The organism is Solihabitans fulvus, assembly GCF_008386585.1.
GTDB lineage: Bacteria > Actinomycetota > Actinomycetes > Mycobacteriales > Pseudonocardiaceae > Solihabitans > Solihabitans fulvus.
On the sequence record NZ_VUOB01000067.1, the window covers coordinates 1 to 54,001 of the forward strand.

General features: G+C 69.3%; 64 protein-coding genes and 1 pseudogene (1 of these 65 cut by a window edge). 22 read left to right on the top strand and 43 right to left on the bottom strand.

Going from position 1 to position 54,001, the window contains the following annotated elements:
- Positions 1-176: 176 nt before the first annotated feature.
- The 6 genes from F0L68_RS33215 to F0L68_RS33240 are packed head-to-tail and all read left to right on the top strand — an operon-like array spanning position 177 to position 8,810.
- Positions 177-488: a pilin gene (locus tag F0L68_RS33215; protein ID WP_188316962.1), complete on the top strand. Its 312-nt coding sequence runs from the start codon at positions 177-179 to the stop codon at positions 486-488.
- Between the two features lie 3 nt (positions 489-491).
- Positions 492-2,681, top strand: coding sequence for a TrbL/VirB6 family protein (locus tag F0L68_RS33220; protein WP_223199350.1), 2,190 nt, complete (start codon positions 492-494; stop codon positions 2,679-2,681).
- The gene (locus tag F0L68_RS33225) at positions 2,678-2,902 is read left to right on the top strand and encodes a hypothetical protein (protein ID WP_149853844.1); all 225 of its coding nucleotides are present in this window, start codon (positions 2,678-2,680) and stop codon (positions 2,900-2,902) included. Before F0L68_RS33220 ends, F0L68_RS33225 begins: the two co-directional genes overlap by 4 nt.
- Before the next feature lie 59 nt (positions 2,903-2,961).
- Complete coding sequence (locus F0L68_RS33230) at positions 2,962-4,173, top strand: PrgI family protein (protein ID WP_240543024.1); 1,212 nt, start codon at positions 2,962-2,964, stop codon at positions 4,171-4,173.
- Positions 4,173-6,122 carry a VirB4 family type IV secretion system protein gene (locus tag F0L68_RS33235; protein WP_149853846.1) on the top strand — a complete coding sequence of 650 codons (1,950 nt, stop codon included), beginning with the start codon at positions 4,173-4,175 and terminating at the stop codon, positions 6,120-6,122. Before F0L68_RS33230 ends, F0L68_RS33235 begins: the two co-directional genes overlap by 1 nt.
- Positions 6,123-6,179: 57 nt before the next feature.
- A complete protein-coding gene (locus F0L68_RS33240) occupies positions 6,180-8,810 on the top strand; it encodes a type IV secretory system conjugative DNA transfer family protein (RefSeq protein WP_149853847.1) in 2,631 nt (876 codons plus the stop codon).
- A gap of 190 nt (positions 8,811-9,000) precedes the next feature.
- On the opposite strand, the gene F0L68_RS33245 is transcribed toward F0L68_RS33240, so the two are convergent.
- Positions 9,001-9,405, bottom strand: coding sequence for a DUF4265 domain-containing protein (locus F0L68_RS33245; RefSeq protein WP_223199351.1), 405 nt, complete (start codon positions 9,403-9,405; stop codon positions 9,001-9,003).
- Between the two features lie 38 nt (positions 9,406-9,443).
- Complete coding sequence (locus tag F0L68_RS33250; RefSeq protein WP_149853849.1) at positions 9,444-9,947, bottom strand: hypothetical protein; 504 nt, start codon at positions 9,945-9,947, stop codon at positions 9,444-9,446.
- Between the two features lie 76 nt (positions 9,948-10,023).
- Between F0L68_RS33250 and F0L68_RS33255 the strand changes: the two genes are divergently transcribed.
- The 8 genes from F0L68_RS33255 to F0L68_RS33290 all read left to right on the top strand — a co-directional run bounded on the left by F0L68_RS33255 (position 10,024) and on the right by F0L68_RS33290 (position 18,313).
- Positions 10,024-11,079, top strand: coding sequence for a replication-relaxation family protein (locus F0L68_RS33255; RefSeq protein WP_149853850.1), 1,056 nt, complete (start codon positions 10,024-10,026; stop codon positions 11,077-11,079).
- A 7-nt stretch (positions 11,080-11,086) separates the two neighbouring features.
- Positions 11,087-11,407, top strand: coding sequence for a hypothetical protein (locus F0L68_RS33260; RefSeq protein WP_149853851.1), 321 nt, complete (start codon positions 11,087-11,089; stop codon positions 11,405-11,407).
- A complete protein-coding gene (locus F0L68_RS33265) occupies positions 11,404-12,381 on the top strand; it encodes a C40 family peptidase (RefSeq protein ID WP_149853852.1) in 978 nt (325 codons plus the stop codon). The genes F0L68_RS33260 and F0L68_RS33265 overlap by 4 nt, the downstream gene beginning before the upstream one ends.
- Before the next feature lie 183 nt (positions 12,382-12,564).
- Entirely contained in the window at positions 12,565-12,960 is a 396-nt protein-coding gene (locus F0L68_RS33270) for a TniQ family protein (protein ID WP_149853853.1), read from the top strand.
- A gap of 268 nt (positions 12,961-13,228) precedes the next feature.
- Positions 13,229-14,341 carry a hypothetical protein gene (locus F0L68_RS33275; protein ID WP_223199361.1) on the top strand — a complete coding sequence of 371 codons (1,113 nt, stop codon included), beginning with the start codon at positions 13,229-13,231 and terminating at the stop codon, positions 14,339-14,341.
- Between the two features lie 59 nt (positions 14,342-14,400).
- Positions 14,401-15,072: a TnsA-like heteromeric transposase endonuclease subunit gene (locus tag F0L68_RS33280; protein ID WP_223199352.1), complete on the top strand. Its 672-nt coding sequence runs from the start codon at positions 14,401-14,403 to the stop codon at positions 15,070-15,072.
- Complete coding sequence (locus tag F0L68_RS33285; RefSeq protein WP_149853855.1) at positions 15,069-17,201, top strand: TnsB C-terminal domain-containing protein; 2,133 nt, start codon at positions 15,069-15,071, stop codon at positions 17,199-17,201. Before F0L68_RS33280 ends, F0L68_RS33285 begins: the two co-directional genes overlap by 4 nt.
- Positions 17,198-18,313: a TniB family NTP-binding protein gene (locus tag F0L68_RS33290; RefSeq protein ID WP_149853856.1), complete on the top strand. Its 1,116-nt coding sequence runs from the start codon at positions 17,198-17,200 to the stop codon at positions 18,311-18,313. The genes F0L68_RS33285 and F0L68_RS33290 overlap by 4 nt, the downstream gene beginning before the upstream one ends.
- 110 nt (positions 18,314-18,423) lie before the next feature.
- Here F0L68_RS33290 and F0L68_RS33295 read toward each other — a convergent pair whose 3' ends face one another.
- Complete coding sequence (locus F0L68_RS33295; protein WP_188316958.1) at positions 18,424-19,272, bottom strand: DUF3626 domain-containing protein; 849 nt, start codon at positions 19,270-19,272, stop codon at positions 18,424-18,426.
- 212 nt (positions 19,273-19,484) lie between these two features.
- On the opposite strand from F0L68_RS33295, the pseudogene F0L68_RS33300 reads away from it, so the two are divergent.
- Positions 19,485-19,922 (top strand): annotated as a pseudogene (locus F0L68_RS33300) (C40 family peptidase); the annotation flags it as partial.
- On the opposite strand, the gene F0L68_RS33305 reads toward F0L68_RS33300, so the two are convergent.
- Positions 19,891-20,328 carry a hypothetical protein gene (locus F0L68_RS33305; RefSeq protein WP_149853857.1) on the bottom strand — a complete coding sequence of 146 codons (438 nt, stop codon included), beginning with the start codon at positions 20,326-20,328 and terminating at the stop codon, positions 19,891-19,893. The pseudogene F0L68_RS33300 and the gene F0L68_RS33305 overlap by 32 nt on opposite strands.
- Positions 20,329-20,427: 99 nt before the next feature.
- On the bottom strand, positions 20,428-21,219 hold the full coding sequence (locus F0L68_RS33310) for a restriction system modified-DNA reader domain-containing protein (RefSeq protein WP_149853858.1): 792 nt from the start codon (positions 21,217-21,219) through the stop codon (positions 20,428-20,430).
- A 317-nt stretch (positions 21,220-21,536) separates the two neighbouring features.
- On the opposite strand from F0L68_RS33310, the gene F0L68_RS33315 reads away from it, so the two are divergent.
- A complete protein-coding gene (locus F0L68_RS33315; protein WP_149853859.1) occupies positions 21,537-22,553 on the top strand; it encodes a ribonuclease E domain-containing protein in 1,017 nt (338 codons plus the stop codon).
- Positions 22,554-22,780: 227 nt separating this feature from the next.
- On the opposite strand, the gene F0L68_RS33320 is transcribed toward F0L68_RS33315, so the two are convergent.
- From F0L68_RS33320 to F0L68_RS42785, 13 genes are all read right to left on the bottom strand, one after another.
- On the bottom strand, positions 22,781-23,074 hold the full coding sequence (locus F0L68_RS33320) for a hypothetical protein (protein ID WP_149853860.1): 294 nt from the start codon (positions 23,072-23,074) through the stop codon (positions 22,781-22,783).
- A gap of 690 nt (positions 23,075-23,764) precedes the next feature.
- Positions 23,765-24,118 (bottom strand): hypothetical protein, encoded by a 354-nt coding sequence (locus tag F0L68_RS33325; protein ID WP_223199353.1) that lies wholly within the window; start codon positions 24,116-24,118, stop codon positions 23,765-23,767.
- A 175-nt stretch (positions 24,119-24,293) separates the two neighbouring features.
- Complete coding sequence (locus F0L68_RS33330) at positions 24,294-24,623, bottom strand: hypothetical protein (protein WP_149853861.1); 330 nt, start codon at positions 24,621-24,623, stop codon at positions 24,294-24,296.
- A 112-nt stretch (positions 24,624-24,735) separates the two neighbouring features.
- Positions 24,736-24,987, bottom strand: coding sequence for a hypothetical protein (locus tag F0L68_RS33335; protein ID WP_223199354.1), 252 nt, complete (start codon positions 24,985-24,987; stop codon positions 24,736-24,738).
- A 6-nt stretch (positions 24,988-24,993) separates the two neighbouring features.
- On the bottom strand, positions 24,994-25,332 hold the full coding sequence (locus F0L68_RS33340) for a hypothetical protein (protein WP_149853862.1): 339 nt from the start codon (positions 25,330-25,332) through the stop codon (positions 24,994-24,996).
- Between the two features lie 28 nt (positions 25,333-25,360).
- Positions 25,361-26,011 carry a hypothetical protein gene (locus F0L68_RS33345; protein ID WP_149853863.1) on the bottom strand — a complete coding sequence of 217 codons (651 nt, stop codon included), beginning with the start codon at positions 26,009-26,011 and terminating at the stop codon, positions 25,361-25,363.
- A 116-nt stretch (positions 26,012-26,127) separates the two neighbouring features.
- On the bottom strand, positions 26,128-26,574 hold the full coding sequence (locus tag F0L68_RS33350) for a hypothetical protein (protein ID WP_149853864.1): 447 nt from the start codon (positions 26,572-26,574) through the stop codon (positions 26,128-26,130).
- 34 nt (positions 26,575-26,608) lie between these two features.
- Complete coding sequence (locus F0L68_RS33355) at positions 26,609-27,130, bottom strand: hypothetical protein (RefSeq protein WP_149853865.1); 522 nt, start codon at positions 27,128-27,130, stop codon at positions 26,609-26,611.
- A complete protein-coding gene (locus F0L68_RS33360; RefSeq protein WP_149853866.1) occupies positions 27,130-27,384 on the bottom strand; it encodes a hypothetical protein in 255 nt (84 codons plus the stop codon). Before F0L68_RS33360 ends, F0L68_RS33355 begins: the two co-directional genes overlap by 1 nt.
- An 84-nt stretch (positions 27,385-27,468) precedes the next feature.
- On the bottom strand, positions 27,469-29,232 hold the full coding sequence (locus tag F0L68_RS33365; protein WP_149853867.1) for a vWA domain-containing protein: 1,764 nt from the start codon (positions 29,230-29,232) through the stop codon (positions 27,469-27,471).
- A 63-nt stretch (positions 29,233-29,295) separates the two neighbouring features.
- Positions 29,296-30,033, bottom strand: coding sequence for an AAA family ATPase (locus F0L68_RS44800; protein WP_306463207.1), 738 nt, complete (start codon positions 30,031-30,033; stop codon positions 29,296-29,298).
- A complete protein-coding gene (locus F0L68_RS44805) occupies positions 30,021-30,479 on the bottom strand; it encodes a hypothetical protein (protein ID WP_306463208.1) in 459 nt (152 codons plus the stop codon). The genes F0L68_RS44800 and F0L68_RS44805 overlap by 13 nt, the downstream gene beginning before the upstream one ends.
- A gap of 35 nt (positions 30,480-30,514) precedes the next feature.
- On the bottom strand, positions 30,515-30,679 hold the full coding sequence (locus F0L68_RS42785; protein WP_188316959.1) for a hypothetical protein: 165 nt from the start codon (positions 30,677-30,679) through the stop codon (positions 30,515-30,517).
- Positions 30,680-31,521: 842 nt separating this feature from the next.
- Between F0L68_RS42785 and F0L68_RS33375 the strand changes: the two genes are divergently transcribed.
- Positions 31,522-32,004, top strand: a complete 483-nt coding sequence (locus tag F0L68_RS33375) for a winged helix-turn-helix transcriptional regulator (protein WP_149853868.1) — start codon at positions 31,522-31,524, stop codon at positions 32,002-32,004.
- An 89-nt stretch (positions 32,005-32,093) separates the two neighbouring features.
- On the opposite strand, the gene F0L68_RS33380 is transcribed toward F0L68_RS33375, so the two are convergent.
- The 14 genes from F0L68_RS33380 to F0L68_RS33445 form a co-directional block, all read right to left on the bottom strand.
- Positions 32,094-35,153, bottom strand: a complete 3,060-nt coding sequence (locus tag F0L68_RS33380; RefSeq protein ID WP_223199355.1) for a BTAD domain-containing putative transcriptional regulator — start codon at positions 35,151-35,153, stop codon at positions 32,094-32,096.
- 203 nt (positions 35,154-35,356) lie between these two features.
- Positions 35,357-35,779 (bottom strand): hypothetical protein, encoded by a 423-nt coding sequence (locus tag F0L68_RS33385; protein ID WP_149853870.1) that lies wholly within the window; start codon positions 35,777-35,779, stop codon positions 35,357-35,359.
- Between the two features lie 51 nt (positions 35,780-35,830).
- Positions 35,831-36,220, bottom strand: coding sequence for a hypothetical protein (locus tag F0L68_RS33390; protein WP_149853871.1), 390 nt, complete (start codon positions 36,218-36,220; stop codon positions 35,831-35,833).
- Positions 36,221-36,315: 95 nt separating this feature from the next.
- Positions 36,316-36,888 carry a TadE/TadG family type IV pilus assembly protein gene (locus F0L68_RS33395; RefSeq protein ID WP_149853872.1) on the bottom strand — a complete coding sequence of 191 codons (573 nt, stop codon included), beginning with the start codon at positions 36,886-36,888 and terminating at the stop codon, positions 36,316-36,318.
- The gene (locus F0L68_RS33400; RefSeq protein WP_149853873.1) at positions 36,885-37,751 is read right to left on the bottom strand and encodes a hypothetical protein; all 867 of its coding nucleotides are present in this window, start codon (positions 37,749-37,751) and stop codon (positions 36,885-36,887) included. The genes F0L68_RS33395 and F0L68_RS33400 overlap by 4 nt, the downstream gene beginning before the upstream one ends.
- On the bottom strand, positions 37,751-38,134 hold the full coding sequence (locus F0L68_RS33405) for a TadE/TadG family type IV pilus assembly protein (RefSeq protein ID WP_223199356.1): 384 nt from the start codon (positions 38,132-38,134) through the stop codon (positions 37,751-37,753). The genes F0L68_RS33400 and F0L68_RS33405 overlap by 1 nt, the downstream gene beginning before the upstream one ends.
- 122 nt (positions 38,135-38,256) lie before the next feature.
- Positions 38,257-38,445 carry a hypothetical protein gene (locus tag F0L68_RS33410; protein ID WP_149853874.1) on the bottom strand — a complete coding sequence of 63 codons (189 nt, stop codon included), beginning with the start codon at positions 38,443-38,445 and terminating at the stop codon, positions 38,257-38,259.
- Between the two features lie 42 nt (positions 38,446-38,487).
- Positions 38,488-39,381, bottom strand: a complete 894-nt coding sequence (locus F0L68_RS33415) for a type II secretion system F family protein (RefSeq protein ID WP_149853875.1) — start codon at positions 39,379-39,381, stop codon at positions 38,488-38,490.
- Positions 39,378-40,295, bottom strand: a complete 918-nt coding sequence (locus F0L68_RS33420) for a type II secretion system F family protein (protein ID WP_149853876.1) — start codon at positions 40,293-40,295, stop codon at positions 39,378-39,380. The genes F0L68_RS33415 and F0L68_RS33420 overlap by 4 nt, the downstream gene beginning before the upstream one ends.
- Entirely contained in the window at positions 40,292-41,620 is a 1,329-nt protein-coding gene (locus tag F0L68_RS33425) for a TadA family conjugal transfer-associated ATPase (RefSeq protein WP_438672340.1), read from the bottom strand. Before F0L68_RS33425 ends, F0L68_RS33420 begins: the two co-directional genes overlap by 4 nt.
- A 164-nt stretch (positions 41,621-41,784) precedes the next feature.
- Positions 41,785-42,696 (bottom strand): CpaE/TadZ family protein, encoded by a 912-nt coding sequence (locus tag F0L68_RS33430; RefSeq protein WP_149853878.1) that lies wholly within the window; start codon positions 42,694-42,696, stop codon positions 41,785-41,787.
- Positions 42,696-43,412 carry an SAF domain-containing protein gene (locus F0L68_RS33435; RefSeq protein ID WP_149853879.1) on the bottom strand — a complete coding sequence of 239 codons (717 nt, stop codon included), beginning with the start codon at positions 43,410-43,412 and terminating at the stop codon, positions 42,696-42,698. The genes F0L68_RS33430 and F0L68_RS33435 overlap by 1 nt, the downstream gene beginning before the upstream one ends.
- Before the next feature lie 115 nt (positions 43,413-43,527).
- Positions 43,528-44,529, bottom strand: coding sequence for a hypothetical protein (locus F0L68_RS33440; RefSeq protein ID WP_223199357.1), 1,002 nt, complete (start codon positions 44,527-44,529; stop codon positions 43,528-43,530).
- Between the two features lie 32 nt (positions 44,530-44,561).
- The gene (locus F0L68_RS33445; RefSeq protein WP_223199358.1) at positions 44,562-44,987 is read right to left on the bottom strand and encodes a hypothetical protein; all 426 of its coding nucleotides are present in this window, start codon (positions 44,985-44,987) and stop codon (positions 44,562-44,564) included.
- Between F0L68_RS33445 and F0L68_RS33450 the strand changes: the two genes are divergently transcribed.
- Both F0L68_RS33450 and F0L68_RS33455 read left to right on the top strand, forming a co-directional pair.
- Positions 44,986-45,234, top strand: a complete 249-nt coding sequence (locus F0L68_RS33450) for a hypothetical protein (protein WP_149853881.1) — start codon at positions 44,986-44,988, stop codon at positions 45,232-45,234. The two genes, F0L68_RS33445 and F0L68_RS33450, sit on opposite strands and share 2 nt — an antisense overlap.
- A gap of 221 nt (positions 45,235-45,455) precedes the next feature.
- Positions 45,456-46,097 carry a prepilin peptidase gene (locus F0L68_RS33455; protein WP_149853882.1) on the top strand — a complete coding sequence of 214 codons (642 nt, stop codon included), beginning with the start codon at positions 45,456-45,458 and terminating at the stop codon, positions 46,095-46,097.
- A gap of 121 nt (positions 46,098-46,218) precedes the next feature.
- Here F0L68_RS33455 and F0L68_RS33460 read toward each other — a convergent pair whose 3' ends face one another.
- The 11 genes from F0L68_RS33460 to F0L68_RS33505 all read right to left on the bottom strand — a co-directional run bounded on the left by F0L68_RS33460 (position 46,219) and on the right by F0L68_RS33505 (position 51,164).
- Positions 46,219-46,710, bottom strand: a complete 492-nt coding sequence (locus tag F0L68_RS33460; RefSeq protein WP_149853883.1) for a helix-turn-helix domain-containing protein — start codon at positions 46,708-46,710, stop codon at positions 46,219-46,221.
- A gap of 128 nt (positions 46,711-46,838) precedes the next feature.
- Complete coding sequence (locus F0L68_RS33465; protein WP_149853884.1) at positions 46,839-47,732, bottom strand: Scr1 family TA system antitoxin-like transcriptional regulator; 894 nt, start codon at positions 47,730-47,732, stop codon at positions 46,839-46,841.
- An 80-nt stretch (positions 47,733-47,812) separates the two neighbouring features.
- Entirely contained in the window at positions 47,813-47,992 is a 180-nt protein-coding gene (locus F0L68_RS33470; protein ID WP_149853885.1) for a hypothetical protein, read from the bottom strand.
- A complete protein-coding gene (locus F0L68_RS33475) occupies positions 47,989-48,213 on the bottom strand; it encodes a hypothetical protein (RefSeq protein WP_149853886.1) in 225 nt (74 codons plus the stop codon). The genes F0L68_RS33470 and F0L68_RS33475 overlap by 4 nt, the downstream gene beginning before the upstream one ends.
- Positions 48,210-49,082 (bottom strand): Scr1 family TA system antitoxin-like transcriptional regulator, encoded by an 873-nt coding sequence (locus F0L68_RS33480; protein ID WP_149853887.1) that lies wholly within the window; start codon positions 49,080-49,082, stop codon positions 48,210-48,212. The genes F0L68_RS33475 and F0L68_RS33480 overlap by 4 nt, the downstream gene beginning before the upstream one ends.
- Positions 49,083-49,084: 2 nt before the next feature.
- Complete coding sequence (locus F0L68_RS33485; protein WP_149853888.1) at positions 49,085-49,606, bottom strand: hypothetical protein; 522 nt, start codon at positions 49,604-49,606, stop codon at positions 49,085-49,087.
- Complete coding sequence (locus F0L68_RS33490; protein ID WP_149853889.1) at positions 49,603-49,905, bottom strand: hypothetical protein; 303 nt, start codon at positions 49,903-49,905, stop codon at positions 49,603-49,605. Before F0L68_RS33490 ends, F0L68_RS33485 begins: the two co-directional genes overlap by 4 nt.
- Positions 49,902-50,171 carry a hypothetical protein gene (locus F0L68_RS33495; protein ID WP_149853890.1) on the bottom strand — a complete coding sequence of 90 codons (270 nt, stop codon included), beginning with the start codon at positions 50,169-50,171 and terminating at the stop codon, positions 49,902-49,904. Before F0L68_RS33495 ends, F0L68_RS33490 begins: the two co-directional genes overlap by 4 nt.
- Positions 50,150-50,419 (bottom strand): HC3 family zinc finger protein, encoded by a 270-nt coding sequence (locus tag F0L68_RS33500; RefSeq protein WP_223199359.1) that lies wholly within the window; start codon positions 50,417-50,419, stop codon positions 50,150-50,152. Before F0L68_RS33500 ends, F0L68_RS33495 begins: the two co-directional genes overlap by 22 nt.
- Positions 50,416-50,976 carry a hypothetical protein gene (locus tag F0L68_RS43830; protein ID WP_223199360.1) on the bottom strand — a complete coding sequence of 187 codons (561 nt, stop codon included), beginning with the start codon at positions 50,974-50,976 and terminating at the stop codon, positions 50,416-50,418. The genes F0L68_RS33500 and F0L68_RS43830 overlap by 4 nt, the downstream gene beginning before the upstream one ends.
- Positions 50,973-51,164 (bottom strand): hypothetical protein, encoded by a 192-nt coding sequence (locus tag F0L68_RS33505; RefSeq protein WP_149853892.1) that lies wholly within the window; start codon positions 51,162-51,164, stop codon positions 50,973-50,975. The genes F0L68_RS43830 and F0L68_RS33505 overlap by 4 nt, the downstream gene beginning before the upstream one ends.
- A 329-nt stretch (positions 51,165-51,493) precedes the next feature.
- Here F0L68_RS33505 and F0L68_RS33515 point away from each other — a divergent pair, with 329 nt between their 5' ends.
- The 3 genes from F0L68_RS33515 to F0L68_RS33525 all read left to right on the top strand — a co-directional run.
- Entirely contained in the window at positions 51,494-52,336 is an 843-nt protein-coding gene (locus F0L68_RS33515; protein WP_149853894.1) for a helix-turn-helix domain-containing protein, read from the top strand.
- A 26-nt stretch (positions 52,337-52,362) separates the two neighbouring features.
- Positions 52,363-52,566, top strand: a complete 204-nt coding sequence (locus F0L68_RS33520; protein ID WP_149853895.1) for a DUF397 domain-containing protein — start codon at positions 52,363-52,365, stop codon at positions 52,564-52,566.
- 265 nt (positions 52,567-52,831) lie between these two features.
- Positions 52,832-54,001, top strand: the 5' portion of a protein-coding gene (locus F0L68_RS33525) for a methionine adenosyltransferase (RefSeq protein ID WP_149853896.1). It continues 87 nt past the right edge of the window; 1,170 of the gene's 1,257 nt are visible here — the first part of the coding sequence; it begins with the start codon at positions 52,832-52,834; its stop codon lies beyond the right edge, outside the window.

Genomic DNA, 54,001 nt, shown 5'->3' on the forward strand with positions numbered 1-54,001 from the left:
TTCGCTAAGTAAGTGGCATTGGCCATGGACCCGGCGCCCAGCACACCACGGCGCCCTGGCGAGGCCGCCTCGCCTGCTCGTGCGCCGCCCGCTCGACCGACGGGCAGGCCATCACACCTCCGATCTCTCGCGGGTCGAAGGGCGGTCGTCACACGCTTCGGCGACGGCTGGTCGTGATCACCGAGCTGGCCGTTCTCGTGCTGTTGCTGTCCGCCTCGGCCGCGCACGCGGAGACCACGCAGGTCCTCGCGCTGGCCGGGTCTGTCGATCAGGTGCTGACCAACATCCGCAACTGGGTGATGGGCATCCTCGCCGGTTTGGCCACCGTCTTTTTGAGCATCGGCGGGGTCCGCTACGTGATGGGCGGCGGTGACCCCGGCGAGGTCGAGAAGGCCAAGACGAGCTTCAAGGCCGCTGGGATGGGTTACGCGTTGGCCGCGCTCGCACCGCTGGTCGTCACCGTGCTCCAGGGCATCGTGGGGGCCTGAGCGATGTCCGCGATCAAGCACCCCCGCCACCAGACACCCGTCCCATGGACTGTCCGCCGCCCGCGCGCCGACGAGCCCGCCTCGGCCCGTCCGGCGGCGGGCACCAACGCCGACCGCGAACAGCTCGCGCCCCCGTCCGCGAGCACCACCGGCCGCGGCGGTGGCCGCCCGCGCCGCCGGCTGGCACGGGTCGCGAAGTGGCTGCCGCGCATGACGCGAGGCCGGGCGCTGGCGCTGCTGGCGTTGAGCCTGGTGGTCCTGCTGGGCGGCGTGCTCGTGGTCAACGCCGCCGCCGCGCCCCCAGCTCCGGCCGCGCAACCCGCGCCCGCGCCGCCGCCCCTGCCGTTGCCGACGGTCGACTCGTGCACGCCGTCCTCGCCGCTGCCGATCTGTCACCTTCCCACCAGCGCCCTCTCGCCCACCACGCCGGCGTGCACCGGCGTGGGCTGCATCCCGCAGCCCAGCACCTCCGCGCCCCCGGCCAGCGGATCGAGCACCGGGCAACCCGGCGGCGACAGCGGCGACGGTGACGCGGACTGCGGGTTCACCAACATCGGCGGCTGCGTCACCAACGCCATCAACGGCTTCTTCCGGGGCATCGTCACCGCCGCGCTCAACCCGCTGCTGGACCTGTTGTCCAGGACGCTGCTGACGACGCCGACGCTGGACTCGCTGCCGCGTGTGGGGGAGCTGTGGGACAACTCCTGGCAGATCCTGCTGGCTTCCTACGCCCTGCTGATCCTGATCGCCGGGATCCTGGTGATGGGCTACGAGACGGTGCAGACCCGGCACTCGGTCAAGGAGATCGCGCCGCGGATCGTGGTCGGGTTCCTCGCCGGAGCGTTGAGCCTGTGGGTGGCGACCCAGGGCATCCAGATCGCCAACGGCCTCGCCCAGGCCGTCATGGGTGGCGGACTGGACGCCAGCTCGGCCGGCGACACATTGAAGAGCCTCGTCCTCGGGTCGCTCAACGGCGGGATCTTCATCATTTTCGTCGGCCTGCTCCTGGCCGGGATGTTGGTCGTCCTGCTGGTCACCTACATCGTCCGGGTCGCGCTCACGGTCATCCTGATCGCGGGGGCGCCGTTGGCGTTGATGTTCCACGCGTTGCCGCAGACCGAGGGCATCGCGAAGTGGTGGTGGAAGGCGTTCGGTGGCTGCCTGGCCATCCAGGTCGGCCAGTCGCTGACGCTGATCACCGCGATGAGGGTGTTCCTCGCGCCCGGCGGGTTCACGATGTTCGGCCCGACGTGGAGCGGGTTGGTCAACCTGCTGGTCGCGCTCGCGTTGATGTACATCCTGTTCAAGATCCCGTTCTGGATCCTGGGGTCGCTGCGCGGCGGTGGCGGCCGGTCGTTGGCCGGGTCGCTGGTGCGTGGGTTCCTGGCGTACAAGACCTTCGGCCTACTCGGCGGCGGTCGCGGCGGTGGTCGCGGTCCGCGTCCTTCCGGTGGCGGCCGGAGCGGCACCGACAGCGGCGGCGGGAGCACGAATCCCTATGCCAACCCGACCACCACATCCAGTGGTCAGTACGTGTTGCCGCTGACCGGCCTCACGCGCGGCAAACTGCCCAGGCCGCCGCACCAGCGCTATCCCGCTCGGGCAACGAAGAACCCTTTCGGTCCTCGGCACTCGCCTGGTGGGGTGCAGTTGTCGCTGCCGTTGGGGGATGACTGGCCGGAGAACAAACCGGTCCTCGGGCGCGACGGGCAGTACCGGCTCCCGCTGGACGTCCAGCGGGTCACGCCGACCCCGCCCCCGGCCTCACCCCAGCCGCGACCCAGCGGCGGCCGTCGCCGCGGGCAGCAACTGCAGTTCGAGTTCGACCCGTACTGGGGCAACCGGCCGACCAGCTCGGGCCAGTACCCGCTGCCGCTGGGCGTGACCCGCACACCGCGCCCGGCCGGCCCACCACCACCGGCGACACCACCGTCCCGACCTCGGCCGAGCGGCACGCAGTTGAAGTTGCCGTTCGACCCCTACAAGGGCAACCGGCCCACCCGATCCGGGCAATACCCGCTGCCGCTAGACGGCGTCCACCGAGTCCCACCGGCCGCACCCGCGTCGCCACCACCGGCCCCGCCACCACGGCCCGCAGCACGTGGTGGACGGCAGCTCCGGCTCCCGCTGGACCTCCCGAAACCCCCGCGACCCACCCCGTCGCCGAAACCCACGACCGGAGGAACGCCATGAGCACGCCCGACTACAGCCCGGACGGTCTGACCGTTGAGGACATCACCGCCCTGCAACAAGAGTTCACCGAGGAACTGCGCCGCGAGGGCCACCTCCCGCCGCCGCGCCGCCACCGGCCCCGCCGCAGTGGCACGTGGCCGCGCGGCGCGCGCGGCCCGTCCGCGCCCACCTCCCGACGCCCCGCGACCGGCCCCGACCACAAACGAGGCGAGGACCAATGAGTGCCTACGACACCCGCACAGCCGGGTCCTATGCCGTGCGCATCCCGGCCGACGTCGACATGCGTGACCGGGTCCTGGGGCCGTTGACCGCGCGGCAGTTGGCGATCCTCGGCGTGACCGGACTGGTGCTCTACGCCGCCTGGGCCGCCACCCGCGCGTTCCTGCCGATCCCGGTGTTCTTCGCGCTGGCCATCCCTGTCGGCGCGGCTGCTGCGATCCTCGCGCTGGGCCAACGCGACGGGATCTCGATGGACCGGATGCTGGTGGCCGCGATCCGCCAGCGCGTCGCGCCACGCCACCGGGTCTCCGCCCCGGAGGGAGTGCGGCCCGCCCCTGCCTGGCTGACCAACCAGACCGCCGCGACCAGCACTGGGCGCGGCGGCAAGGGCAACGGCACCGCGCCGCCGGTGCGGGAGCAGATCTCGCCCTCGGCACTACGGCTGCCCGCCGAGGCGATCACCGACACCGGCGTCGTCGACCTCGGCGACGACGGCTTGGCCGTCGTCGCTGTCGCCTCCACGGTGAACTTCGCGCTACGCACACCCGCCGAGCAGGAAGCGCTCGTCGCCAGCTTCGGCCGGTACCTGCACAGCCTGACCGCCCCAGTACAGATCCTCGTTCGGACCGAACGCCTCGACCTGTCCGGGCAGATCAACGAATTGCTCGCGAGGGCCGGTGGCCTGCCGCACCCGGCGCTGGAGGCCGCCGCCCTCGAACACGCCGACTACCTCGCCCAACTCGGGGAGCAGACCGACCTGCTGCGCCGGCAGGTGCTGCTGGTCCTGCGCGAGCCGATGGGCGCCACCACCGCCCCGACCGACGGCCTCGGCGGCCCGTCCCCCCTCGCCGTGCTGACCGCGCTGGCCCGCGGTAAACGGCGCACGAACACCGACACCGGCCGGGTCAGCGCCGGGGTGCGGCGGGCGGCGGAGTCGCGGTTGGTGCGCCGCCTCGGTGAGGCCGTCGAACTGCTGGCACCGGCCGGGATCGTGGTGACCCCCCTTGATGCCGGACAGGCCACCAGCGTCCTGGCCAGTGCCTGCAACCCCGACACGTTCCTGCCGCCCTCAGCCGGGCTGGCTGGGGCCGACGAGGTCATCACCACCACCGGCGGCGGTGACCTGAGCGACGACGACCTCGCCGTCACCAGGTTCTGGCACGCCGATCACGGCGCCGACGGCCGCGCCGAGCCCGACCCGGACGCCGACATCGACGACTGGGACTACGAGGACAACGACGAAGACGACGAGGACGACAGGAGGCGGTCGTGATGACCACCCGAGCACGAACCCGGCGCGGCCAGCGCCGCCGCAGCACCCGGCCCGCCTCCCGCGCCGCCGCGTTCACCCCCGACGCCCTCTCTGTCGGTGCACGCCACCTGGAAGTCGGCAACGAGTGGGTGTCCTCGTTCGCCGTGACCGGATTCCCCAGGGAGGTGCACCCCGGTTGGCTCGCCCCGCTGCTGACCTACCCGGGCCGCCTCGATGTCGCGCTGCACGTCGGGCCGATCGACCCGGCCACCGCGGCCGCCAGGCTCAAGAAGCAGCTCGCCAAACTCGAGTCCGGGCGCCGGCACACCGCCGAGCACGGCCGCCTGTACGACCCGCAGGTCGAGGCCGCCACCGAAGACGCCTACGACCTGTCCTCTCGCGTCGCGCGGGGCGAAGGAAAGCTGTTCCGAGTCGGTCTCTACCTCACGATCCACGCCCCGACCGAGCGGGCGTTGCACGACGAAGTGGGCGCGCTGCGGTCCCTATCCGCGAGCCTGTTGCTGGACGCGAAGCACACCACCTATCGGTCGCTGCAGGGCTGGGTGTCGTGCCTGCCAATGGGCCTGGACCTCATCGGGATGCGCCGCACATTCGACACCAGCGCGTTGTCGGCGGCGTTCCCGTTCACCTCGCCCGACTTGCCCGCGGCCGACCCGACCTCGGTCGCCGCACCCTCCGGAGTGCTCTACGGCTACAACGTCGGCTCCCAGGGACTGGTGCACTGGGACCGATTCGGCGAGGGAATGCACAACCACAACTCCGTCATCCTCGGCCGCTCCGGCGCGGGCAAGAGCTACCTGGTCAAGCTCGAACTCCTGCGCAGCTTGTACCGGGGCATCGAGATCGCGGTCGTGGACCCGGAGGACGAGTACGCCCGGCTGGCCGCCGCGGTCGGCGGCACCTACGTCCACCTCGGCGCGGCGGGGGTGCGGCTCAACCCGTTCGACTTGCCCATCCACCGCACCGACGACGGCCGCCGCACCGCCCCGAAAGACGCCCTCGTGCGCCGGTCGCTGTTCCTGCACACCGTCGTCGCCGTCCTCGTCGGCGGCGAGCTGGACTCCGCCGAGCGGGCCGCGCTGGACCGCGCCATCGCCGCCACCTACCAGGCTGTCGGGATCACCGCCGACGCCCGCACCTGGACCCGCCCCTCACCCACGTTGCGGACCTTGCGCGACCAACTCGCCACCGCCGGCCACGCCGGCGACCGAGCCGCAACCGAGCTCGCCGCGAAGTTGCACCCCTACGTCGAGGGCGCGTTCAAGCAACTGTTCGACGGACAGACCACGACCAATCCCGACGGGCACTTGATCGTGTTCAGCCTGCGGGACCTGCCCGACGAACTGAAGCCAATCGGCACCCTGCTCACCTTGGACGCGGTGTGGCGGCGCGTGTCCAACCCGGCGATCCGCCGCCCGCGTCTGGTCGTCGTGGACGAGGCGTGGCTGCTGATGAAACAGCCCTCCGGCGCGGAGTTCCTGTTCCGCATGGCCAAAGCCTCCCGCAAACACTGGGCAGGGCTGACCGTCGCTACCCAGGACACCGCCGACGTTCTCGGCAGCGACCTCGGGAAAGCCGTCGTCGCGAACGCGGCGACCCAGATCCTGCTCCGCCAGGCCTCCCAAGCCATCGACGAGATCACCCAGACCTTCGACCTGTCGGCCGGGGAACGTCAGTTCCTGCTGTCAGCCGACCAGGGACAGGGACTGCTCTCGGCAGGAACCCAGCACGTGGCGTTCCAATCGATCGCGTCGCCAACCGAGCATCTTCTCGTCACGAGCAGCCCCGCCGAACTCGCCGAATACGCCGAGACGGCTGACACCAGCGATGCCGAGCACGAGCAATCCTACGTCGATCTGGGCTTCGCCGACGACACGCCCCAGGCCAGTGACGGCGACGAGTTCGGGTCCTCCGACCCCGACGACCACATCGAACTCGACGCCGCCTGACACCACCACCCCGCGCTGCCGGGTCTCAATTCCTGTTCTGGTGAAAGGACTTTCGCAATGATCGCTGTGATACCTGCTGCTCTCATCCACCCGCTCGCCACCGCCCCCGCGCCGGGCACCGGGCCACAGCCGACCGGCCTGTCCGGTAGCTGGCTCGGCCAGTACCTCCGCGATCCGCTGGGCACCCTGCACGCGCTGCTGACCCCGATCGGGCAGTGGCTTGCCCTCTGGTGGCCCACCGTGTCGGTGTCCGCCGCCTTCGCCGTACTCGTGGTGATCTCGCAGCGGCGGTGGCTGGCCGGGCGCCGCCATGCCGCCCTGCTCGCCGACGCCCGCCAGATCACCGTGCTCGCCCCGCCCACCGTCGACCCCGCGGGCGGGGCCGCACTGTGGTCCAACCTCGTCGGGTTGCTGCGCCCCGCGTGGCGCCGCGCTCTGGTCGGTCAGCCGCACGTCGCGTGCGAGTACGTGTTCTCCGAGGCAGGGGTCGCCATCCAGCTATGGGTGCCCGGCGTCATCCCACCCGGCCTGGTCGAGCGTGCCGTGGAGGCCGCCTGGCCGGGCACGCACACCCGCGTCGGCGCGGCCGAGCCGCCGCTGCCGCCGCACGGTGACGGGCAGCGGCGGCTGGTCGTCGGCGGTGAACTCCGCCTCGCCCGCAGCGAGGCACTACCGATCCGCACCGACTTCGACGCCGACCCGATCCGCGCCCTCATCGGCGCGCCCGTCGGCTTGGGGCGCGAGGAGTACGCCTGTGTGCAGATCCTGGCCCGCCCGGTCACCGGCCACCGCGTCGCGAAGGCACGCCGGTCGGCGCGGCGGGTGCACACCGGCGGCTCCACCCACCTGGTCGGCCGGCTGCTCGACCTCATCACGCCCGGCGTCAAGTCCGGCCGCACCCGACACGCCACCACGTCCGGGCAGTTGCACAGCGACCCGCAGACCTCGCTGGAATACGGAGCGCAGAACCGCGCCATCGTCACCAAACAACGCGGCAGCCAGTTCGAGACGATCATCCGCTACGCCGTGGCCACCCTCCTACCCGCCGACGCAGGCGACCGCGAGGTCCGCACCGCCCGCGACGTCGCCCGCGGCCGAGCACACGCCCTCGCGGCCAGCTTCGCCTCCTACACCGAACACAACCGCTACGGCCGCACACGCCTCCGCCACCCCGGCACCGTGATCGACGAACGCCGCCTCGGTCGAGGAGATCTACTGTCGGTGCCGGAACTGGCGGCACTGGCGCACTTGCCCGTCGATGAGTCGATCCCTGGTGTTCAGCGTGCTGGTGCCCGCGCGATCTCGCCGCCTCCGGGCATCGCGACTCCTGGCCCGCAGGCCAAGCCGCTCGGGATCACCGACACCGGACACGAGCGGCCGGTCGCGCTGCGGGTGCCCGACGCCCGACACCATCTGCACGTCATCGGCGCCACCGGCTCCGGCAAGTCCACTCTGCTGGGCAACATGATCCTGGCCGACGCCGAGGCCGGGCGCGGCATCGTGCTGATCGACCCCAAGGGCGACCTGGTCACTGACGTCCTGTCCCGCCTGCCGCGCTCGGCGGCGGACCGGGTCGTGCTGTTCGACGCCGACAGCCGCAGCCGTCCGCCGTGCCTGAATCCACTGGACGGCGGGGAGACCGACCTGACCGTCGACAACCTCGTGTCCGTGTTTCGGCGGGTGTACTCGGCGTTCTGGGGGCCGCGCACCGACGACGTCATGCGCGCCGCGTGCCTGACGCTGCGCACCCAGGAAGGCGTCGCGACCCTGGCCGACCTGCCCAAGCTGCTCATCGATGAGGCGTTCCGCTCACGGGTCACCGCCGGAGTCACCGACCCGGTCCTGCGCGGCTTTTGGACCTGGTACGAGGAACTGACCGACTCCAGCCGCAGCCAGGTCATCAGCCCGTTGATGAACAAGCTGCGCGCGTTTCTGCTGCGGCCCTTCGTCCGGGACGCCATCGCGGGCGGTCATTCCACAGTGGACATGAGTGAAGTGCTCGATGGTGGTATCTGCCTTGTCCGTATCCCCAAGGGAAGTCTCGGGGAGGAAACCACCCGACTGGTCGGGTCGCTGGTAGTCGCGCGCACGTGGCAGGCCACCACCGGGCGCGCGCGAACCCCGCAACGCAGGCGCAAAGACGCCTCACTGGTCATCGACGAGTGTCACAATTTCTTGAACTTGCCCTATCCGATCGAGGACATGCTGGCTGAGGCACGGGGTTTCCGGGTCGCGATGACACTGGCCCACCAACACCTCGGGCAGCTTCCCCGCGAACTGCGGGAGGGCATGTCGACCAACGCCCGCAGCAAGGTCTTCTTCAACGCCAGCCCAGAAGACTCCCGCGAGCTCTCCCGACACACCGCACCCAGGTTGTCCGATCACGACCTCGCGCACCTCGGCGTCTACCACGCCGCCGTCCGCCTGGTTCTCAACGGGGAAGAGGCGCAGCCGTTCACTATGCGCACCCAACCGCTCCCGCGCGCGATCCCCGGCAGGGCACGAGAGATCCGCGCTGTGGTCCGGTGCGCGCTGCGCACCCGCACGGCCGCCCCAACCACGACCAACGGCGGCTCGTCCTCGCGGCCGTTACAGAAGCCCACCACAGGGTCACGGCCCGCGAACCACGACCGCGCGACCGGGCCGGTGGTTCGGCCGCACCGCACCGACCCGCGCCGCCACGGCTGACCGCCGCGACCACGACAACCCAACTCCCGCACTATCGGTGCCTGAATTGACTGGTGAAGCGACGGTATTCGAGACCGGCGGTATTCACGGCTTCAAGTCTGGCGAGTTCGGTCGGTACGTGCGGAGTCCATGCTGCCCGTCCGCACGCCAACTGGTCCGTCAGTCCTGTGGCGGTGGGATAGGCGCGGGTCTACGGCGATGCGGCCGCATTCCAGGCGTCGGTGACACACAGTTCGCGGTAATCCCACCAGCCTTCGCGCGTGCCCTCGTCCAGCAACCGTCGGACGGCAGCCAGATCAGCGTCCGGCGGAACATCCAGCACTGCGATCCAGAACATCCCAGCACCAGTAACTCCCAAGGGAGCGAACTTGTCCAAGACGATGTTGTCACGCTCGTTGAGTGGTTGAAGCGGACCGTCCGACGTGGCGCCAACGTAGATGGCGCACCATCCGGATGCCTCCAGCTTCTCCTCTACCCACAGGTCACCGTTCACGTCTGGCCGAACTCGAAAGATGTCGCCTTTGGCGGCGTTGAAAGCGCCCCATGGCGCACGAAGCAACCGAATCCTGTCGACCGACAGCGCCTCTGCGGCCATGTCCATACTCGTGACTGGGCCACCTGACGTGCGGAACCCTACCTGCACCCAGCCGGGCGGCAGGACCATCGGTACGCGACTCCTTGAGGCCACGTCGCAAGCATTCCCGCCTCATCCGCGCTGGGCACCGATGTTCGCTCACAGCCAAGAAGCCAGCACACCGCCACGGTGTCCGGTAACCACTCGCGAGTCGAGAACCGCCCGTCACCACCACCCTCGGACGGCATCTGCTGGCGGTGCTCGGCTTCGGTCTGGAAGGTGACGGGCAGTCTCGACTTTTCCGTCGGGATGTCGAGCTTGGCCATGATGCGGCGGGCGATCACCCAGCGCAGGAAGCGGATGACGTCGCGGCGCTGGGTCGGGTTGTCGTGCAACCCACTGTCGAGCTGTTGTTGAGTGAGCTGACCCAATGGGGTCGCAATGGACTCCGGCCAGCCGAGAAACCCTACGGCGGTGCGGATGTCGCTGCGATCGGCCGCAGCGGCGCCTTCGGCGTAGCGGCCGTGCGCGGCTACAACCTGCTCTGCCCGCTTGGCCAGCAAAGACGGCAGTCACAGCGATCTGCCCAATGTTGTAACCAATGCAATTCCACCTATTTAACCGGAGGTCGTCGCGATCATGATCACCAACCCCACCAGGCAGCGATCCCTTCGCGGCCACAAACCCACCCGCCCGACCCCGCGCTCGGCCAACACCGCCGACCACCAAGGCTTGCTCGCCTGGCGACTGACCCCGCGGGATCGGTGGATCATCCGCATGATCCACGAGCACCGCGTGCTCACCGCCCACCAGGTCACCGCACTGGCCTTCCCCTCGTTCCGCTCGGGCCGGATGCGGCTGCGGGAGCTGTTCCAGTGGGGCGTGCTCGACCGCTTCCAACCGTTCGTCACTGTCGGCACGGCGCCGATGCACTACGTGCTCGCCCCCGCCGGGGCTGCGGTGCTGGCCGCCGAGGACGGCCTGGACGTCAAGGACCTCGGCTACCGGCACGACCGGGCCTTCGGCATCGCCCACAGCCTGCGCCTGGCCCACACCGTCGGGGTCAACGAGTGGTTCACCGCCCTGATCGACCACGCCCGCCACCCCGACCCTGACGAGCACACCACGCTGGACGCCTGGTGGGCCGAGGCCCGATGCGCCCGACACTTCGGCGACTTGATCAAACCCGACGCCTACGGACGCTGGAGCAGCCAGGGCCACACCGTCGAATTCTTCCTCGAATACGACTTCGGCACCGAGGTCCTGGGCAAACTCACCGGCAAGCTCACCGGCTACGCGGCGCTGGCCGCGGCAACCGGTATCACCACGCCGCTGCTGGTGTGGCTGCCCACCTCGCGGCGCGAGGCCACCGCCCGCCAGCTGCTACACAAGGCGTGGCGTGACCTCGACGACCCGGACTCGGTGCCGGTGGCCACCGCCACGGCCGAACTGCTCAACCCCACCGCGCCGCACCCGAGTCCCGCCGACGAGGTCTGGCTCCCGCTGGACAACCACGGCGCGACCCCCGTTCGGCGAGGTCTGCACCAGTTGCTGGCCGCGTGGCCGCACGTCCCGCCGCCGGTCACCGACCCCGACGACGAACAGGACGGCGCGGACTCGCCGGCGCTGATGGCCCCGGCGCCCGCGCCGATGCCGCCGGCCACCTCGCGCGGGCCGAGCACGGGCAGGCGGTGAGACGGGGATGGACGCGCGAGACTTCGCGATCTTCTACCCACGACTGGCCGCCGAACTGCGGCGGATCGAGGTCGACGCGATGCCGGGCTGGGTCGACACCCCGCGAGGGCTGCGCCCGGCAGGGCATGTGTTGCCGGAGGTCGCCTTCGCCACCGTGCTGTTCACGGTGGTCACCGTGTGGCTGGTGATCGGCCTGACCCGCTGGGACTGGGCCGCGTGGGCGTGGATCCCCGCGACGGTGTGCGGGCTGCTCGTCCTTCGCGGGACCGGTAGGACCGTGCGGTGCGCTCGCACCCAGTTCACCTATTGGCGGGAGGGCAGGCGATGATCGCGAAGGTCGGCGTGGCCGCGATCGGCGTGATCATCCTCATTCCGTTGTTGATCGCCGCCGGGGTGTCCGGGGCGATCTCGGCGGTGTTCGGCGGCGGCGGCAGCCAGCCCAGCCAGAGCGCACTGGCCGACATCCCACCGGACTACCTCGCCTTGTACCGGCCGGCGGCCGGGGTGTGTCCAGGGTTGGACTGGTCGATCCTCGCCGCCATCGGCAAGATCGAGACCGACCACGGCCGGTCCACACTGCCGGGCGTGTCCAGCGGTGCCAACGCTTTTGGGGCCGGTGGGCCAATGCAGTTCCTGCAAGGCAGCTTCGACAGTGTCGTGGCACGACACCCGCTCCCGGCGGGTGGGGCCAGCCCGCCGTCGCGGTACACCCCACACGACGCGATCTACGCCGCCGCCTACTACCTGTGCGACAACGGAGCCGGACGCGGGGACCTGCACTCGGCGATCTTCGCCTACAACCACGCGGAGTGGTACGTGCGGGACGTGTTGGACCAGGCCAAGAAGTACTGTGAAACGGCGTCGAACGCTTCAGTAGCGTGCCCTACTTTTCAGTCAACGCTTCAGTCGAGCGGTGAACATTTCAGTAGCAGAGCACTGGTGGCCGTCCGGTTCGCGTGCGCACAGTTGGGCAAGCCGTATGTCTGGGGCGGAAACGGCGACCCGGGCTTCGACTGCTCAGGGCTGCCCAAGGCCGCCTACGCCGCCGCCGGGATCGATCTACCGAGAACCGCGCAGACGCAGTACGACGCCGGGCCTCGGCTGCCTGCGAGCGCTTCCCCGTTGCCGGGGGACTTGCTCTTCTTCGGCACGCCCAACGACATCCACCATGTCGGTATCTCGTTGGGAGGCAAGCTGATCGTCAACGCGCCAATCTTTGGACAACCGGTACAAGTGGAGGACTATCGCAGCTTCGGCGACTATGCGGGTGCGTCTCGCCCCGCTGGAGTCGTTGCAGGGTAAAGAGATTAGTTGCGCCGGCAACGTCACGCGGACGAATTGAGGCATCTTGCCAGTGGAGCGCAGGGGCGGCAAGGAGCCACACCGGCCAGGTCACGCGAAGGGATGGCTTTGCCCATCCCGCGTGCGTTCAGCAGGGTTGACGGCGATGTCTGAGCCATCGGAGGCGCGTGAAAGGAGCCCCGGATGCACAGTGGCGCGCGACGGCTACCTTCGGTGGTGCTGCCCGCTGATGGCGAGTCGCTCAGCTCCTGGGTGGATCGGGCGGCTGCTGATTACGGCACCTCCACAGGGAACGCGGCGCGGTGGCTGGGGCTCGACTGCCGGGTTGGCGCGGGTGGCAGCACGCTACGCCCACGTTTTTACGGAATCGCGTTAACACCGAGCAGCACCGCGGGGTTGACCGCCGCAACCGGCATGCCATCAGCGGCCTTCGAGTCGATGTGTTTGTCCCGATTTACCGACACCGCATTGGATTTCACCGCCTTGGATATCCAGGACGAGCGCTCGCTGCGGCCGGTTGCGGCCCGGGAGTGGGCGTTTGTTCACCTCCACCCGCGCCTGTCCGCGCTGCCTGGCTGAGTCTGGCGGGATATGGCAATTGTGGTGGCGGCTGGGGATCGCGGCGGCGTGTATCCGGCACCAGATGCTGCTTGTGGACGACTGCCCGACATGTGCCTTGCCACTGCGACGTGGCCACACCAACCGAGGCGGTGACGTGCCGCGGCGACGAACGGCGAATCCCCTGCTGTGTGGGAATTCCGGCCCTGGCGTCGCTGAGCCGGACGAGTCGGGTCAATGCGCGTGCCGGATGGACACTGTGGACACCCCGGCGGCGTCGGCTGAGCTGGTGGCCGTGCAGCGCACGGTGCTGGCGGTCGCCCTCGGCGCTTCGTCCTCGGTGGTTGGGGCGACTGTGACGCCTTGGGAATGGTTTCACGGGTTGCGGTTCGTGGCGGCGCTGCACCGAATGTTCGCGCCGGTGGATTTTGTGCGGGAGTGTGAGGGTATGCCGCCGTGCGCGGTGGAAGCGTTCACCGAGACCGCGCGGCGTCGGTCGACCCGGCAGGCGTTGTGCTCGGGGATGCCGCCGAGTGCCGCGCACGCGGCGGCAGATTTGCTGTTGGCAACTCCAGTCTTGGCCGCGGCGGACCCATCGGAGTGCGCGGAGCTGCTACTGCCGGTCGCACAGGCCGAAGCCGAACTGTTGGCCACACACGTCGATCGACGAGATCGGATGTGGACAGTGGATCGGCCCGAAAGTCTGGATCGGGTATGGCGCGCGATCCGTCGCTCGCGGCACCGCGGGTTCGATCCCGCGGTGCGGCGCGTGCCGCGATCGCGGGCAGCGGCCGAGTTGCAGGTGCGGCACATTCCTCAACTGGTCGACGCCGCCGACTGCGTCGAGTTGGTCGGACCGGTGGTCGGAGTCACCGAGCAGACCGTCCGGCGGATGCTGTCAGCGGCGTGTGCCCGATTGCTGGGTGCGCGCTCCTGGCAGCAGGCGACACAGTGGCTGGAGATGCCCGGCCACGACGGCACGGTGCACCAGCGCGCCTCGCTGATCTTGAGCCAGGTGACCGAGACGGCGTTGTGGGACGCGGCCACGACCGTGATGGGCCGGCTGGTCGAGCGCGGGCAGATCGACTACCAGGCTCGCCGGACGGCACTGGCTGATCTCGTCGAAGTGCCATACGAGCTGCTCGCGCAGATCGGCGTCCGTCACGGCATGTGGACCAGCCCGCGGCAGTGCCGGCATGCCGCCGCGTGGATCTGGGCGGAGATCACCAGCGGCGACCTACGAGACGCCCCAACCTATCGCTGCCCCGCCGAATCGCACGGCGACGAACGCACGCGCGCCAGCGCGGCTCGCCGGCGGTTCCTGACCCGCTTGACCCCGGGCGCGGCCCGCGAGCTGCGCGACTACGGCATCGAGGTGTTGGTCGGCAAGGGAGTCCGATGACGGGCCAGCGCACGTCGCGGTTGAGGGTCCATTACAGGGACCCGCACGGGGCACCGCAGGTGGCCACGGTCGAGGACATGGCTGGTATCGCGTTCGAGAACTGTCCTGCGGTGCGCACGATCGAGAGTTATCCGGGCCAGTGGCACACCCCGGGCCAGTACTGGTCGGCGACCACCGGAACATTGCTGGCTTACGAGAGTTTCCTGGAATGCCAGTGGCTGACGCTGCTGGACTTCGATCCGACCATCGCCGCCATCAACACTCAGGCCCTGGAAATCCGCGCCCGCGACCACGACGGGGCGTGGCGGCACGTGCCTGACGTGTTCGCGCGCCGGGTGAACGGATCCGTGTTGATCGTGGATGTGAAGCATCCTCGCCGCCGGGACAGCCCGGCCGTCGAACGCCAGGAGAAACGGACCGCCGACGCCTGCCGACAGCTCGGCTGGGACTACCGGATGGTCGACGCGCCACCCGCACAACGCCACGCCAACATCGCCTGGCTGGCCGGCTATCGCCGACCGCTGCACGCCGTGGCACATCTGGAGCCTGAGATCGTGGCCGCGGCAGCGCAGCCGGTCAGAATCGGTGACCTCGCCGCGACCATGCCGGCCCCGTTGCTCGTGCGGCCGGTGATCTTCCATCTGCTGTGGCGACATCGGCTCGTCTGCGACCTGGACACGCCACTGCGTGAGCGCACCCTCGTCCGGGCCGCGGAAGGGACGTCGCGGTGAGCGGGCGAATCAGACTGGCGTTGGGCGAGTGGGTCGAGTTCGAGGACGAGCGGCATCAGGTCGCCGGGTTCACCGACAGCGGCATTCGGCTGCGGTCGGAGGCCGGCCACATGCAGATCATCCTGGTGGGCGCGTTGCTGTCGGACCCCAGTTTCCGTGCCGGCGCCGCCGAACCCGCCACTGAACAGTCCATGAAGGACTCACCTGGTGACGAGTCGGCGAACCCGGTCGGCGGCGTGGGATTGGTGGCTGATCGTGATGCGGTGTTGCTCGGTCTGCCCGAGGCGGAGCGGTCACGGGTGACCGAGTTGGAGGCGCACCTGCTGGAGGCCGAGACGGGCCACCGTTCGGGCAACCGCCTGTCAGCCGTGGCCGGGGAGCCCCGTGCCGGTTTCGACCCGGACCACACCACGCTCAGCGAACGCATTGACGCCAAGGCCACTGAATTGGGACGTACTTCCCGGCGGCTGTGGCAACTGCGGACGGCCTGGCAGCGCAACGGGCTGACCGGCTTGGTCGACAAACGCAAGACCCGGCTGCACAACCCGTTGGCCCGAGTCGATGCTCGCATCATCGAGGCGATCAGGGAGCAGGCCGCCGCCGAACGATTGGACTCCTCGGCCACCATCGGCAACCGGTTCCATCGCCGCACCCAGAACCGGCTGGACCACCAGCACGGCGTTGGCGCCGTGGTCTTGCCCGGCAAGGACGCCTTCCGGCGGATCGTCAACCAGGTTGTGGATCTGCGGCCCAGCGATCCGGCCGCGCGGCGTATCCGCGCCGCTGCCCAGCCAGACCGCACTTTCGGCGTCGTGACCGCGACCCGCCCCGGGCAGGTCGTGATGGTGGACAGCACGGGGCTGGACGTGCTCGCCTACGACCATGACGTCGACGCGGTCGTGCCCGTCGAGTTGACCGTCGCGCTGGACCTGGCGACCCGATCGATAGTGGCGTGGCGGTTCACGCCGCGCGGCACCAAGAGCGTCGACATCGGGCTGTTGCTGGCCGACATCATGGTCCCGGAGCCGATGCGCCCGCACTGGCCAGACCAACTGCGCCACGCGATGCTGCACGTCCCGACCGAGCGGATGCTCACCGTCGATCAGCGCTTGGCCGAGGCGGCCGCCCGCCCAGTGATCTATCCCGAAACGCTGCTGTTCGACCACGGCAAGCCCTACCAGTCCGACGTGGTCATCCGGGTCTGCCGTCGGCTCGGGATCAGCGTCCAAGACGCACGCAAGTACACACCGACAGACAAACCGCAGGTGGAGCGGGTGTTCGACACGATCAACCGACAGTTCTGCGAACACCTCGCCGGCTACACGGGTTCCGGTGTCGAGCACCGCGGGCTGCGCGCCGACGACACCGCCCGCTGGAGCATCGAAGACATCACCGAGCTGTTCGCCGAATACGTGGTCGCCGTCTACCAGCGCCGCCGCCACAAGGGCCTGATCCTGCACGGTTTCCCCGACCTGAACGTCTCCCCGAACCAGGCCTACACCATGGCGATCGCCGCCGCCGGCTACGCCACCTGCCCAACCGACCCGAACCTCTACTACGAGCTACTGCCCATCGCCGGCCGACGCGGCCGCACCATCCAGCCATCCGGCGTCCGCATCGGACACCTCACCTACACCGCGCCAGTGCTGCGCCGATACCGCAAGACCCGATCACCTTACCCAGACGGACTCTGGCCTATCCGCCACGACCCGCGCAACCTGCTCCACGCGTTCTTCCACGACCCCGCCGACGGCTGCTGGCACACACTGCGCTGGACCCACGCTCTGGACGACCACCAGCCGTTCACCGACATCACCCTGCGCGAAGCCCGCCGCCTCATCCACACCAGGGGACGTGACGACACCGACCAGGACGCCGTCGCCTCGGCACTGCTGGAACTGCAGAACCGCGCCGACACACCGGACACCTGGACGCGCACCGCCCGCACCCGGTGGGCCCGCGACACCCACCGCGCCGGCGCCCACCACCGCGACCGTCGACGCGCAACACCCACCAGCAACGACATCGACGACGCCGACACACCGCCGCACGTAGTGGAAGAGCTTGATCTCGATAGCCTGCAGGCCGCCGACGTCTGGGACCCACACCACCATGGAGACCCTCGGTGACGTCATCGTTCGCGCATCCTGGACTGGCCGAGCCACGCAGCAAGGAAGAATGGCGCGCCTACCTCACCACCCCGCCGCCAGCACGTCCGGTCATGCCGCCGCGCGCGACCTACCAGCGTCTGCCCGAACCTGAGCGGCTCCTGCTCGACGATGCCCGGCAGGACTACCACAGCGCGTTGGTGCTGGTGCGCACCGAACAGATGAAACGCTTGCACCACAACATGCACAGACGGATGCGCACCAACGCACGCCAGGCCCCCGGCGCCCGCCGCGGCATCGTGCTCGACGGCCCCGCCACCATCGGCAAATCCACGCTGGTCAAGATTTTCGCCGCCGACGTCGAACGGCAACTCCAGCGCCGTCACCCACACCGCTTCGACCCCACCACGCCCTACGTCATCGACGGCTACGCAGTGGACTACACACCGGTCGTCTACCTCAACATCCCGGCCCAAGCCACCCCGAAAGACCTGTCCACCCAACTGGCCGACTACCTTGGACACCCGCACACGAACAAGGCCACCCGCACCGCAATCACCACCGCCGTGCTCGACGCGATGCGACTCTGCGGCACCGAGCTGGTGATCATCGACGACGTGCACTTCCTCGACCTGTCCGCCCGCGAAGGCAAAGTCGTCAACGACCACCTCAAATACCTCGCCAACCACACCGCCGCCACGTTCATCTACACCGGCGCCGACCTAGCCACCTCCGGCCTGTTCCTCGAAGGCAACGGCAGCAGCCGGGCGACCCAGACCTCCGGCCGCAACACCCTGCACAAGATGTCTCCCTTCAGCATCACCAACACCGCCGGCCAACAAGAATGGGCCGCCGTGGTCAAGGCCATGGAAGACGCTCTGCTGCTCTACCAACACAAACGCGGCAGCCTCACCAGACTCTGGCGCTACCTACATGACCGCACCGGCGGTAGCATCTGCGGCCTGTCCGACCTCGTCCGCGAGTCCGCCATCGAAGCCATCCTCACCGGCGACGAAGCGATCACCCGCAACCTGATGGACAGCATCGAGATCAGCGAACTCGCCCAACAGACCTACCGACGCACCCAGTGCCGGACCACGACCACCAGCAAGACCACAGCCAAAGCCGGCTGATTTCCAGCAGACTGTCGGCGCAGCTCCGCGCCTATCCCTCGTTGCTCAACACCAGAATCTTGGTGAGGTCACCTCACTGAGAGGTGCCAGTAGGCGTATCGCAGACATCATCAGGGTATTCGTCGCGCCCGCATCTCCGGGGCGCCGAACCTGGCCACGTAGTGCCAGACCCGTTTGAGGGCCTGCTCGTCGTGGTGACCGGTGCGGGACGCGTCGCCGATGACGCGCGGATCGAGACGGCCGTCGCGGGCGAGAGATACGCCGAGGCGCACGAACTCGGGCCCGCGGTACTCGGGGTGTCGGCGCAGCTCGGCCGTGGTCAGGGTGAACCCGCCGTGCCATTCGATCGGGCAGGCCAACCGCCGGGCCGCGGTCTCGGTCGGGGTGCCTCGGTAGCAGGGGTCGAGGACCAGCGCTTCGACGTCACGGCGGAGGTCGACCACACCGTGCACATGGGCTTCGATGTAATCGTCGAGCGCGTCTTTATCGTCGGCCTCGGCCAACGCGATCAGCGTCGACAGTCTCGACGCCACACCGAAGTGCTGGGGCCCGAGTGCGCTATCCGGATAACAGAACGTGGCACCGGCCAGGGTGTGATCGGCCAGGCGCAGGTAGGCCGAGCCGAAGCGCGGTGAGCCGCCCACCAGGCGGCGGCGGAAGTTGAGCGATCCGTACTTCGGCCGTTCTGTCGCCGGCGCGTCATCGTAGGTCCCGGCGAAGATCCGGCTCTCCCATCGCCAGCGGTCACCGCCCGGGTGTGCGGTCAGGCCCCCGTTGCTGGTCCCGGTCTCGAACTGCGAGCGGTACACACCGTCACCGGCCATGAGCTCCAGGATCGGCGTCCCGGCCACGAGTCGATCAGGGTGGAAGTGCAGCGTCACCCGCACCGACGGATCCACCGGCTCGCCCGTCGCCAGCGACGTCACGTGGGCGATGGCCCGTTCCGCCAGATGCCGCATGGCCGCAGTATCCACGATCGCGATGACGGCAGCGACGGAATTCTGACGCTCACCCACTGCCCTGCGCTCCCGTAGACCTCTTGCTGAGATCACCGCACTGAAATGTTCACCGCGCCTGCTGCAGCTCCTTCAAGCCGCATGCCAACATTTCAGTCCCCGCTCAGCGCACCACGCCACTGAAAAATTCGGCTTCGGTTGACAAGTACTCGGATGCCGCCGCGTCGGTAGGCGCGGGCGAATGCAACGCCATCCAAGCTACCAACTCGGTTGCGTTGACCGCCATCAACTATGCCTGTGGGCAAAGAGGCTTGCCGTATGTGTGGGGAGGAAATGGCGGGACCGACGGCGGCTTTGACTGCTCCGGGCTCGCCTCGGCAGCCTACAAGGCGGCCGGTCTCACGCTATCCCGCACGGCGGATGCGCAGTTCCGGGCGGGGCCGCGCGTGCCCGACGGGCAGCCCCTTCTGCCCGGTGATCTCGTATTCTACGGCAACGCCAGTGTTAACATCCACCACGTGGGGCTCTACATCGGTGACGGGATGATGATCGACGCGCCGGATTTCGGGCAGGTCGTGAAAATCCAGCCCTACCGGTACAAGGGAGACGACTACGCTGGAGCTACGCGCCCGGCTGGTTCGGTTGCCCCGTAACGGGTTCCACATCGCCGACGGCCGTACCCACCATAGCACTGAAAGGGCTGCCGTCGGAGTCGAGGAGCAGGATGCGCTGGGTGAACAGCGGCGGCGTCACGCCGTCGAGGACCACGATGTTGTGGTAGCTGGCCAACTCGAACAGCGCGGTGGTCACCTCGCGGATGGTGATGCGGTCGGGGTCGGCCTCGACCGACAGGCCCTGGACCCGGATCTCCAACACCCGCTGCTGCGGCAAGATCCCGATGGCGGTGCGCACGTGTTGCGGGATGCCGCCCTCCTCACGCAACTCGGCGATGTCCTCGATGAGCCTGACGGCGGCGGCCTCCAAGGTGTAGCCGGGGCCGACCCCGGCTCGTGCGCCCCACAGGACAGAACAATCCACTGTGGACTTCATGTAAGTCATGGCCGATCCCTTCCGGGTGGCCGGGTTGTGCCGCACGGCGACGCGATCGCCGCGCGGCACAACCCGGTGTGAACGAAGGAGGAAACGGTCTGCGCGGAGTCAGTTCCCGCGCCGTGCGCGCAGCTCGGCACGCAACTCGTCCAAGGTCCGTCCGTCGGACGTCCTGAGCACCGCCCACCCGTTTTGCGGGTAGCCGCTCAGGGCGGTGGCAGCACCGGACGGGGTCGCATACACTCGCCCGTCAGTGAGGACGACCGTTCCGTCTTCTCGAATCCGCGCCCCCAACTCGCCACCCGCCCCGACGTCGGGCGGCAGCGTCGCCTCGAACCCCGCGATCGCCTCGTTGAGATCGCAGTGCAGCCCCATCACGGTGGCGGCAGTCGGCGCGACGATGAGCGGCCAGCGGTCGTCGACACCGAACCACTGGCCGACTCGCCGCCACCGGCCCTGGTGGGCCAGCAGCATCTCGACATCGACTGCGTGGTCACGGGGCGACGGGTAGGTCAGATCGGTCGGGTGAGTCAGGCGTACGACGAGATCCCCGTCGTACTGGTCGTCGGCCGAGGGCTGGTCAGCGACCCATTGTCCGGCGAACAGGGCCACCTCGCCCGCGCGATCGGGGTCGGTGTCGCCGATGATGTCCACGGCCAGCACGAGCATCCCCCACACGCCGTCCGGGGACCGCATCGGTGTGGCGGTGGCCGACACCGGGGCGAGAATCAGGGCATCGGGCGGCAGTCCCTGCCATTCCCGTGCCGACGCCTCGTGTTGCGGCTGTGACGGCCCGGTGGGTGCGGTGGTGTGTTCGGGTGTGGATTCGGTTCGCGATCGGTCTATGGCCCAGTCAGGAGCCGTTTCGGGTGTCTGTGGTGTGACGTCATCGGTCGGCATGTTGATGCGTCCCTTCGGGCTCGCGGTTGTCGTGGCCAATTGGCCGACCTGTATGCACGCTTCGTGCGTCGGGGTTTGTCAACGGTGTTGTGCCCGTCGGCGTTGAGGTGGACCCGTGTGGCGTAATAATTCCCAGCTCTACGGCACGTTCCACATGAGACGGTCGTCGTGTTTGCCGACGGCGCTTGACTTCTTGGGCTGCAGGAAGCGTCCATAGTGATGTAGCCCGCACACGCCGGTAGCGCACCGGGGGCCACATCCGCTCCGGCCGGGGCATGACCACACCACCGATCACGAACCGCGAATCGAGGGACGTCATGTCCAGCAAGACCCGCACCCGCAAAACCACCACCACCACCACCACCACCACCACCGGCACGACCGGTTCCGGCAGCACGCTGCGGTCGGTTCCCGACCAGGACACCGCCGCGAAGGTCCGCACCGACACCGAGGACAAGCTGTGGGAGGCGTTGCACGCCAACCCGAACAGCACCGCCGCCGACCTGTCGGCAGCGGCGAAGATCGGGAAGTCGACTGCGCAGAAGATCCTCGTCAAGTGGGCGGCCGAGGGCAGCGTCACCCGCACCGTCACGCGCGTCGGATTCGGTGAGGGCGGTCGGCGCGCCGCCGACCTGTGGGCCATCACCGAAATCGGCGCCGAACCGGTCGACCAGGGTAGCGCCGTCCCGGCAGAGGATATCGACTCGGCAGGCACGACCCAGGACAGCCCGGTCGCCCCGGACGAGGCCGAGGCCGCCACTCCGCCCGCTAAGAAGGACGCCACCCACACCACCGTCGCAGAACCGGTCGACGCCGAATCGGTCGACCAGGGTGACCTCACCCCAGCCGAGGACGTTCACTCGGCGGAAAACGCGCAGGCCGCCCTGGACAGCCCGGATGAGGCCGCTGCCATCACGCCCACCGAGAACGACAACACCCCACCGGTGAACACCGAAACGACCAACGCCGCAGACAACGAGACCGAGGAGACCGACCCGGCGCAGGCCGAGCCCGTCGCCGCTGAGCAGACCGACGCCGCAGACGATGGCGCGGAGACCGCCGCCGACACCGCGACGGGCGGCAAGGGGAACGACAAGGAGCGGTTGGCACCGGGCGCACTGCGCGGGATGGTCGAGGACTTCATGCGCGACCACCCCGGTCAGGAGTTCGGTCCGACCGCGATCGCCAAGGAGCTGGCCGGGAAGTCCTCGGGTGCGGTGAGCAACGCGCTGGACAAGCTCGTCGAGGACGGCGTCGCGGTGAAGACCCAGGACAAGCCGAGGCGTTTCGCGCTCGCCCCAGCGGAGACGACTGCACCCGCACCGACGAACTAACCGAGCCCGCGCCCGAAATGTGGTTGTGTCCCCACGGTGACGCCGTGGGGACACAACCACATTCCCGTCTGCTTGATCACTGACTCGACACGATCGCCCAATATGGCGGGATGATTCCGCATCGCCGCCCGACTAGGGCCGGGACGAAGGTCAGCCAGCGGCACCGGGGTGCGGGCGAGGATGAGTGATCCGGTGAAGCCCATGACGAAGCCTTTCGTTCCAGGTGGTCAGCGCGGTGGCCACGGGTATGGCTCGTGAGTGCGGTGAGCGGTCACGGCCTGGGCGGCGACCGACGCGGCCGAGGCCAGCAGCTCGTGGCCGAGTTCGGGGTTGTTGCCCTCGGCGTAGCAGTCGGCGTCGACGAGGAAGGCGAAGGCGGCCACCACGCGCTCGTAGGCGAACGGCGCGTTCTCTGGCAGTTCGTAGAGGTTCGGTGCGGGGCCAGGCGCCAGCAGGCTAAGGGTGACCTTGTGGATTGCGGCCCGGTTGAGGTCCGTGAGAGGCCAGCGCCGGCCGAGCACGAGCTCCGCGGCGCCGGCCCCCGACGAGGGCGACCTCGCCGCGGTGGGTGAGGTAGGTCTGCGGCACGGGCGGCAGGGTCTGCGTGATCGGAATCGGGAGGCCGCGAAAGCCTTTCCAGGTGAAGGTCGCGGTCTTCGGCGCGGTGTCGCCTATCGTGGGTAGCTCGGCGTCCGGGCCGGTCCCGGTCGTGGCACCGTAGTCGGGGAGGTGGTCGAGGTCGGGGGTGAACCAGGGGCCGCCGCGCACCGAGGCGCGGACACCTCGGTCGGTGAAGGCGTACGGGAACCACCGAGCGCTGGTGGCCGCGAGCCACGGCCAGCCCAGATCCTCGCTGAGACCAGGGACCGCGACGAAGCCGGCCTCCGTGTCGCGGTGGTGGTGGTGTCGAGTAGCGCGGCGATGGCCGTCTCGTAGGTGTCCGGATCGAGAGCGGACAGCACGCCCGTGGTCCCGCAGTGACCAGCTCGCGCGTCCAGGCGCGCTACCTGGGCGGGCCGCTGATCTCGGCCAGCGAGCCCAGCCAGCGGGAATCCGGTCCGGTACTCCGATAGAAGTCGGCATGTTCGCGAGCCATGGCTGGAAAACCTCCAACGGATCCGAGGTGCTCATCGAGAGCGAAGGCCGCCTGGCGGGCACATCGAGGGGGCGCTGGATGTGGAACCTGCCGGGAACGGCAAGGGCGACGTGGGTTAGGTGGGCTTCACCCACCGGCACTTCTGGGGATCCCACACCGCCTCGGTGTAGAGACGAGGAATGTCGGGCCAGCCCGGCGCGAGTAGCCAGCCGAACTCCTCGCACTCGGTCAGGCCCGGTCGCCAGCCGGTCCACTTTTCTCGGCCGCAGTCGTGGTCGAGGTCGCACATCAGCCGCTGCAAGCCGGTCATGATGCAGATCGCGATGTCGCATCCACCGTCGTCAGGATCGAACTTGTGCTCCTCGCCGACAGACACACCACAGTCCGGGCACGTCGCCTCGTAGTCAAGGAGCCGGACGACCTTGTCTCGCGTCTCCGATGCACTGTCCTCGCTCATGGTGTCCTCCACTCATTCTCGGTCGCGGGACTGCGGTCCGGTGCCCCGGGTGGAACTCGTCGCCCTGGGGCATTGTCGAAGCCACAGGCGGGCGTGGGGTTGTTCATCGACGGAAGACGGCCGGCCGGCGCCCCTCGTCGAGGGCGCCGGTCGCGGGAGTCTCCGTATGGCGAGGAAAGACACGGGTTCATGTGGGTTTCACCCACTGGCGCTTCTGGGAATCCCACACGGCCTCGGTGTAGAGGCGGTTGAGGTCAGGCAAACCGGGACCGATCATCCAGCCGAGTCGCTGGCAGTCGACCTCGCCGGGCCACCAGCCGCTCCACACGTCCCCACCGCAGTCATGGTTCGCCTCGCAGCCCAGCTGCTGCCGTCCGTTGACCACGCAACGCGCGACATCGCACCCGTCGGTGTGCTCCTCGCCGATGGCGACGTCGCAGTCCGGGCACCGTTCCCTGACGGCGGCCAGACCGTCGAAGGTCTTGTTCTGCACACTCTGTTCGCTGTCCCCAGCCATGACTTTCCTCCCGTGGCTTGTTCTGTGAGTTCTAGTGCTCGACCGGGGTCCCGGCGGGCAGCCACGCGCGGCCGGTCGTGATCCACACCCGACCGTGGACGAAGCTGAACACTCAGTCGGTTTCCCGACTGTCGGGCCACAACCACGGCCACCCCGCCTCGGGGCGGAAGCCGTGTCCGAGGTCCTCGTCGTCCCACACGTCGAGCAGGTCGGCCACGGCGTAGGTGAATGGGTCTGTCGCGGTCAGTACCAGCCGCCCGCATCCGATGCCGCACACCGTTTCGGGGTCGGCGTTGCCTTGGAGCGAGCCCAGCCACACCGCGTGGGGTCCGCGCCCGTCGTAGAAGTCGGCGGTGGTGGACATCGCCGGTCACGGCGGAGGGCGAGTGGCGTCTCGGAGTTGCTGTTGGATCTCGCGTTGGTCGTGTCCGGTGAGGACGGTGGTCAGCACGAGGACGGCGGCGGGCTCGGAGACGGGATTCACGGGTCGGTCGTCGAGAGTGAGGTGGTCGCCGTCGGCGGTGACGATGCGCCAGTCGGTCTGGCGGACGCGGTCGGCGCAGTAGTAGCTGCCGACGAGCACGCCGTCACGGGTGACGGTGCCGTACAACACCTGTTGCGCGTCGGCGGGATCGGCGACGACCGTGGTCACCGCGCAGCTGTTGTCGGTGAAGCGACGGACCACGGTCTCGGGTACATGGTGAGTCATGGTGATCTCTCCCTGTGCGTACGGTTCTTTATGCCCGGTGTGGAGGATTGAAGGAGCACGCCGCAGTCCTGAGTTGCCCGAGCTGGTGACCAACGGGCACTGGTCGCGGTGGAACTTGACGAAGGTGACGCTGTCGTGGGGTGCTCGATGAGGTAGGCATCGCGCGATGCCGTCCGGGGTCGATGCGGTGTTCGGCGTCGTGGCCGTAGGTGGGGGCCGGTAACGCACTCACGGCGTCGAGCACGGTGAACGGTCGCACCGGCACCGACTCGTCTGACCGCAGTTCCAATCGGACGGTCTGGCTGTGGCAGCGATACAGCGCCTGCGGGTCCAGCCAGTCCTCGTAGCGGTCGTCGTCGGGCGCGAGACCGATCTCGGTGCTGCCGTGGTCGAATTCCTGGACGAACAGGGTGCCTGTGCCCAGGGTGATCTCCTCACCGGCTTGTGGGGTGGTCGGGGTGATACCGCGCGCCAGGTCGCCGCAATGGGGCGAGCGGCGGGTATCCACGATGACGGCCACCAACCGGCCGCGCGTGCCGACCGGAGCGGTGTCAAAGGGTGTGAGGTCGACGGATTCGCCGTAGGGTGCGCGGTCGAGGTTGACGGTGCCGTAGCGGTCGGTCTGGCGTTCGTATCGTTGCCAGCGCAGTATTCCAGTGCCGAGAACAATCGAGTCCATTGTGGTATGTCCTCCTTCGGGTGGTACGAAGTGGTGGGCATGACGGGCGCGTCGCTGGTGCCGGAATCCTCCGATGCGTATGCGTGGCGCGGAATGGGAGATCCTGGGAGGGGTGTTCAGTCCGACCTCGGCGTGGCGGGGGTGTCACGGTGGAGCTTGTGTCCCCGGTTGGCCTGTGGCTGGTCGTGCTCGTCGACGAAGAACAGGCCACCGGTGTACTGGCCGAGTTGGTCGGGCGTGAGGTGTTGGGCACCGCGACGGTCGAGGCTCGTGAAGGCTTCGGTGGTGACCTCGTCTCGCGCGGGGGCGTGCTGAGGTTCGGGGAGTCCGGTGAACCGGATGTGCAACAGCAGCACGGGCGGGGTGTCGCCGAACAGTGGTGTGATGGTGGAGGCGCTGATCGTGGCCTGCACGTGTGCCGGGATGCGTCCGGCGGCGCGCGCGGCGAGCAGGTCGTCGTGGACGTGGTGGGCGAAGGCCCCGAAGGCGTCGGTGGTGTCGGCGGTGGTGAACGGTTCTCCGTCGATCCACACGCCGGGGCTCCAGTCTTGTTCGATGAGCATCGGTATCTCCCGTGTGGTTCGTGCGTCGTTGAGGTCAGGTCTCTGGGTTCGAGGTCGTCAGTTGTCCCAGGGTGGGTAGGACGAGGGCGCAGTCTGGCTGGTGGTTCGAGTCGTCGCGGGCCTCGTCGGCGATGGGGGCGTCGCCGTCGGGGTCGAGGTAGTCGCCGAGGTCGCTCAGGGTGGCGATGCGGGTGAGGGGGACTTCGGTCGCGCAGTCGGGGCACTGGTCCAGGAGTAGCCATCCGTCGCCGGGGGTGGTGAAGTCGGGGATGAACCGCCACGCGCGTCCGGTTACCGGGTCGGTGACGGTGATCAGGTCTCCGGGGACCGGTCCGGTGCGGGTGGGGTACTGGTGGTGCGGGTCGTCGGTGACCAGCACGGTGTCGACACTGACCTGCAGGGCGGCGGCGATGGTGCGGGCGACGCGGGCGCGGCGTGCCCACCGGTTCCACTGGTCGGGGTCGTGGCGGCGGCTGAACCCGTCGGGGTCGGCGGTGCGGTGGGCGTGGGCGGCGCGCACGGCACGCTCGGAGAGTCCGGGCGCGGTGGTGGTCATCACGACCACCCCAACGCGTCGGCGGCGGGTGCGGGCAGGTAACCGACCTGCTCGCCGACGGCGAGCCACACCACGGGCGGGTCGGTGGGCGGGGTGCCGTTGTGCGTGGCGTCGTCCGGGGTGCACGCGACCTGTCCGAGGGTGTGCTCCAGCGGGTAGTGGGGTTGCGTGGCGAACCGGACGGGGGTGGCGGGGTCGTAGCGGCCGAGTGCGGCGGTCAGCTCGCCCACGGTCGCGATGTGGTTGCCGTACATGGTGATCACCTCTGGTGTGTTCGGTCGAGTGGTGGCCGGTTTCTTGGGGGTTGGGGGCGAGAATCCCGCCCCCAACCGGGCGGTTCAGTGGGTGGCGGCGCGCAGGGCGGCGGTGGCGGCGCGACCGATGGCCTGCGCGGTGGCGGTGGGGTCGGTCATCACGTGCATGGTCGCCCCGGTCAGCGGTTCGCTGTAGCCGTGCGGGGCGAGCCACAACACCGCGCATCCGGTGGCCCGCAACCGATCGACCAGCCGCTGGGCGTTGCGCCGCACCAGGTCGGGTACGAACCCGTCGGACACGATCACCAGCAGCCGCGCGGCACCGGGTTGGGACAGCCCGAGCGCGCCGTCGAGGGCGTCGATCGCGGTGTCGACGGCTTCCCAGTCGTCGTTCGCGGCGAACTCGGTCACGGCTTTGGGGGTGGTGCCGGGGCGGGTGATCGGGCGGACATGCGCGCCGAAGATCACGGTGGCGGTGTCGGCGGGGATCGAGGTCTGCGCGGCGGCGTTGGCCATGATCCACGCTGTCGAGGCGACCGGACCCGCGAAGGCACCCATCGACCCGGACACGTCGCACGCGATGCCCAACCGCAGTGGCGGGGTGGGCACCGGGGTGCGGGTGGTGCGGGTGAACGGTTCGGCGGTGGGAATGGCCCCGGCGGCGCGTTGCGCTTCCCGTTGCACCGCGCCCCGCATCCGCAACCGTCCGGGCGGGATCGGCGAGGTCGACTTCGTGACGACCCGCTCACGGACCCCGGCGGTGGTCAACGCGCGCGACAGCACACGCGCGGCGGTCCGTTCGGCGGTGGTTGGCGGGCGGGTGCCGGTTGTTTCCGTGTCGCCGTCACCGGAACTACCGGGCGCGGTGTCGAACACCTTCTCGGCGGCCTTGTCCGCCTTCGCGCGGGCGGCGTCGGTGGCGGCCTTCTTCCGGGCGGCGATCTCGGCGGGGTCCTCGGGCAGCTTTGCCCGCGCGACCGCCCGCGCGACCTTGCCCAGCGTCTTGCCGATCGCGTCCGCCAACGGGGACGGGGCGGGCGTGGCGGTGGGGTCGTCGGTGTCGGCGTCGGGGTCGGACAGGTGCGGCGGGGTGGTGTCGGGGTCGGGTCCGATGATCGCGCACCACTGACGGCCGAGGTCGAGCATGGCGTCGGTGTCGTCGTCGGCGACCCGGAACGCCGCGCGCCACACCGCGCGCAGTCGGGCGAGTTTCTCCTCGCCGAGCACGGTTTCCACGGCACGCGCGACCGGGGCGGTTTCGGCTCGGGTGAGGATGCCGCCGTCGGTGCGTCCCAAAAACAGGGCGGCGGTGTGGGCGGCGTCGCGCGGGGTCATTTTCGCCGGGAATTTGGGGTCGTCCAGTGTCAGCCCGCCCGTGACGATGGTCTTCACGCACGCGCGCAACCAGTGCCGGTCGTCGGGGCGGCGGCGGACCTGTGCGCGTTCGATCCGGGGCTCTTCCAACAGCAGGGCGGCGTCAACGACCTCGGGGTCGGTGTCGGCGGGTACGCCCGTGTGCCACCGGGTGTGTTTGCTGTGCCCGCATTCGTGGGTCATCGCGCCCCACATCGGGGCGTAGCGTGTGCGGTCGCTGGTCAGGTGCGGGCGGGCGGTGGCGGGGTCGACCGGCATGTGGACACCGTCGACTTCGATCATGGCTGTGGCAGGCAGGAAACACGCCGGGGCACCGTGTCCGGCACCGGGCGCGATGCTGACCAGCAGGTCGTCGCGGTCGGCGATCACGGGGACCTCGGCGGTCAGCGCGGCCGAGAGAGTGTCCCATCCGGGGGCGGCGGGGAACACGGCCGAACCGGTGGCGGCGGGGTCGGTGATCGTGTGCGCGGTCATGGCGGGCGGTCCTTTCCGGACGGTCGAACGGGTGGCGGGTGGCGGGTGGCGGGTGGCGGGTGGCTAGATTTGGGCACCGAGTGCCAGTGGGGCAACGGCTTTGCCGAAGGCGGTGCGTACGGCGGTGGCCACGATGTCGCGGTCCTCTTCCGGGGCGGTGCCGATCAGGTTCCCGGCGGCGGCGTCGACGCCCAACACGTCGGCGACCTTCTGAAAAGCCAACAGCTCGCGCAATTGTGGTGCCCACCTGATCTCGCCGCCTGCCTGCCGGGTCGCCAGGTTGCGCGCCACCGCAACGGCTTTCGTGTCGATCTTGAGTTGCACGGCGAGGTCGTAGTCGGTGGACACCTGGATCTGCACCGAGAACCGCGACGCCAACGCATCCGACAGCACCGCGCCGTGCACGCCGGGGTTGTGTCCGGCCACGACGTAGAAACCGGGGGCGGCGTCGACGGTTTCGCCGCCGTTGGCCTTGATGATGATCTGGTGGCGTCCGTCCATCGCGGGGTAGACCACAGCGAGCACGGTCGGCGGTATGAGGGTGGCGTCGTCGATGAACAGGGTCCGACCTTCGCGCATCGCGCGGGGTAGCGGACCGGGCACGAACACGAACTTCCCGTCCGGCGTTTGGGTGTACTCGCCCACGATGTCGGCGACCGTGGTGTCCCCGTCGCCCTGAATGGTGATCAGGTCACCGAACGCGGCTTCGATCACCGAGGTTTTCCCGGTTCCGGGTGGTCCGTACATCAGGGCGGCGACCCCGGCGTCGCGCAATTTGTGCAGCGCGGTCACGTCCGGCACCCGGACAGCGTGCGCGGGTGGTAGAGCTGCCCGTTCGGGCGCGTGACCGGACCGGTCACGGTGGGAACCGCCGACGGGGCGGGCGGCGGCGTGGTGGCGGGCGGCGTTGCGCGGGGGCGGCGGGGCGTGCCGGACGGGATCGCCACGGGCGCGGTGGCGGCGTCGGCGGTGGTCGGGGTCGATCGGTAGCGGATCGGTTTGGTCGAGGTCTGTTCGGCGTAGCCACCGGCGGTCAGTGCGGCGAGCGCGTTGCCGATCGCGCCCGACGACCGCCCGGCGAGCGCGGCGGAAATGTCGCGCGGGGTCAGTTCCGTGCCCGCGCGGGCGGCGAGGACTTCCGCCACCTGTCGGCGCAGTTCGCCGTTGGGCAACCGCCCGCCCGCCGGGGCGGTGGTCGTGCCGGATGCCGCCGGGGCGGTCGTCGTCGGCGTGGCTGGCGTGGTCATCGCACGGCGTCCTTTCCGATCTTTGTGCGCGGGTGTCAGGCGGTGGCGGGCGCGTCGTCGTCGATGTCGTCGGGCGCGTTCTGGTGGGCGTAGGCGGCGGCGTCGGCCGATTCCGTGTTGTGCCCGTACTCGACCCACCCGCAATAGCAAAACGCGGTGACCGTGCCGTCGTATTCGGTGGCGATGTCGGCGTAGCACATGATCGGCTCCCATTCGTCGGACATAGCTCGCGCCGGGCGTGGTATTCGGTGTGGTTTCCGGTTCCCCCGGCGACAATTCAATTATGACTCCGCGCCGCGCCGCGCGCAATAGAAACCGCCACCCATTTACAAGACTCTTTTCGCGCGGACGCGCCACCGTCATTGTTGGTGAATAGAAAGCCGTCCGTACGGTCGGAATTCCCGTCATTCCCGTCGACGATTCGCGCAGGTCAGCGACCCGGCCGCGCGCCGGGCATCGTACAAGGGAGCGGCAACGACGGGAGCGGAGGTGTAACGAAAAGGAAGGAGGAACAATTAAATAATAGAATGAGGAAAGGGGAGTTTTGAATAGGTGAGAGAAGAAGTGAAAGCGAGGCAGGTGAGGATGGGGGGACGCTGACCAACCAGCCCGCCCCGATGTGTCTTCCGGCTTGTGGTCAAGCGAGTCTGGGATACCAGCGGATCCCCCTACGGGGTCGCTGACCTGCGTCTTCACGAGCCGCTGGGGGTGGTTCCCTAACGTGATCCCCCGTATGAACCCCATCATGATCCCCCGTATGAACCTCCAATGGAAGTCACCGTGCGTGTAAACGATCTTTAGATTGGCTACTTGTCGTGACAGTGAGGCGGATTTCGCTTTGAGTAGGAATACGGTGGGGTGGTTCATCCGTTCGGCGTAACGTGGAGATCTCCGTCATCACGACACGAGGAATCCGAGATTGGCACCACGATGGCGGTGACCAGGCGCGACCGCGCAGGCGACAGCCGCTGAGGGCGTGTCGCCGCAGGACTGCGCGACGGGCGCGGCGGGAGAGCCGGGGCGGTGTGCGTGGGGAGGTGCGATGACAGCCAGGGACGAGAACCTTCTTCGGGGTTTGGATGACCTGAAGTACCTGTTCGGGGACAAGTGGGTGCCAGCCATCCTGGTCGTGCTCTCGAACGGCCCGATGCGACGCAAAGACATTCTTTCCACGATCAACTCGTATTCCATCGGCAAAGAGTGGTCGGATAAACGTGCCGTCCTGCATGATAGCTACCTGGCGCGCACAGTGAAAAAGTTGACCGAAGCGGGTCTGGTGACGCGCACGCGCGACACGGAAGCCTTTCCGCCTCGGGTCTATTACTCGGTCAAGGCGGAAGTGGTGGAGTCGTTGGAGTTGACCAAGCCGCTTCTCGCCTGGATAGAGGCGCACCCGGAACTCATCGCGCAGGCTCGGGCGTACAGCCGGCAGCGCGGTCGCGACATGGGCACGCTCACCGGAATCGACGAGCTCGGCGATGGCGATATCGAAGACGAAGACGACGATGAAGACGAAGACGACTGATAGGGAACGACCACCCCGAGCCCGGCCCGAGATGACGGCGTCGGGCCTGCCCGGCGACCATCTCGTTCACCCGCCGGGCCGCGGAGCGGTCACGTCCATCCGCCGGTGACTGCTCTGGGCTGCGCGGAGGGCCTGTCGTCGTGGCGTTGCCGTAGGCGGGTGGCCAGCCCGATCGCGTGCTCGGTGGGCCGGTTGTCGACCTCGGCCAACCGGGTAGTCAGCAGGGTCAGGGTGCGAGGGATGGCGTCGATCAGTCCGAGGCGTTCCTGCAGCCGCATGATGTCGCGGTAGAGGGCCTCGTTGTGCGGGTCGAACGCGCGGGCGATCTCCAGCAGGTCGAGGGTCTGCTGCGGGTCATCGGCGAACAGGGCGCGCGCCAGCGCGGCCACGGCGTCGATGGCGTCGCGGCGGATCGCCTCACGGGCGGTCTCAATCCACTCCGTCGACATGCCGTCGGCCAGCGTGCCGCCGTAGCTGTCCACCATCGCCCGGTAGGCACCCACCCGGCGCTGATCGGTCCCGGCGCCCCGGCGCGCGGCCACGGCGGCGTCGAAGTGCCAGAAGTCGACATCCACGAGTGCGGGGTCCAGCCGGTAGCGGTTCTCCCCCGCCACGACGATCTCCGACAGTGCGCCGCCGGTGGCGGCGCTCACCGAGCGCCGAAGCCGAGAGAAGGCGGTGTTCAGCGAGTTGGTCGAGCGCTCCGGCGGCGTGTCCGACCACAACGCCGCCACCAGCGCCTCGCGGCTGGCGCCGTCGGGGTGCAAGGCCAGGAACACCAGCAATTCACGGGTGCGTGGCTGGAACACCCCCGTGATCTCCCGCGCGTCCCTCATGTCGGTGTCGGGTCGCCAGAACATCCTCGGGGCGCCGAGCACATCGACGCGCACCGGCATCGCAGGCCACCCGTCGGCGCTGACGGCCTCGCCGACCGCGGCCGGCGCCGCCGAGCCCTCGCTGGTCGCCTGGCCGACCTCGCCAACGGTGGTCGATGGCCTGCCGCTGGGTTCCGGGCTTGTGACGGGCTCCGGGAGCGACGGGCTGGGACGGAGCCGGACGCCGGGCGTGTGCACGGGACGCGGGCCGATGATCTCCAGTTCGGTGTCGGTCACCACCGGCGGCTCGGCCCTGGCGATGACCTCCAGTTCGGTGTCACTGATCGGCAGCACACTGCCGACGTCGTCGCCTCGCTCGGGAGCCACCCTCGTGGGCGCGGGGGCGGACTGGGTGGCCGGCGGTGCGACGCGCGGTCGTGGCCTCGGCGCGGCGAGCGCCTCGCCAGGGGCGGCGGGCTCGGGGTCGGCTTGGTGCAGCAGCTTCAGCAGGGCAGCGGTGTCATCCTCGCCGAGGCGGAACATCTGGCTGCCGCGCAGGGCTTCGCCCAGGCCGGGGCTGGTGGCCGACACGGTGCCGTCGGCGCGGATGTAGGCGGTGACGCCGGGTTGCCACTGGCCCAGCAGCAGCCCGGTGATCCCGAACTGCGCGCCGTTGTCCAGGACCGCTTGCAGCCGAGGACGCTGGTGGGCGGGCACCGTGGTGGCCAGCACCAGCGTGGGCCACGATCGGGGCTCGCCCGTGGACGTGGGGCTGGCGCCCGCGCGGACCAGGATCTCGGCCTCCAGCGCGTCCAGCGCGGCCTCAAGGCTGTCGGCCACGGGCAGCGCGGCGGGCAACCTCGTGTGAGCGGCCCCGCGTCCCAGCAGCGGGACGAGATCCTCGGCCGGGATGAGGACCCCAGTCCCGGCCGCCGCGCCCGCCTGGCGCGCGTTGCTGACGCTCAGGGCGGTCACCAGCAACGCGCGCGTCGCCGCTGGGCCACCGGCGCCCACGAGCCCGAGGCCGCGGGCGACCGCGAGGTTCAGCGCGATCTCCCGGCCGTCACGCACCCCCAGCCGCGCGGCCAGTGCGGGGTCCTGGTCGGAGCCGTTCTCGGGTGCGCCGATCACCCGCACCGCAGGAATGGCCCCGCGTGGGGACGGTGTGCTGTCGAGGTCGTCGTCGGGGTCGCTGTCGTCGTCCTGCTCGGCGCGGAGGTGCGCCAGCCGCAGTTGGTAGACCACCGGCGCGACCGGGAAGTCGTCGCGATCGCCGCTGCCGGGCTGGTATCGGGCGCGGTAGCGGCGGCGCGCGATCACCAACGCGGCGCTGACCGCGGCGGCCAGCCCGAGGCCGACGAACAGGTCCGGCTCCCAGCGGAAGCCCGGTTCCCGAGTCGAGGTTGGCGTGCCGGTGCCCGTCGCTGGCGCGTGCTGGGTCGTCGGTGCCGGAGTCGTCGGCAGCGAGCTGGCCGACGAAGTTGGGGTCGTGGGCGACGGTGACGTGGCCGGTGGAGGGGACGTGGGGTCGGGAGCCGGTGGCGGCGCGCTCACCGGCGGTGCTGCGGGCGGCGTGGTCGCGGTGGCGGGGAGGGAGAGTTCCTGTCCGGGGTAGATCAGGCTGGGCTGGGTGAACGTCCGGCCGCCGGGCTGCGACTTGCCTTCGTTGGCGTGCCAGATTTCCGGCCACCGGTTGCCATCCCCCAGGGTGCGCTGCGCGATCCGCCACAACGAGTCGTACACGCCGTTGGCCGGCGCCCGCACGATCACCGACACCGGAGGCGATACCGCTGGCGTGCTTGCGTCGGTGACGGTGGTGTCCATGGCCGAGGTCGTGAACACCGCCTGCCGCACGGTGAACGTGCTCGGGAACGCGGAGTGCTGCCAGGCATGCGCGGTCGCGACGACCGGAGACCCGGTGCCCAACGCGCCCGAGGGCGGGCCGCTCGGGACGGGCGCGGGGCGGTTGTTGCCCAGCACCGAGAGCAGGACCGCGCCGACCAGCACACCCGCTAGAGAGTGCATCGGGCCAGCAGCGGACAGGTCCGGCCACCGCGCGTCGCGCACGACCTCGACCGTGCAGTGCAACACGTCGAGGGTGAAGAAAAACCACACGATCCAACAGGCGCAGGCCAGGAAGTCCAGCAGGAACGTGACGCTCATCGGAGCGAGCAGGAAACCTTGCAGCTCCGGCCAGGTCGGGACGTGGTGCGGCAGCGGCCATCCGACGTAGCGCACCAACGCCCACGGCAACCCGACCACGAGCGCGGCCAGCACGACGGCGGCGATCAAACCCCGCAGGAGCCTGCCGAGGAACCAGATGGTTCCGGCCACCACTCGCCAGGCGCGACGACCTGGACCGGGTTGCCTCGCGGGTTGTTGGCGAGATCGATGTGAGGTTGCGGTCACGGCTAGCTCGATTCCTTGGCAGTACAGGGCTTATGCCCGATGGTCACCACCCCGAGGGATCTCGGGTGCGCGCGGGCCGGGTGGCTGTGGACTGACGTAACGCGGCCTGCCCGGCCGGTCGGGCGTTCTCACGCCACCTCCGCCGGGACACGCACTGGCGTATCCGCACCGTCGGCACGAGCGGGCGCGGGCTGCGTGGATGCCGGGCGAGCCGTCGGTGTCCTCGCTGTGGACGGTGCTCGGTTCGTGTCGCTCTTCATGGTCGCGGCTGGCCGCTTGCGCTTGCCGCGGTGCGGTTTCCGGGCCGTGAGCCACCGGGTGAGATCAGCGGCCGAGACATCGGTGAACCCAGCCAACTCGTCGAGGTCCATGACGTCACCGGCGGCGGCAAGCACGTCACCGAGTTGTTCGTCGAGGTCGGCCAGTTGCTCGGCAACGGCGGCCCGGCGCTGCGCGAGGGCGCCGACCTGCTGCGCCGCGGCAGCCCTCTTCGCGCTGCGCGCGGTATCGGCCTGTTCGACACGGCGCTCGATCTCTTCAGCGGTAGCCATCGGGTGGTCCTTCCTGGGAGGTGCTGCATTGGGTACTGGCGGGTGGTGCGGTCATGGCTCGATGTTCGCCACACCGCGCTGCGGATGGGCGCTTCCCTGTCCGTGCACGGTCAAGCTGGTGATGCCGACCATGCCCAACAGTTGGGTGTGCTCGACGGCGGTGACCGCGACGGTGACGGTGTCCCCGGACACCGTCACCGTGCCCGACGCGCCGACACCGGCCAGGTAGCTCTGGGCGTCGGCGACGGCCTGCGCAGGCACGAGTTGCAGAGTGCCGGTGGCGCGGTAGGCGGTCAGGTCGATGGCTTGGGCGCCGGCGCGGGCGGCGGCCTCGGCTTGGCCGCCTGCTTGGACCTTCGCGGCGAGCGCGAGGCCGCCGTCGAGGGTGAGCCCGGCCAGGGCGAGGATGCCGATGGTGAGCACCACAACGAACGCGGTCACCCGACCCTCGTCCGCACGCCACCAAATCCGGCGCTGTGTCCACCACCGCTCGCATCGTGTCCACCACCTCGCGCGGGCATGACGGCCCCGGCGGCTCACCGTCCGCCCCCGGCGGTGTTCACCGTGATCGACCGCCAGGTGTCGACGGGTTCGTTCGCGGTGGCCGACAAGCGTTTCTGGTCCGCGACTCCGAGCAGGAGCGCGTCGCTGAAGTCGACCGTGCACCACACGGTGACGGTGACCGTCCCGCCAGGAACCAGACCGCCGGTAGCGGTCTCCACCCCCAGCGACTGGCAGGCGACTCCGGCGGCTGCCAGGGCGCTGGCGGCGGCGGACCGCGCCGCAGTGACCGCGGCCGGGCCGCTGCGTTCGATGCTGGCCGCGCGGGCGGCTTGGTGGGCGGCGTCGTTCACGCGCAGCCGCGCGTCGACTCCCCGATGGATGACCACCGCCACGAACACCAACAACAGGATCAGCAACGGGGCCATCAGCGTGACCTCGGCCGCCACGGAGCCGCGGTCGGCGCGCCACCACGCCAACCACCCTCGCGCCGCGGCCTTGCGCGACCAGACACGACGGGCGCTGGGCGAGGCGGGACTGCCTCCTCGTCGCGCAGAGTTCGTGCCTGCCGGGCCTGGAGCGGTGGCGAGGTGTTGCTTGGCGGTCATGGACACGCACCTCGCTGGTAGAGCCCTGCCGTGAGAACGTCGCGGGCAGCGGCGACGTGAGCCTCGACCGCCCTCAGCACCTCGGCAGCGGTCTGCACCGGCGGTGCCGTCGCGTCCAGGTGGAGGGCGTCGAGTTCGGTGCGCCAGCGTTCGCGGTCGCAGCGCCCGGTGTCGGGGACGGCGGTGTCGCCCAGCAGACGGTTCAGGTCCAGGACGTGCTCGGCCGTGCGCGTCAGGCACAGCAGGATCGCGTGCAGGCACTCGTCGAGCGCGGCGAGTTCGGTGCGCGTGGCCTCCACGACCTCGGGTGACTCGCCTGTCCGGTCGAGGTGCTCCACCATCAGGCGCGCCGGGGCGCTGCGGTCCAGGCACACCAGGGTTTCCCACGCGACCCGATGCGCGGCGCGAAGATGCTCAGGATCCAACCACCCCACCGCCGGCCCGGTGTGCAGCGACGCGACACACTCGATGACGCGTCGCGCCACCAGTTGCCACTGTCCAGGCAGGCCAGCGAAGTCGCCTTCGCGGAAGAACAACGCGCCGTGCCCCCGATCGGCCCGCGCTCGTTCCCACCGTCCGCGCCGCAGGTCATGACCCCAGCACAGGTAGTCCACCCGCGCCCACACAGCGGCGAAGGCCACCAGTGCGCCGCCCCCGGCCCACAGCGGCCACAACATCGCCGGCAGGGCCACCAACCCCCAGCCGACCAGCCCGACCCCGACCGCCCCGTACAGTGCGGTCTCGCCCGACACCGACTCGCGGATGGCCTGGCGGCGAACCAGGGCCAGGTCCAGCCCAGGCCGCCACAACACCCACTCGACCCCGTGCTCGACGCGGCCCCGACTGGTCGGCGAGTCGGTCATCACGGCCTCCCTGCCAGGGCGAAGAACCGCTCCACCGGCCCGACGGCCTCGGCGTGCACCGGCAGGCGCAGGAACGGGATGACCGACGCGGCGGTCCCCGAAATCCGGATCGACGCCGACGTCGCGGTGCGTTCGGCGCTGACGCTGGCCCCGGTCAACGGGCCCCGCGCGAGCTGGTCGAGCATCCGCTGCGCGCTCGCGGCGCCCGCGGCCGCGGTGCCGCTCTGTGCTCGCGCGGCGGCGAGCCCTTGGGAGGCGGCGGCTTGGGCGACGTGGGTGGCGTGGCTCCACAGGGCGAATTGCACGATCGCCAGCAACATCAGCAACAGCAGCGGGGTGGCGATCACCAACTCCGCGCTGACCGACCCCCGGTCCCGGCACACGGCCCGCCTCGCCCCAGACAGCCCGCATCCTCGATGCTGCGATAGACCCAGTTTCGTCCGAGCGTACTGTGGCTGCCGTTGACGGAGTGCCAACACGAGTCGGGGTTGGGTGCTCATCACGGTTACACGTCGAGGCCGTTGGCCTTGGTGGTGACCTTCGCGACGATGACCGCGATGACTGCCAACGCCATCACGACCAGCAGCGCGGTCACCAGGACCGTCTCGGTGGAGTATCCCGCCTCGGGTTCCCGGCGCAGCACGTCCCACCGCGCCTTCAGCGTCGTCCACCACGCCATCAGATAGGGTTGCATCGCGATCTCCTTCCCGTGGAACTGGTGCCCGTGACCGGCTTCTCACAGTCCATTGAGGACTTGCGTGAGCGCTGGATAGGCGATGAACAACAAGAAGCCCAGGAACAACGCCATCACCGGCAGCGACATGCGTTCCGTCGCGGCGGTGGCGTCGCCCTCCGCGTCGGTGATCTGGTGCGTGCGCAGCGCCCCGGCCTTGGCCGCCAGGCTCGCGCGGACCTTGGCGCCCTCGGTGCCGGCCAGGCTGACCGAGGCGGCCAGCTCGGCGAGTTCGGTGACGTCGAGTTCCTCGCCGAGTTGCCGCAGCGCCGCCCACGGCGTGCTACGGGTTAGCCGGGCGGTGTCCAGAGCGCGGCGGATCTGCTTGAACGCCCAGCCACGGCCGATGGCCACCGAGTCGTTCAACGCGCTGTCCACCCCGGCGCCCCCGGCCAGGGTGATCCACACCAGGTCGAGGTAGGCGGACAGGGCGTGGCGGAACCCGGAGCGCAGCTTCGCCGCGTTCGACCGGGCCTGCAGGTCAGGCAGGACGAACCCGGTCACGGCGAGCACGAGTCCAGCGACGAGGGGGAGTTCGATCCCCAGCGACAGATCGGCCGCGGTGAGCAGCAGTTGCAGCAGCACCGGCGCGAGCAGTGCGGCGATGGCCAAGGTCGCCTTCTCCGCCAGGTGCGTGGCCACCGGCCGTCCGATGACCGCGAGGTCACGGGACAGCCGTTCGCCGGGAAGACCCAGGGACCGCAGCGGAACGATGAACGGGCGGCCGAGCTTCGCGGCCCACCCAGTGTCCTCGGTGGCCAGGATCGGCGTCGGTGCCGGAGGAGTGGTCGTGCGGGCCAGGACCGCGCCCAGCGCGGGACGCGGCGGGAACAACCACACCGCCAACGCCCACAAGCCAACCCCGAGCCCGGTTCCCAGAACCAGTGCGGTGATCACAGGCGTTCCACCCGCCTTTCGTTGCCCTGCGAGGGATCGCTCGCGGCGAGGTCACCGCGGATCGAGAGGAACCGGGTCGGCTCGGTGACCCGCGCGATCCGCACCAGCCAGGCGAACCCGAGGGAGAACAGCACGCCGATGATCAGCAGCACGACCTGCCCGCCCGCCGAGTCGTAGGCCGACAGGTACGGGCGGTTGAGCAGCACCACGGCGACCGCGAAGCCGATCGTGGTGCCCACGATCACCCGCACCGAGGTGCGTGTCCGGGCGCGCCCGGCTTCCACGCGCATCCGCATGGAGGCTTGTTCACGGGCGGCGTGGGCGAGTGACCCGAGCAGGTCGCCGAGCTGGCGGGCTTGCTGCTCGGCGGCGAGCACGAGCGCGGCGATCACCAGGTCCCCGGTCGGGTCAGCGAGCCGGTCGGCCAGGGCGCGCAGCGAGGGTGCGAGGCGGTCGCCGTTCTCGATGCGGGCGGCCAGCCCGGTGACCTCGGCGCGGATGGCCGGCGGCGACAGCGGCGCGGTCGCCAGGATCGCCTGTTCCAGCCCGGCGGCGGCCGACAGGGTGTCGCGCAGCATCTCCGTCCACGTCGCGACCGCCTCGATCCGGGCGACCCGTCGGGCGTGTTCGGGATCGCGGCCCAGCACGCGGGGCAGCGCCCAACAGGCCAGCCCCGCCAACACGGCGCCGACGACCCAGCCGGTGGCCAGCCCGGTCAGCAGCCCGATCACGACCGCTAGGCCGATCCGGAGGACCTGGCGCTGATCACCAGACGCATCGGGTCGGCGACGCAGCTGGACGCGGCGAGGTCGGGCGGCATCGACGCCGCGCCAGCCGATGATCGCCAGGAGCAGGCCCACGCCGACTCCGAGGCCGAGCAGCGCGGCCAGGGCAGTGCTGAGGGTGACGGTCATGGTGCACACCAGCCTTCGGACTGCTCCAGCACGACAGGGTCGAAGCCGACATCGACCAGGTCGTCGAGGTTGTCGGTGCGCATCGACCCGGCCACCGGCCGGGCGCGCCGGTCTGGACCGGGGCGGTAGATCTCGTTGGAGATGACCTGGGGGCCATCGGCGCCGACAACCTCGCGGATCGAGGACACCACCCTGGTGGTGCGGTCGATGCCGCGCGTGAGGTGCACGACGAAATGCACCGCCGAGGCGACCAGCAGATTGGTGGCCTCCAAGGGAAGCCGCTCGACACCTTGCGCGGCATAGGAAGCCAGGCGGGTGAAGGCGATCCTGGAGCTGGAGGCGTGCAGAGTGGCCATCGAGCCGTCATTGCCTTGACTCATGGCGTTGCACATCGGGATGACCTCGGGACCCCGGATCTCGCCGACGATCACGCGGTCCGGGCTCATGCGCAGGCCCCAGCGGACCAGTTCAGACTGGGAGATCGCGCCTTCGCCCTCGATGTTGGCCTCGCGGGCTTGGAAGGCGGTCACGTCGGCGTGGATGTCCGGGTCGATCTCCAGGCCGAGTTCGAAGGCGTCCTCGATGGTCACGATGCGCTCCATCGAGTCCATCTCCGCGGCCAGCGCCCGCAGCAGGGTGGTCTTGCCTGCGCCGGTGCCGCCGGTGATCAGCACGTTCTTCTTGGCTCGCACCAGTGCGCGGAGGAATTCCTGCAGCCCGGCGTCGATCGTGCCCCGCGAGCGCAGCTCGGGCAGGGTGACGGTGAGGTAGCCGTGCCGGCGGATCGACAGCGCGCTCACCCCGCCCGCGGTCAGCCCCATCACCGCGAACAACCGTTCCCCGCCGGGAAGCTGGAGATTGACCGCCGGGGAGCCCTGGTCGAACCGGCGTTCCTGACTGGACGCGCGGGCGGCGAGCATCCGCACCAGGTCGGTCAGCTCCTCGTTCGATGAGGCGATCGGGGCGACCTGGGCGCGGCGGCCGTCGTTGTACTGGACGAAGACCCGGTCGAACCGATTGGCGTTGATCGTCTCCACGGTCGGGTCGTCCAGCAGCGGCTGCAGCCCGGCCATGCCGAACAGCTCGTTGATGACCTCGTTGATCACCCGCTGCTCGACCGCCGGGCCGACGAGATCGCGGTCGGCGTCCAGTTCGCGTTCAGTGTGCACGGCGACCGCGTCGTCGAGGATCGCCTGCGCCAGCTCACGCCGGGCCTCTCGGCTGACGGAACCAGTGCGCCGCTGCTGGGCGTCGACCCGTTGCGGCAGCTCGGTTCCCAGGGTGTCGCGCAGGTGCTGGCGCAGCCGCCCGATGGCGGCCGACATGTCGACCGGCTCCGGCGCCCCGAACACCTCAGGCGCGGGCGCGCCGATGTAACCCGGAGCCGCCGCTGGCTGGGTGGGCGGCCAGCCACCGTGCGAGTGATCCTGCTGCTGGTGGGGGCGCAGCGGCACAGGGGGCGGATAGCCGTTGCCGTTAGGCGGGTAGGTCATGACGCCGCTCCTGGCTGGGGACTGGTGTCGGGGAAGGTCGGGTGACCGGGTGGAAGCGGCGCGGACCGGACACCGTTGACCGACACCGGGCCGCCCGGCACACCCGGCACCGCCCGCAAGACCGGCACCGGCCGGTGGGGGACTGGCGCTTGGTGCGGCAGTGCGCGTGGCGGTGCCTGCTGTGCCGCCAACACTGTCGCGACCTTGTGGGCGAGCTGGCCCAGCGGCGAGTGCGCGGGTCCGCCGCGGCCCCGCCGAAGCGAGTGGGGGCGCCCGCACAGCACGGCGGCGCCGCGAGGGTCATTCGGTACCCGGCCCAGCGGGGGCACGCCCAGCTCGCGGGCGACCTCGGCCAGGGAATAGCCGTCGCCGACCAGCAGCATCACCGGGTGTGGCGACCACCGGCCGATCGCCGGCAACCGGCGTGGCAGGTGCGCGAGGTCGTCCGCGTGCGCACCGGTCAGCAAGACCATCGCGTCCGCGGCGCGCACGATCGGCAACGCCGGGGACCCGGTGTCGATACGTCCGCAGTCCACGATCAGCACCGCGTCGGGCACGTTCCCTGCCGTCCGCAGGACGCCTGCCCCGGCGGCGGGGTCGGGGGTCAGGGCGGACAACGCGCCTCGCGCCCGGTCAGCGTCCGGGGGTGCGGTGACCACGGGCAGCCCGCCGGGCAGGGCCTGGGCGTGCTGCCACACCAGCGCCGGGTCCGCGCTGCGGCGAGCCGCCGCGGCCAGGCTCAGCAGCCCTGGCGTGGATTCCAGCGAGAACCGCGCTGCGAGGTCACCACCGGAGGTATCGGCCTCGACCAGCACCGGGCGACCCGGTGCCGGCCACCGCGCGGCCAGCGCCGTCGCGAAGGTGGTCACTCCCGGCGAGCCCTTCACCGACACGACCGCGACCAACATCAGCGACCACCTCCCGAGACCATCACCACGGACAACTGCCCCGCCGGCACGGCGGCGATCTGGCGGGCGGCGGCCTCACCCAGCTCGACCGAGATCACCGTGGTCTGTTGGTTGGGCGGCGAGGTCACGCTGGTGACCACCGCCGGCCACACCGTCGAGGCGTCCGGCGTCGGCGGGTTCGCCACCGCGGCGCCTGCCTGGCCGGGCACGAACACCACCGAGACGTGCGAGCCGGGCGCGACCTCGGGCGGGAACTGCCCGGACTTCAGCGGCAACGCCGCAAGCGCCTGGCCCGCCGAGGGGAAACCGCCCGAGCCCACCGCGTCCGGGGTGAGCAGCGCACCGGCGTACAGGCTCGTGGACATCGTCTTGCCGACCACCCTGGCCGCTTGACTGGCGTCTACAACGGACACACCGGGATCGACGGCGACGTTGACCTGCTTGAGATCCTGCGCGGTCAGCACCTGCCCGACCGACACGGACTGGGCCAACGCCAGCACGGGCTCCCGGTTGCCGGAGTTCCGCGACACCACCAGGAACACCGCCGCGCACACCAGCACGAGCAACACGCCCAGCAGCAGGTGTGGCAGGCTGCGCCGTCGGCCGCCGCCGCGCAGCCGAGAGGCGGGCGGCTTCTTGCCGTCGGAGACCCACGGGCCGCCGGTTGAGCCCAGTGGCCGGCTCGTGTCCGGCTGGGTCGTGATGTTGGTGCTCACGCCGGTACCTCCAGGCATGGGTCTGCTACGCCGCGTCGCCAGGTGGTGATCGGCGAGCGGAGGATTGTGGTGCTGGTGTTTGTTGTTGTGTTGCGGTCGGACTGCCCGGTGGGGGTCAGCCGCCGTTGTTGAGGGCTTGGGATTCGGCGACCCGGAAGGCCGCGTTGCCGTTCGTGGTCAGGTCCGGGAACACCCCGCCCTGGCCCGCGCCCGCCCACGTGACGGTCCAATGCACGGTCGCCGTCACGGGGAACACTTGTCCCGCTTGGCTTGCCGAGGACGTCCGGTAGGTGTGACCACAGTCGGGAGAGGACGCTGTCGGCGCGGTTCCAGGGTGGAACGGGGTGCCCGCGCCGGTGCAGGTGACCGTGCTGCCGTCACCCATCGACCACGTCACGGACGTCGGTGTCGCGGTCGCCGTCACCGACACGCCGGGGACGGTGGCGGTCGCGGAGACCGGTCCCCAGCCGCTGGACAGCCACATCCAGGTCGGGAGGTTGACCAGTTGCTCGCCCGCGGGGTTCGCCGCGATCGACGGCGTGGGGAACCGCAACTGGTTGCGCGCTATCTGCGCCAATTGTGCCGGGGACTGCAGCGGCGGGGCACCGGGTGCGGGTTGTCCGTTGGCGATCCAGACTGGCGGGTGATAGAGCCCATCGGTGATACCTGCGGTGGCGCACTTCCAGAGATACCAAGAGCCTTGCTGTCCCGGAGCCGGTCCGGCGGCTGGTTGTGCTGAAAGGTCGACGTTCGCTACCGGGCGCGTGAACGCGACCAACTGGACGGTGGTGCCGCCGGAGGGCGACGGTCGGTGGTATGCGGCTGTGGTCGCGCCGGCAGGTGGCTGGTATTCGCTGGGCACGTAGGAGCAACTCGCCAGATTCGAGCTGCCACCGATGATCGTGTCGCCGCCACTGTTTCCGCCGGTGCCGCTTCCGTTGTTGCCCGAGCCGTCGTGGCTGGGCTGCTGATCGCCGCCTTCGTGACCGCCATCTTGGTTCCCACCGTTGCCGCCCGAGCCCGCTCCGAGTTGACAGTCCGGCGTGGGACTCTGGCCGCAGGTCACGTTTCCCCAGCCGTTGGCGAAGGCGGGAGCCGCGCCCGCCAACGCGAGCACGACCGCAGCACCAGCGACTACTGACGCGCGCCTCAACATGATCCGACCGCCTGGATTCCGAAGTCGGTGACCTTCCACGAGCTGTCCGCCTGCTTCTGCACTGTTGCCTTGACGAACTGGCGCCCGCCGGGGCCGTCATTGGCTGGTTGTCCGTTGTCGGCGCGGTACTTCAGGAAATGGGTCGAGTCACCGCAGTCGTTGACGATCACCGTGACCGGGTTGGCCAGCGGATCTACTGATGCCACCGTGGGGTTGAGGACGGGCTCGCCCTTAGTTACCAGGCCGTTGTAGTGATCGGCATACATGCCGCGGCTCAATGTCGATAGCGCCAAGCCGGTGGCGTACCGGCCCAGCTTGGGCGACTGCCAGTCCGAAGTGGTCCCGGCCGCGACGAAGTCCTGCCACATTCCTCGGTAGGCGGTGAGCGCGGCCTGCTTGGCTTGGTCCACCGGGCTCATGGGCGTGGTAGGTGCCGCCGATGACGGCACCGAGGGCGTCGAGGTGGTCGGCGTCGGATCACTCGGCGTCCCCGAGCTGCACGAGGTGAGCGCGACCGCTACCGTGCTGATCACGAACAGCGTCGTGATCCGGCTGCCCCTCGTGCCGGAGATCGGTCCCCTCGTCACAAGTCACCCCCGGTTTCAAGCGAAGATCGTCTCGAATCTTCGTGGTACCTACCACGTCTACACCACTGCCCCCCAGTGACTTCAAAGTCTGAAAGCACTGACTTTGAAGTCGGAATGGACCCACCTGTGGCAGATTCACCCTTTCGGGCGAATCATGTCACTATCCGAGTTTGCGATGAGGGACTCTGGTAGCGGGACCTGCGGCTTCTTGGGGGTGAAACGAGGACGCGACCGGCGGATTCTTGGGGGCGATGTGATGTCAGCTCGACTACCGAACGTCGCCCATGGCGGTGCGGGCTGATGTCCGCCGTGTTCATCGCCTCGTGGACGGCTGCCGGAATCTTCGTTGGCGTGGTGCTGGCGGCCTATCTCCGACGGCTGCTCACGTCGGCACCGACTGGAGTGCTTGCGGCGAAGTGCGCGGCCCCGCTGCTGACCGCGTTCGCGTTCGGCGTGCTGGCCTGGCGCTTCGGTCACCAGTTCGACCTGCTGCCCTACAGCGTGCTCGCCGCCTTCGGTGTCGCGCTCGGCTTGGTTGACCTCATCGAGCAGCGGCTGCCCAGTGTGCTCATCTACTCCGGGACCGTCCTCGTCGGCGCCTTGCTGGCGACCTCGGCGATCCTGTACTCCCGCGGACCGGACTTCCTGCGCGCACTCGCCGGCATGGCGATCCTCGCGGCGTTCTACCTCATCCTCGCGCTGGCCTCCAGAGGAGGACTGGGCGCGGGCGACCTCAAGCTCGGGGGTCTCCTGGGGCTGGCCATGGCGTGGCAGGGTTGGCCGACCCTACTGGCAGGCACCCTGGTTGGTTGGCTTCTGGCAGCGCTTGTTCGGATCGTGCTGCGGGCAGGTGGACGCGTGGCACGAGACGTGAGCATGCCGCTCGGCCCGTACCTCTTCGCGGGTGCCTTCGTCGCGGTCTGCATCAGCCCCATGCCCTGACGGTCAGCGAGACGCGCGTACGACTCGGTCTTCGCGGCCTGCGGACCCGCGCGGAAGGCACTGTCGGATCGTGATGTCGTCGGGACCACCGCACCGCGCATCGAGGCCGTTCGACGCACGCCTACCTGGCTTTCGGAGACGTCATCCGGTCCAGCCCGCGCAGTTTGTGGATCAGCTCGACAGGGGTGAGCTGGCACAGCTGCGCCATGTACTCCAGCGCGGACAGGTCGAGGTGCACGTCGTGGCTGGCGCCGAGGGGGAGCTGGTCGAGTCGGTCGCGGGCCCAGCGGCGCAGCGGCAGCAGTTCGCCGTGGTCGTCGGCGGCGATGGCGGTGAGGTCGAGGCGGATGTGTCCGGGTGGCGGGTCGGTGAAGACCTTCTCGTGCACGCGTTGCAGGACCTCGTGGGCGGGCACGTTCAGGGCGTGGCAGATCTCCACGAGGCGGATCACCGAGCACTGTCTGGTGCCGAGTTCGTAGGTGGCCAGCGTCTGGAGCGAGATGCCGCTCTGGAGTCTGCGGTTGAGCTCCTTGCGGGTCCAGCCGCGTTGCTTGCGCAGCGTGCGGAGTTCGTCTCCCAGCACGCGCTGGTACGCAGCTGTGTCGATCTCCACGTCGCGTCCACCACCCAATCACACTCGTGTTCTGCTGGCCGCCGGCCAGAGTTCGTCCGCACTCGTCACGCCGAGGTGTCGATGGCGTTCACCGCGCGAGGACCTTGTCCGGTCACAGGGCTGCCTGTTCATGGTTCGACGCCTCGATCGAGGTGTGTGGCGTGAGCCCTATCGAGTAGCGAGATCAACTCGTTGCCTGCGACCGCGATTGACCTCAGTCGGGCGTAGATCTCTTCGTATTCCTGGACGTCTTCCGGGTTGAGGATGCGTGCGGTGCCGGTCATCGTCTCCAGGACCGCCGACGTCCGCACCGATGAGGATCCGGGGAAGCAGAACGTGGGGGTGCTGTGGAGGGTGAAGGCGAAGTCCACGAGCGCTGCGGTGATGGTTGTGGGGGCGGGAACCACTGCGAGGTCGATGTTCGGGTGCTGGGCCAGCACGCGCAGTCGATCGATCTGGGCAGCCGTGATCGCGTGGCTGCCTATGGTGGCATTCAGCGCGGATTCGTGGACCACGAATCCGAAGTGTTTGTCTTGATCGGCGAGCACGTGCTGTTGGTGTCGCAGCAGGTCGGTGGCGATGCGACTGTAGTGGCCGGTGATGCCCATCGCCGCGAGCTGGTAGTCGACGGTGCGCAACAACAGGGGCACCGTGAGGGCGGCCACGGCTCGCGTCGTGATCGCCGCACCCTGGGTGCGCCTGATCTCATCGTGGATGGGATGTGAACCACGGTGCAGCAGCACGTGATTGTTCCCGCGCGTGCGCGCCGCGTCCTGCTGAAGCCGTGTCGCGCAGTTCAGCAGCCAGTGTGTGGTCTCCTCATTGGCGTCCAGTGCGGAGGCCAGCGCGCGGGTGTCGTCGACGCTGGGCAGCAGCGTGCCTTTTTCGATCTTGTGGACTTTGGACTGGCTGATGCCGGCTCTCCGCGCGACGTCCTGCCCGGTCAACTCGGCCGTTCCCCGCAGGTCGTGCACCGTCTCTGCCACCATCGCCTTGAGTAGCAACGACTCGATCGCGCGCATCGTGATCCTCCTGTTCCCGGTGCCTTGGCGTGTCGGCGCGTCAACTGGGTCGGGTGCCTTGTGCGCCCTAGGTGTCTGGGTCAGGTCGTCCCGGTCGACGCATCGGCGTGCTGGCGGCAGTTGGCGCGGTGGCGGCAGCGGGAGTGGTGCGGCAGGGTGATGACCGCGCTGCCGATCTGCCACAGCTGACCGGACACGTCGTGTGCCGTGTTCGCGGTGATGCCCGGCGGCCAGTCTGACGACGGGGATGACGACGTCACAGGATGCCCCTCCGGCTGTGTCCGCGAGATATCGCGTCTCCTCGACGAACCAGACTATCCACGATGGACATCGGAAGCCCGAGCCGCGCGGCGACCTCCTTCAGCTCGGCGTCGGCCGCGTGGTGGGCGGCAAGGATATGGGAGAGCAGTCCTGCGCGCCGGATCCGGCGAAAGCGCCACCAGACCCACAGGCGGGCAGGCAGGAATCGTGACGCGCTCATGGTGTTCCTCCTGTCAGCGTCTCGGCGTAGCGGGCGTGCGCCTGGTCCAGCAGCGGTCGCAGCCGCGCGCCGCCGACGGTCAGCCGCGCCAGGGCGTCGTAGATCTCCTGGTATGCCTGGATGTCCATCGTGTCGATGATGTGTGCGGTGCCGGTCAGCAGCTCCACGACGACCTCCTGGCGCACTCCTTGGGCCGGGAGGTCATAGACGGAGAACGGGTGTTCCAGGGGCGTCGCGACCGGGGTTGCGGTGGGGATCACGGCGATGCTGATGTTCGGGTGCCCGGCCAGCGTCCGCAGGCGGTGAATCTGGCCGGTCATGGTCCGGGCGTCGCGGACGGTGAAGTCGAGCACGGCGGCGGGAAGCACGAACTCGAAGCGCCGGTCGGGGTCTTCAAGAAGGCGTTGCCGATGGCGCAGCGAGGTCAGGGCGGCCCTGCGGTGCGGGGCCGGAAGGTCTGGCTCCTGGAGGGCCTCGTGGTAGGTGTCGGTGCGCAGCAGGTCGGGTACCAGCAGCGTGGCCACGGTTCGGGTGGTGGTCGCGTCGGCGGCGGCGCGGGCGATAGCCCTGTGGTGGCGGTCGGGCCCTCGGTGGAGCACGACCACGCGAGCCGCCGCGTCGGCGCGCAGCGCCGCGATGGTCTCCAGCAGCCATCCGGTGGTCTTCTCGTCGGCGCCCAGCGCCTGGGCGAGCACGGCGACGTCGTCGATGGCGGGAAGCAGCTTCCCGTTCTCGATCTTGGAGACCTTCGACTGGCTCATCCCGGTCGCAGCCGCTACCGCCGGACTGGTCAACGTGGCCTGCGAGCGCAGGCGTTGTAGTGCCTGGGTCAGCATGTCGTGCAGCCGCAGTGACTGGGTGGTGCGCACGGTCAGCTCCTCCTGCTCTCTGGGGCGCGCGGGGACCGGCCCCGGGGACGCACCGTGACCCCGGCCGCGCGCAGACCGTGCCGGATTCGCTGGCTGCTCATGCCGGTCAGTTCGGTGAGCACCTGGATGGTCGCGCCGTGCCGGTAGAGCTCGATCACCTCAGGTGCGGGCGTGTAGGTCTGGCGGCGGCGTGGGCGCCACACACTTGTGCTGTCGATCACTCTCGCGACGTGACGCGGGTGCAGGCCGGTTTCCGACGCGAGTTGGGTCACCGACTCGCCTCCGCCGCTCCGCGCGGCCAGCACCGCCGTGAGGTCGAGGTCAGTCCATCCCAGGTAGGGCGAGCCCTCGCTCCGCACACCGGCCTCGGACAGCAGGCGGCGTGCCATGCTGGGCCGCAGACCGGTCTGGGCGGCGAACCGCGCGAAGGACAGACCGCTGGTGGTCCACCTCAAGGCCAGCCTGTGCGCGACGTCGTGACGGACTCGTCCGCGCAGCCGCCCCACCGGCTCGGTCGGGTTCACGAGGTCACCTCGCCGGGGTCCGACGCTTCCGCATCGGACTTCACCACCCGTCCCTGGACGGTCGGGTGGTCGAGCAGGTCGGCCGCGCCCAGGTAGATGGTGCCCAACTCGATCAGCCTCCCGCCGACCTTGCGGTAACGCTCGACGAGCTCGTGGTCGGTGATGTTGCCGAGCATCCCGACCAGGTCTTCGCTCAGCGCCGCAGCGGCTGCGGGCTCGTCGCGCGCGACGTCTTCGGCCAGGCGCTGCAACAACCACCGCAGGGACGCGTGGGTGTCGTGGTTGTCGGGCCAGGTCATGACGCGCCGCCGTCCGGTGACGGCTTGTCGCACAGGGCCAGGTGTTCCATCGAGCCGTCCTCGTGGTGCACGACAACGGTTCCGTCGGCATCGAGCGCACGGAAGACGAGGTCGCCGAGGCTGATCAGCAGCCATGTCGCCTCGGTGACGGTCACGCGCATGCGGTCGGCTGCGTTGTCCAGCGCGGCGGCCGAGGCAGCGTCGATGTCTACGTTCAGCCCGCGAGGCGGGGGCGTGGGGCTGGTCACGACGCCAACTCCACGCATGCTTGGGAGGATGTGGATCGTTCGACAAACGGGTTGTGGGGGATGCCTTCCGCGTCGCGCCAGGCATTGTCACAGCGCCAGCACGTCCTCCAACATCCAGCGACCTTGGACCACCGTGCCGGCACCCGGGGAATCTCTCTGCGGCACAAGGTGATCCCATGAGTGTTGGGCTCGATGGCGTTGTCGATCGCGTGGCGTCGACCGTCGAAGGGCAGCCACCGGAACCGGCGACCCTCGGCCGTGATCACGACGCACGCCCCGTCACAGCCGCAGCGGTGAGGTCCGCGTCGATCGGCACGCAGCGGCCTCCCGTCCCTGGCTGGCGGGGCACGTGCCCGATCGGCAGGGTTGCCGTGGTCTGCCCTCGCGCGTTCTCGACGGCGGCCGACCATGCCTCCCAGGTCCGCCGGGTGGCAGTCGCGTTCGGTGCTGGGTGCGGCGCGCGGTGCGCGGGAACCCGTGGGAGGACAGGGGGCTCACCGTCGGCGCGCGTGCCGGGGGATTGCACGCGCGCGGCGCGGGTATCGGGGGTGACCCGACTCGACGGTGAGCCCCCCGCGTGCCGTCCGCGTTCGGAACAAGCCAGGGACGCGGACGGCGTTCTGGGAGACAGGCACGCGCGGGCCGAGGGCGGCGCCGTGCCGTTCAGGTTGAGCACGAGCTGCGCGGCCAACGTCTCCACCTCGGTGCCCAGGCGGTAGACCAGCAGCCGCGTCACGACGTAGAGGACCAGCGCGCAGATCAGCGATCCGGCGGCGAGGATCGCGAGCAACATCCAGGCGGGAATCGTCAGGGTGACGTTCATGGCGCCGTCCCCCGGATCCGCAGCCAGCCGGTCTGCAGGGCGTCGCGCAGTTCCCCGTAGTGCGCTGGCGAGATGTAGGCGGCCTCGCCGGGCGGGGCGATCACCGCGATCTGGTGGTCGTCGGTGACCTTGACGTGTAGGTGGCGTGCGCGCCCGGTCGCGTCGCGGCATGGGATGTGCCAGTTCATGATCGCCCGACCTCCTCGTGCACGGCGGCGAGCCGGAACCCACCATCGACCGGCGAGCTGCGTTCGCCTCTCCCCGATACCGAGCGTGGATTCGGATCGCGCCCGGCTGGCCACCCAGCCGAGCCGGTGGCGCTGAGGCCCGCCCCGGACCTGCAACTGTGACGAAGTGGTCCGGGGCGGGTGTCCTACTGAGCGCCGACCAAGGGCCGGACCGTTCGGACATAGGAACGGTAAACCTGACCGGTCAGGTTTACCAACGCCCGACCGGGTGAACTGCCGAGCGTGCCTCGTCGGGCACACTGATCGCGATCACAGAGGAGGATGGATCCATGAGCGGTCAGAGCCCGAGCGACTACAAGATCCGCCTTGGTGAGAAGCTCACCGAACTGCGCGAAGCCGCAGGGTTCAGCCGTCTCGATGCGGCACACGCACTTGAGTGCTCGGAGTCCAAGGTGGGCAAGATCGAGCGAGGCGCTGTAGGCATGTTGCCGGCTGAGCTCGATCGGCTACTGAATTTCTATGGAGTCGAAGGCGAGGACAGGGCCGACCTTCTGCAACTCGGCGACGAGGCACGTCGCAGGCGTCCGAAGACGCCGTGGGGCAGCGCGATCCCCGACAGGTTGCGGAAGTACTTCCCGACCGAAGAGACCGCGACGCTGATCCGCGCCTATCAACCCGAACTTGTTCACGGTCTTGCTCAGACCGAGGACTACGCCAGAGCCATCATCCTCGCCAATCCGCTACATTCCCCGAGAGATGCAGAACGGTTGGTTCAGGCTCGCATGGCTCGGCAAACGCGACTCATGGCAGCCGAGCCTCCGCGTTTGGATCTCGTGTTGAGCGAGGCAGCGATTCGTCGTGCCGTTGGAGGCGCGGACGTGATGCGAGCCCAGCTGATGCGTCTGAAGAGCCTCCAAGCCGTGCCTAACATTACGTTGAGGGTCATACCGTTCGCGGCAGGTGCGCATGCCGCGACTGGCTTTTCCTTCACGCTGTTCACTCCGCCGGACCGGCCGGTCATTGCCTACGTAGAGAACTTGACTGACGGGCTGTTCGTCTCGGACGCGCAACGAGTCGAGAACTACGAGCTGATCTTTGATGCGCTCGGTACCTGCACCTTGTCACCCCAGGACACGCTCGCGCTGGTAGATACTGTTGCTGAGCAACTGTGACGTCTAAACAGAGGAGGGGACGGGCGATGATCCCGGACCTGACGAGAGCGGCTTGGCGCAAGTCAAGTCACTCGGGAGGCAACGGCGGCGAGTGTGTCGAACTCGCGCGCACCCCGACGGTGGCGGCCGTTCGAGACAGCAAGAACCCGGCAGGAGCCGTCCTCGTCTTCGAGGACGGTGGCTTGGGTGAGTTCCTGACGGCAGTGAAGCGAGGGCGCTTCGCCCGCTGAACCCCACTGCCGTAGAACGAGAGGCCGCGCCGAGCTGTCTTGGCGCGGCCTCGCTCGTTTGACCGGCCATGAACGAGCCACTGGAGCCATCCTGCTGCCTGGCCTGATGGATCGTGTGGGCCTCGCGTCGACGTCCGGCCTCCTTCCGTGCGTCCGCGTACTCGTCCGACGGGAGCCTCTACAGACAATTCGCATGATCTCGTCGTACCCGCCCGGTAGCGTCGCGAGCACTGTCAGTAGCCGATCTATCCGGTGGGAGACAAGCATGACGGACGTGCCGGCAGGCGTGAGCGACTCGGATTCACGCTTTGTGCTGGAGACCGGGATACAACCGGCGACAGCGCTCACCCTGTTGGAGCGTAAGGGATACGGGCATCCCGATACCCTTGCTGACCATCTCGCTGAGGAGTTATCCAGGGTCTACGGCCGGTGGACGCTGGAGTACTGCGGCGCTGTTCTGCACCACAACTTCGACAAGTTGGCTTTGTTGGGTGGGGCGACGCAGGTCTGGTACGGCGGTGGCCGTGTCCTGGACGCGGTCCGCGTGTTGGTGAACGGCCGAGTGACGCGCTCCTGCGGCTCTGTGGTCGTGCCGGTGGACGACTTGATCAGTGACACGGTGCGATCGTTCTTCGTGGCCCGCCTTCCCGAACTGGCCGAACGCCTCAGCATCGAGCTCAACATCACCTCGAACTCCAGTCCCGGTGCGGTCTTCGCCGACGGGGGCCGTCCCGAACGCGTGGCGTGGTTCGCGCCCGAGTCGGTAGAGGAGTTGCGCGAGCGCAAGGAGCTGATCGCCAACGACACCTCGTTAGGCACGGGGTGGGCGCCGGAGAACGAGGTGGAGTCCTTCGCCCGCAGCCTGGTGGACCTGTTCTCCACGTCCAGCGACTTCACGGTCACCCGACCGTGGTGCGGCTCGGATGTCAAGATGATGGTCTTGGCTGACGAGGAGCGGCTGGACGTGGTGCTGTGCGTCCCGCAGAAGTCCGTGCACGTGCCCGATCGCCGGGCTTACCTGTCCAACTGCGCTGAGGTCCTCGACGAGTGCTACCGCCAGGCTGCGGTTCAGCTACCTACACGGAAGGCGTCGTTTCGGCTCAACGCACGCGATCTGGTCGAGCGCGACGAGATCTATTTGACTTACTCGGGCAGCTCCATCGAGTCGGGCGACGAAGGTGTGGTGGGGCGCGGCAACCGGGTGAACGGATTGATCACTCCACTGCGGCCGATGAACCTGGAAGGCGCCAACGGCAAGAACCCCGTCTACCACGTGGGTAAGCTCTACAACGTTGCGGCGCAACGTATCGCGCAACGGTTGCACGCTCGCTTCGGTGGGTACGCCGAGGTGCATCTGGTCAGCGCGACTGGCCAAGCGCTTGCCCAGCCATGGCAAACCGTGGTGCGGCTGTCCCGCGCCGAGGTCGCCGACGAC

Bases quoted from the DNA above. Each gene is read 5' to 3' on its own strand.
- F0L68_RS33345 (WP_149853863.1), bottom strand. From the start codon at position 26,011: ATGGACTCGATTGTTCTCGGCACTGGAATACTGCGCTGGCAACGATAC.
- F0L68_RS33350 (WP_149853864.1), bottom strand. From the start codon at position 26,574: ATGCTCATCGAACAAGACTGGAGCCCCGGCGTGTGGATCGACGGAGAA.
- F0L68_RS33305 (WP_149853857.1), bottom strand. From the start codon at position 20,328: ATGACTTACATGAAGTCCACAGTGGATTGTTCTGTCCTGTGGGGCGCA.
- F0L68_RS33375 (WP_149853868.1), top strand. From the start codon at position 31,522: ATGACAGCCAGGGACGAGAACCTTCTTCGGGGTTTGGATGACCTGAAG.
- F0L68_RS33265 (WP_149853852.1), top strand. From the start codon at position 11,404: ATGATCGCGAAGGTCGGCGTGGCCGCGATCGGCGTGATCATCCTCATT.
- F0L68_RS43830 (WP_223199360.1), bottom strand. From the start codon at position 50,976: ATGAACGTCACCCTGACGATTCCCGCCTGGATGTTGCTCGCGATCCTC.
- F0L68_RS33335 (WP_223199354.1), bottom strand. From the start codon at position 24,987: ATGTCCACCACCGCCGACTTCTACGACGGGCGCGGACCCCACGCGGTG.
- F0L68_RS33270 (WP_149853853.1), top strand. From the start codon at position 12,565: ATGCACAGTGGCGCGCGACGGCTACCTTCGGTGGTGCTGCCCGCTGAT.
- F0L68_RS33495 (WP_149853890.1), bottom strand. From the start codon at position 50,171: ATGCGTGGAGTTGGCGTCGTGACCAGCCCCACGCCCCCGCCTCGCGGG.
- F0L68_RS33295 (WP_188316958.1), bottom strand. From the start codon at position 19,272: ATGCGGCATCTGGCGGAACGGGCCATCGCCCACGTGACGTCGCTGGCG.
- F0L68_RS33225 (WP_149853844.1), top strand. From the start codon at position 2,678: ATGAGCACGCCCGACTACAGCCCGGACGGTCTGACCGTTGAGGACATC.
- F0L68_RS33395 (WP_149853872.1), bottom strand. From the start codon at position 36,888: ATGACCGCCAAGCAACACCTCGCCACCGCTCCAGGCCCGGCAGGCACG.
- F0L68_RS33430 (WP_149853878.1), bottom strand. From the start codon at position 42,696: ATGTTGGTCGCGGTCGTGTCGGTGAAGGGCTCGCCGGGAGTGACCACC.
- F0L68_RS33520 (WP_149853895.1), top strand. From the start codon at position 52,363: ATGATCCCGGACCTGACGAGAGCGGCTTGGCGCAAGTCAAGTCACTCG.
- F0L68_RS33365 (WP_149853867.1), bottom strand. From the start codon at position 29,232: ATGACCGCGCACACGATCACCGACCCCGCCGCCACCGGTTCGGCCGTG.
- F0L68_RS33465 (WP_149853884.1), bottom strand. From the start codon at position 47,732: ATGCGCGCGATCGAGTCGTTGCTACTCAAGGCGATGGTGGCAGAGACG.
- F0L68_RS33445 (WP_223199358.1), bottom strand. From the start codon at position 44,987: ATGAGCCCGGTGGACCAAGCCAAGCAGGCCGCGCTCACCGCCTACCGA.
- F0L68_RS33410 (WP_149853874.1), bottom strand. From the start codon at position 38,445: ATGCAACCCTATCTGATGGCGTGGTGGACGACGCTGAAGGCGCGGTGG.
- F0L68_RS33340 (WP_149853862.1), bottom strand. From the start codon at position 25,332: ATGACTCACCATGTACCCGAGACCGTGGTCCGTCGCTTCACCGACAAC.
- F0L68_RS33240 (WP_149853847.1), top strand. From the start codon at position 6,180: ATGATCGCTGTGATACCTGCTGCTCTCATCCACCCGCTCGCCACCGCC.
- F0L68_RS33255 (WP_149853850.1), top strand. From the start codon at position 10,024: ATGATCACCAACCCCACCAGGCAGCGATCCCTTCGCGGCCACAAACCC.
- F0L68_RS33235 (WP_149853846.1), top strand. From the start codon at position 4,173: ATGACCACCCGAGCACGAACCCGGCGCGGCCAGCGCCGCCGCAGCACC.
- F0L68_RS33385 (WP_149853870.1), bottom strand. From the start codon at position 35,779: ATGGCTACCGCTGAAGAGATCGAGCGCCGTGTCGAACAGGCCGATACC.
- F0L68_RS33455 (WP_149853882.1), top strand. From the start codon at position 45,456: ATGTCCGCCGTGTTCATCGCCTCGTGGACGGCTGCCGGAATCTTCGTT.
- F0L68_RS33400 (WP_149853873.1), bottom strand. From the start codon at position 37,751: ATGACCGACTCGCCGACCAGTCGGGGCCGCGTCGAGCACGGGGTCGAG.
- F0L68_RS33355 (WP_149853865.1), bottom strand. From the start codon at position 27,130: ATGACCACCACCGCGCCCGGACTCTCCGAGCGTGCCGTGCGCGCCGCC.
- F0L68_RS42785 (WP_188316959.1), bottom strand. From the start codon at position 30,679: ATGTGCTACGCCGACATCGCCACCGAATACGACGGCACGGTCACCGCG.
- F0L68_RS33360 (WP_149853866.1), bottom strand. From the start codon at position 27,384: ATGTACGGCAACCACATCGCGACCGTGGGCGAGCTGACCGCCGCACTC.
- F0L68_RS33420 (WP_149853876.1), bottom strand. From the start codon at position 40,295: ATGACCGTCACCCTCAGCACTGCCCTGGCCGCGCTGCTCGGCCTCGGA.
- F0L68_RS33450 (WP_149853881.1), top strand. From the start codon at position 44,986: ATGGGCGTGGTAGGTGCCGCCGATGACGGCACCGAGGGCGTCGAGGTG.
- F0L68_RS33490 (WP_149853889.1), bottom strand. From the start codon at position 49,905: ATGACCTGGCCCGACAACCACGACACCCACGCGTCCCTGCGGTGGTTG.
- F0L68_RS33245 (WP_223199351.1), bottom strand. From the start codon at position 9,405: ATGGCCGCAGAGGCGCTGTCGGTCGACAGGATTCGGTTGCTTCGTGCG.
- F0L68_RS44805 (WP_306463208.1), bottom strand. From the start codon at position 30,479: ATGACCACGCCAGCCACGCCGACGACGACCGCCCCGGCGGCATCCGGC.
- F0L68_RS33505 (WP_149853892.1), bottom strand. From the start codon at position 51,164: ATGAACTGGCACATCCCATGCCGCGACGCGACCGGGCGCGCACGCCAC.
- F0L68_RS33260 (WP_149853851.1), top strand. From the start codon at position 11,087: ATGGACGCGCGAGACTTCGCGATCTTCTACCCACGACTGGCCGCCGAA.
- F0L68_RS33425 (WP_438672340.1), bottom strand. From the start codon at position 41,620: ATGTCGGCCGCCATCGGGCGGCTGCGCCAGCACCTGCGCGACACCCTG.
- F0L68_RS33315 (WP_149853859.1), top strand. From the start codon at position 21,537: ATGTCCAGCAAGACCCGCACCCGCAAAACCACCACCACCACCACCACC.
- F0L68_RS33230 (WP_240543024.1), top strand. From the start codon at position 2,962: ATGCGTGACCGGGTCCTGGGGCCGTTGACCGCGCGGCAGTTGGCGATC.
- F0L68_RS33330 (WP_149853861.1), bottom strand. From the start codon at position 24,623: ATGGCTGGGGACAGCGAACAGAGTGTGCAGAACAAGACCTTCGACGGT.
- F0L68_RS33475 (WP_149853886.1), bottom strand. From the start codon at position 48,213: ATGAGCGCGTCACGATTCCTGCCTGCCCGCCTGTGGGTCTGGTGGCGC.
- F0L68_RS33515 (WP_149853894.1), top strand. From the start codon at position 51,494: ATGAGCGGTCAGAGCCCGAGCGACTACAAGATCCGCCTTGGTGAGAAG.
- F0L68_RS33220 (WP_223199350.1), top strand. From the start codon at position 492: ATGTCCGCGATCAAGCACCCCCGCCACCAGACACCCGTCCCATGGACT.
- F0L68_RS33310 (WP_149853858.1), bottom strand. From the start codon at position 21,219: ATGCCGACCGATGACGTCACACCACAGACACCCGAAACGGCTCCTGAC.